The organism is Pseudomonas botevensis (assembly GCF_019145475.1).
In the GTDB taxonomy this organism is placed as follows: domain Bacteria; phylum Pseudomonadota; class Gammaproteobacteria; order Pseudomonadales; family Pseudomonadaceae; genus Aquipseudomonas; species Aquipseudomonas botevensis.
Map to the genome: position 1 here is coordinate 339,690 of NZ_JAHTKI010000002.1, position 57,246 is coordinate 396,935.

The following is a 57,246-nucleotide window of genomic DNA, read 5'->3' on the forward strand; positions in this document are numbered from 1 at the left end:
GCGATGTAGAGTTGCCCGGTCAGCAGGTTGCCGCTGCGCGCCTGGGCGCGAAAACCATTGTCGACAAAGGTACTGAGAATCTGCGCCGCACCGTTCTCATCCTCGGTGGTGTGATTGAGCGCCTTGAGCAGATTGGTGTGTGCCCGACCCAGCCGTTGCGGGTAGATGACGATGCCGACATTGACCGGGAAACTGCGTTTTTCTGCGTCGAAATCCAGATTGACCGACACCACCTTGCCAATCTCCACGCCACGAAACTCGACCGGCGCATCGACCTTGAGCCCGCGCATGGCCTGATCGAACCGCAACACCATGTACTGCGCCTGGCCGGCGGGCGGGGCGAGGGCGGTTTGCTGATCGGCGAACAGATCGAAAGTCTTGTCTTCAGCGGCGGCAGTGTCGTTGGGGTTGTAATCCGGGGCACGGAAGGCGATCCCGCCCACCAGCAAGGTCGAAAGCGATTCGGTCTTCACCGAAAAACCGTTGGCGCCAATGTCGAGATCGATGCCGCTGGCATTCCAGAACCGCGTGTTATCGGTGACAAAGGCATCGTTCGGCGCATTGATGAACACTTCGATATTCACGCCCTTGCCATCGGCATCCAGCGCATACGCCACCACCTGGCCGACCGGAATCTTGCGGTAATAGACCGGAGAGCCGATGTCCAGCGAGCCCAGATCCTGAGTGTGCAGCGTGAAGCGCTTGCCCGGCTCGCCGTAGGTGATCGGTGGCGGGTTTTCCAGGCCGGTGAAATGTTTGGCGCGGGCGTTGGATTCGCCGATGTCGGCGCCGATGTAATCGCCGGAAAGCAGGGTGTCGATGCCTGAAACGCCGCCCGCACCGATACGTGGGCGCACCACCCAGAACTTCGAGTCTTCACGGGTAAAACCTTCGGCCTGCTTGCTCAGCTTGACGGTGGCGTTGACGTTCTTCTGATCGTTGCTCAACGCCACGTCGGTGACATGACCGATCACCACATTGCGGTATTTGACTTCGGTTTTATTGGCGGTGAGGCCGCTGCCGGTCTTGAAGTTGAGGACGATGGTCGGGCCTTCCTGCATCTTGCTGTGAATGACCAGGGAAATCCCCACGAGCACCGCGACAATCGGCACGATCCACACCAGCGAGACGCCGAAGTGGCGGCGCTTGACCGGGGCGTTGCCGGTTTCATCATGACTGGATGGGTTCATCCATGACCTCTTCGTCGACGGCTTCTTGATGGGCTGAATGATCCCAGATCAGCCGGGGATCAAAACTCATGGCCGAGAGCATGGTGAACACCACCACCAGGCCGAAAAACAGAATGCCCGGTCGCGGCTCGATATCGCCCAGGGCCTGGAACTTCACCAGCGCCGCCACCAGGGCGACCACCAGCACATCGAGCATCGACCAGTAACCGATCAACTCGACGAAACGAAACAGCTTCGAACGCTCCTTGCGCGCCCAGAGGCTGTCGCGCTGCACGGTGATCAGCAGCAGCGACAAGGCAACAAACTTCACGCCCGGCACGGCGATACTGGCGATGAAAATGATCAGGGCGATGTCCCAGGCGCCGTGTTCCCAGAACTCCAGCACGCCGCTCATGATCGTGCTGTCGGAACCGTTACCGAGCATCGTGGTGTTCATCACCGGCAGCAGATTGGCCGGCACATAAAACGCCAGGGCGGCGAACATGTAGGCCCAGGTGCGGGCCAGGGAATTGGTCTTGCGCCGGTGCAACGGCGCATCGCAGCGTGGGCACTGATGCGGCTCGTCGGTCATGTCGCACGCCAGCCCGCAACTGTGGCACAGGCACAGATTGAGCTCGGCGGCTGTCGGCGGGCGCTTCACAGGACATCCCACAGGTCGCGCACATCGCGACCGGCCACGCGGATCAGCAACAAGCTCAATACAGCGAGAGCAAACAGCCCGATGCCGGGCAACACATCCAGCATCCCCGCCAGTTTGAACACCGCTACCATCGCCCCCAACAAGCACACCTCCAGCATGCTCCACGGCCGCAGCGCCTCCAGCCAGCGCATGCACAGCTTGAACGCCGGGGAACGACGCGAGGTGAGGGCGAACCCCAGCACCCAGATCAGCAACACCAACTGAAACGCCGGGGCGATGATGATCGAAATCGCCGCCACCATCGCCATGAACGTGATCGGCCCCTGACTCAGGGCCAGCACCGAATCCCACAGCGTCGCGCTGTTCTTCAGGCCCTTGAGGCTGATGCTCATCACCGGATAGAAATTGGCGAACAGCCACAACATCGCCGCCGTGAACGACAGCGCCAGACGTTGCTCCACGGTCAGATTGTTGTAGCGCTGCAGCACGCCGCCGCAGCGCACGCAGAGGGTTTTCTGGTGCCGGGCGAGCGTGGCTTTCTCATACACACAGTCGCAGTGTTCGCAAATGATCAGATCTTTGCTGTTGACCATGGGCAGGCTCGCCGAAAGCGGGAAAGGCTCGGAATCTCAAAAGCATAGAAGCGCAGGGGTATTCGGCAAATTTTTATTGGTGATGGCCCTGCACCCAAGGGCGAGGTCACTGGCCTGCCCGTCGCAGATCAGAGCAGGCTCATGGTGATCAGGTAATTTCCTGAACGCAGTGGTGCGCCTTCTTCATCCACCAATTGGTATTGCTGGTCATGAAAACGCCCGTTGTCGATGTCAGACAGCCGTTGAACCGTGACAGGCGAAGCAATCTTGAGTGGATCAACGCTGTTGGCTTCGACCGTCATGGCGCGGGCGGCTGCGGGGCAGCGGGTCAGGTCGAAGCGCGAGTGCATGACCCTGTCCGTGTTGCAAGGCGCTTCAACAATGGCGCCCTGGAACCGTATGACGCCTTGCGTAGCAGGGGGAGCCGCCCAACACGCATTGTTCAGGGCGAATAAAAGACCGGTGACGACGGGCAGGTGCTGGATTCTCATGGCTCTCTCCTCGGGGTTGTAAGGATTACGTCGTCACGAGTGGACAGAACTTGAGTTTTGCTGAGCGGTTATGGGGTCGCCTGCTGCACCGACGAACGGCTGCTGCTTTCGCTCAGAGCACCCTGCAAAAACATCCGCTCCAGTGTCCGTGCCGAATCGGCATTGGCCGCACGTCCACGCTGCTCTGCATCCACTAACCCGTACACCAGCGTAATAAACAGCTCGGTAAAGATCGCTGCCGTGATGTCGATGCGGAACACACCTTGCTCCTGGCCACGCAGGAAAAACGCATCCAGCGCCTCCATGTAAAACAGCCAGCGGGCACCGCCGCATTCGAAGTCGAGGAAGTCGGGGCGATATTGCGCCACGAGAAATGCCAGCAGCTCGCGATGGGCGAGGTGTTCCCTGATCAACCGGCGGAGCGCGTCCAACGGCTCGGCCTCCTGCAATCCGGCGTTCACGATGATTTGGTTGAGCGTGCCGCCGGCGTAGTCCTCCAGCCTGTGTTCCAGATTCTCCCGCGTGCCGCAGAAGCGATGCAGCGTTGCCTTGCTGATGCCCGCCAGTTGCGCCAATTCCTTCATGGTCGCCCGTGGCCGGTTGACCACCGCGAGGGTCAGCGCCTTGAGCAACGGTTCGTCATGGGAAGGTGCGGTCATCAGCAGGCCTCAGAGGTTTTAACAAAGATTCACATAATTCTCACATGAGACATATTTGACTCATTATGGATTCGAAAGTAGCATTCGAGCCGTTTTCAATCAAGCCTCGGGTGATTCATGGGCAATTTGCGTGCAATAGGAATGGCGAGTTCATTGGCGGTCGCCATTGCCTTGGCCGGGTGCGGACCGGCAACTGAACAGGCGAACGTGGCCGAAGTGGCACGGCCGGTCGAAGTGGTGGCGGTGACCACCGAGCCTCTGGCCCTGAGTTCGGAACTGCCGGGCCGGGTTGAGCCGGTGCGCGTGGCGGAAGTCCGCGCACGGGTGCCGGGCATCGTCATGAAAAAGAACTTTGAAGAAGGCGCGGATGTGAAGGCCGGCGACCTGTTGTTCCAGATCGATCCGGCGCCTTTGAAAGCGGCGGTATCCCGGGCCGAAGGTGATCTGGCGCGGGCGCAGTCAGTCGCCCATGAAGCGCAGGCGCGGGTCAAACGCTATGAGCCGCTGGTGAAGATCGAGGCGGTCAGCCAGCAGGATTTCGACAGCGCCACGGCCGACTTGCGCAGCGCACAGGCGGCGATCCGTTCGGCTCAGGCCGATCTGGAAACCGCGCGCTTGAACCTGGGTTATGCCTCGGTCAAGGCGCCGATCTCGGGACGTGTCGGGCGGGCGTTGGTCACCGAAGGTGCATTGGTCGGGCAGGGCGACGTGACGCTGATGGCACGGATTCAACAGCTCGATCCGGTGTATGTCGATTTCACCCAGTCCGTGGCCGATGCGCTGCGTCTGCGTGAGTCGCTGAAGGACGGAAAGCTGTCCGGCGACGACAACAAAGCACTGTCGATCCGGGTTGAGGGCACGCAGTACGAGCGTCAGGGGGCGTTGCTGTTCACTGATATCGCGGTGGATCGCGGCACCGGCCAGGTGTCGTTGCGCGGCAAGTTCGCCAACAGCGACGGCGTGTTGCTGCCGGGCATGTATGTGCGGGTGCGCACGCCTCAGGGCACCGACAACCAGGCGATCCTCGTGCCACAACGCGCCGTGCAGCGCGGCAGCGATGGCAACGCCGTGGTCATGGTGGTCGGCGCCGACGATCGGGTCGAACCGCGCAGCGTGACCACCGGCGCCATGCAGGGTTCGCGCTGGCAAATCAGTGAAGGTTTGAAGGTCGGCGATCAGGTCATCGTCGGCGGTCTTGCCGGCCTGCAACCGGGCGGCAAGGTCGCGCCTGCGCAAACTCAAGTGCAGGCCCAGGTGCAGTCGCCTGCGGCGCAACAGTAAGGGCGATTCGCCGAGGATTTTCCGATGTCTCAATTTTTCATCAAGCGCCCGAACTTCGCCTGGGTCGTGGCGCTGTTCATTTCCCTGGCCGGCCTGCTGGTCATCCCGATGCTGCCGGTGGCGCAATACCCCAACGTCGCGCCGCCGCAGATCAAGGTCACCGCGACCTATCCCGGTGCCTCGGCGAAAGTCCTGGTGGATTCGGTCACCAGCGTGATCGAGGAATCGCTCAACGGCGCGAAGAATCTGTTGTATTTCGAGTCGACCAACAACTCCAACGGCATCGCCGAGATTGTCGTCACGTTCCAGCCGGGCACCGATCCGCAACTGGCCCAGGTCGATGTGCAAAATCGCCTCAAGAAGGCTGAGGCGCGGATGCCGCAAGCGGTGCTTACCCAGGGTCTTGAGGTTGAGCAGACCAGCGCCGGGTTCCTGCTGATCTATGCGCTCAGCTACAAGGAGGGCACGCAGCACAGCGATACCACGATGCTCGGTGACTACGCCGCGCGGAATATCAACAACGAGCTGCGCCGGGTTCCGGGCGTCGGCAAGCTGCAATTCTTCTCGTCCGAAGCGGCGATGCGGGTCTGGGTCGATCCGCAGAAACTGGTGGGCTACGGACTCTCCATCGACGATGTGAGCAACGCCATTCGCGGGCAGAACGTGCAGGTGCCGGCGGGCAGTTTCGGCAGTACCCCGAGCAGTTCGCAGCAGGAGCTGACCGCCACTCTGGCGGTGAAAGGCACGCTGGATAACCCGCAGGAATTCGGTCAGATCGTCCTGCGCGCCAATAGTGACGGTTCGGCGGTAAAACTGGCGGATGTCGCGCGGGTGGAAATCGGTCAGGAAAGCTACAACTTCAGTTCGCGTCTGGACGGCAAACCGGCAGTGGCGGCGGCTGTGCAGTTGTCCCCCGGCGCTAACGCCATTCAGACTGCAACGGCGGTAAAGGAGCGCCTGGCCGAGTTGTCGGCGTACTTCCCGGCGGACGTGGAATATTCCGTCCCCTACGACACTTCGCGGTTCGTCGACGTCGCCATCGAGAAGGTGATCCATACCCTGATCGAAGCCATGGTCCTGGTGTTCCTGGTGATGTTTCTGTTCCTGCAGAACGTGCGCTACACACTGATTCCGTCGATTGTGGTGCCGGTTTGCCTGGCCGGCACGCTGCTGATGATGTATCTGCTGGGCTTCTCGGTGAACATGATGACCATGTTCGGCATGGTCCTGGCCATCGGCATTCTGGTGGACGATGCCATTGTGGTGGTGGAGAACGTCGAGCGCCTGATGGCCGAGGAAGGCTTGTCGCCGGTGGAGGCGACGATCAAGGCGATGGGGCAGGTGTCGGGGGCGATTATCGGCATCACCCTGGTGCTGTCGGCGGTGTTCATGCCGCTGGCGTTCATGGCCGGTTCCGTGGGGGTGATCTACCAGCAGTTCTCGGTGTCGCTGGCGGTGTCGATTCTGTTCTCCGGTTTCCTCGCACTGACCTTCACCCCGGCGCTGTGTGCCACGCTGCTCAAGCCGATTCCTCAAGGACACCACGAGAAACGCGGTTTCTTCGGCGCCTTCAACCGTGGTTTTGCGCGCCTGACCGAGCGCTATTCGTTGCTCAACAATGCGCTGGTGGCACGCGCGGGACGGATGATGCTGGTGTACGTCGGCATCATCGCCATGCTGGGCTACTTTTACTTGCGCCTGCCTGAGTCCTTCGTCCCGGTCGAGGATCAGGGCTACATGATTGTCGATGTCCAGTTACCGCCGGGCGCGGCGCGTACCCGCACCGATGCCACGGGCGAAGAACTGGAGCGCTTTCTCATGTCCCGCGAAGCCGTGGCCTCGACGTTCCTGGTGTCGGGCTTCAGTTTCTCCGGCATGGGCGATAACGCCGCGCTGGCGTTTCCGACTTTCAAGGATTGGTCGGTGCGCAGCAAGGAGCAGTCGGCCGAGGCGGAAACCAACGCGGTGAACGGCCAGTTTGCCGCGATCAACGACGGCACGATCATGGCGGTCCAACCACCGCCGATCGATGGTCTGGGCAACTCCGGCGGCTTTGCCCTGCGCTTGCAGGATCGCGCCGGACTTGGCCGCCAGGCGTTGCTTGACGCGCGCGATCAAATACTCGGGCAGGCCAACGGCAATCCGAAAATCCTCTACGCGATGATGGAAGGCCTGGCGGAATCGCCACAGCTGCGGGTGGTGATCGATCGCGACAAGGCACGCACCCTCGGCGTCAGTTTTGAAACGATCAACAGCACGCTGTCGTCGGCGTTTGGCTCGGCGGTGATCAACGACTTCACCAACGCCGGTCGCCAGCAGCGGGTGGTGGTGCAAGCCGAGCAGGGCGACCGGATGACCCCTGAAAGCGTACTCAAGCTCTACGTGCATAACAGCGCCGGCGACCTGGTGCCGCTCAGTGCCTTTGTCACCACCCATTGGGAGGAAGGTCCGGTGCAACTGGTGCGCTACAACGGCTACCCGTCGATCCGTATCGTCGGTGACGCCGGCCCCGGTTTCAGCACCGGTCAGGCGATGGCGGAGATGGAGCATCTGGCCTCGCAATTGCCTTCCGGGATCACCTACGAGTGGACCGGCCTGTCCTATCAGGAAAAGGTCTCCAGCGGCCAGGCGACGCAACTGTTTGCCCTGGCGATTCTGGTGGTGTTCCTGCTGCTGGTTGCGCTCTACGAGAGCTGGGCGATTCCGCTGACGGTAATGCTGATTGTGCCGATCGGCGCGTTGGGTGCGGTGCTGGCGGTGATGGTCGTGGGGCTACCCAACGACGTGTACTTCAAGGTCGGCCTGATCACCATCATCGGTCTGGCGGCGAAGAACGCGATCCTGATCGTCGAGTTCGCCAAGGAACTGTGGGAGAAGGGCTACAGCCTGCGTGACGCGGCCATCGAAGCGGCACGCTTGCGCTTCCGGCCGATCGTCATGACGTCCATGGCGTTCATTCTCGGCGTGGTGCCGCTGGCTCTGGCGAGCGGGGCGGGGGCGGCCAGTCAACGGGCGATCGGCACCGGCGTGATCGGCGGCATGCTCAGCGCGACCTTGCTGGGTGTGCTCTTCGTGCCGATCTGCTTTGTGTGGGTGCTGTCATGGCTGCGCCGCAAACCTGCCACCCTCGAACAACCGGCCCTGGCCCAGGAGTGATTGCATGCGCATCTTTGCTTTTTCGACGCTGCTGATCGCCATGGCACTGGGCGGTTGCTCCCTCGCGCCGACTTACCAGCGTCCTGTGGCGCCGGTAGCCGACGGCTGGGCGCAAGAGGCCGCCAGACCGGGCAGTCCGATCAATGAACTGGCGTGGCAGACGTTTATCGTCGATCCCGATTTGCGCCGTCTGATTACCATGGCCCTGGACAACAACCGTTCGTTGCGTCAGACGCTGCTGGACATCGAACAGGCCCGGGCGCAATACCGCATCCAGCGGGCCGACCGGGTGCCGGGGGTGAACGCGAGTGCGTCGGGCAATCGCCAGCGCCTGCCGGCGGATCTGTCCAGCGATGGCCGATCAGGGGTGTCCAGCACCTATCAGGTTGGCCTGGCGCTGCCTGAGTACGAACTCGACCTGTTCGGCCGGGTGAAGAGCCTCAGCGACGCGGCGTTGCAGGAGTACCTCGCCACCGAGGAAGCCGCCCGTTCGGCGCAGATCGCCTTGATCGCCGAAGTCAGTCAGGCCTACCTGACCCATGATGGCGCCCAGCGCCGACTGGAGTTGACGCAACAGACCCTGATCAGCCGCGAATACTCGTTCGCCCTGATCAGCCAGCGCCGCGCGACCGGTACGGCCAGTGCGCTGGACTATCAAGAGGCGCTGGGACTGGTCGAGCAGTCTCGTGCCGAACAGGAAAGCAACCTGCGCCAGAAGCAGCAGGCGCTCAATGCGTTGGTGTTGTTGCTGGGAACGAAGGACGCCGCGAAGTCGATCCCGCAAACCGTGCAGAAGCAACCGATGCTGGTTCAGGACATTGCGCCCGATACCACCTCGACGCTGATTGAGCGGCGTCCGGACATTCTTGCCGCCGAGCATCGCTTGCAGGCACGCAATGCCGACATCGGCGCAGCGCGCGCAGCGTTCTTTCCGCGCATCAGCCTGACGGGCAGCTTCGGCACTTCCAGTGCGCAGATGTCGGGGTTGTTCGACGGCGGTTCGCGTTCCTGGGCCTTTGTGCCGACGCTGTCGTTGCCGTTGTTTGACGCCGGGCGCAACAGCGCAGGCCTGAGCCTTGCTGAAGCCCGCAAGGACTCGGCCGTAGCCGCTTATGAAGGGACGATTCAAACCGCGTTTCGCGAAGTGGCCGATGCATTGGCGGCCACCGACACGTTACGCCGGGAAGAAGCGGCGCGACGTGCCTTGGCCGACACCAGTAGCGAAACGCTGAAGCTGGCCAAGGCCCGTTACGAGGGCGGTATCGACAGCCACCTGCGTTACCTCGACGCCCAGCGCACGCGCTTCGTCAACGAGTCGGCATTCATTGAGGTCAGCACGCAGCGGCAGTTGGCCCTGGTCGATCTGTTCCGTTCGTTGGGCGGCGGCTGGTCAGCCGAACGGCAGGTGCGATAGCAACGGGTTGGCGCATCCAGCCTGATTTCAGCCCCGTGGATCATTTGATCGCGGGGCTTTTTTTCGCCTGGATTTTACTGAGGACGGGCGGGACTGGCGGCGCCGTGCAGGAACATTTGCTCCAGCACATTGGCCGAATTGGCGCTGGCGGCACGTCCACGGCGTTCGGCATCGACCATGCCGAAAATCAGGGTCAGGAACAGTTCGCTGAACACCGCCGCCGTGATATCTATGCGAAACACGCCGAGCTGCTGACCACGCAGAAAGAATGCATCCAGCGCATCCACATAGGATTGCCAGCGATCGCCTTCGCCATTTGTCGGCAGGGTATCGGGGCGATACTGGAAGAGCAGGAACACCAGCATTTCACGGTGCGCCAGGTGCTCGTTGATCAGGCTGCGTAGCGCCGCCACGGGTTCACCGTGCAACAGATCGGTGGTGGCAATGATCTGGTTGAGCACCGTTTCGCCATGGCCCTCCATCATCTGCACCAGGTTGTCGCGGGTGCCGCAGAAGCGGTGCAGGGTGGCCTTGCTGACGCCGGCGGACTCGGCCAGTTCCTTGAGCGTCGCCCGTGGGCGATCAACGATGGCCAGGGCCAGCGCCTTGATGAGTCGTTCGTCTTGGGCAGTCAGGGACATCAATAGGTCTCGGCTCGAATTTCTATGGGACGCATTGTGCCGCAAAAGCTTGCGAGAACAATGAAAACGGCGAATCCGTATTGATTTTTACAGCCGTGAACACAGCACTTCGCAATCTGCACGGCTTCAATGAGCGTCGGCGGACGGTTGTCTGGGCGGCTGAACCTTGTGCATCAGCGGCACCAGCAAGGTGGCGACCACAAAGCACGACATGATCATCAGGAACGCGTCGGCATAGGTGAGTGTCTGCGCTTCCCGCCAAGTCAGAGCCCACAGTTGATGCAGCGCGGTCTGGCTGCCTTCGAGGCTGTTCTGGCCGAGCAATTGGGCATTCAGGGTCAGTTGGTCGAGCCAGGCATTCATGGTTTCGTTGCGGGTATTGAGGTGTTCGGCCAGCCTCAGGAAATGCAGGTTGGTGCGATCGTTGAGCACCGTGGCGCACGCAGCAATGCCAATGGCGCCACCCAGATTGCGCATCAGGTTGAACAGTCCCGAGGCAAGCTTGAGCCGGTCAGGGGCCAGAGATCCGAGGGTGAGGGTGACAACGGGCGGCACCGCCAGTTGTTGAGCGAAGCCGCGAATTGCCTGCGGCAACAGCAGCTCCTTGGCACCCCAGTCGTGGGTGATCGGCGAGAAGTCCCACATCGACACGGCAAAGAGGGCCAGGCCCAGCATCAGAATCCAGCGCAGATCGATGCGGTTGGCCAGCAGCGCGTACACCGGGATCGCCAGCAACTGAAAGACGCCGGTGGAAAATACCGCCAGGCCGATGTCCAGTGATCCATATCCGCGAACACGTCCCAGGAACAGCGGCGTCAGGTAAATGGTGGCGAAAATGCCGATCCCGGTGATAAACGAGAACAGGCAACCGAGGGCGAAATTGCGATCACGCAAGGCGCGCAGGTCGACAATCGGTTCGGAAATCTCCAGGCAGCGCCAGATGAACAAGGCACCGCTGATGCCCGCGATCCAGGCAGTGGTGGCGATGGTGCTGTCGCTGAACCAGTTCCAGCGCGGGCCTTCTTCGAGGGTGTATTCCAGGCAACCGAGAAACACCGCCATCAGGATCATGCCGATGTAGTCGGCGCCCTTGAGCAAGGCCAGGTTGGGGCGGTCGACTTTCACCAGCATCGGCACGGCCAACGTCACGAACAGGCCCGGCACCAGGTTGATATAGAACAGCCAGTGCCAGGATGAAATATCGGTGATCCAGCCACCGACCGCCGGGCCGAGGGTCGGGGCCAGCGAGGCAATGGCGCCGATGGTCGAGGCCGCGATCACCCGCTGTTTGCCGGTGAAGTACATGAATGCCGTGGTGAACACCAGCGGGATCATTGAGCCGCCCAGGAAACCCTGCAGGGCGCGGAAAGCAATCATGCTCTGGATGTTCCAGGCCAGCGCGCACAACAGGCTGGTCAAGGTGAAACCGGCTGCCGACGCCGCGAACAGCCAGCGCGTGCTCATCACTCGGGAGAGCCAGCCGGAGAGCGGAATCACGATGATCTCCGCGATCAGGTAAGCGGTCTGCACCCAGGCGGTGTCGTCCGCACCGGCCGACAGACCACCGCCGATGTCCTTGAGCGACGCGGAGACGATCTGGATGTCGATCAGGGCGATGAACATGCCCACGCACATGGTCGCGAAGGCGGCGACTTTTTGCGCCGTGGTCAGTGTCGGCAGTGGGCTGTTCATGGCTGGCCTGCCAGCGCCACTTCGTTGCGCGACGACGCATCATGAGTGTCTACCCGGACCACCACGGACAATCCCGGACGCAGCGCACCCAGTTGGGCATCGGCGGCGTCCAGACGTACCCGGACCGGCACGCGCTGCACGATCTTGGTGAAGTTGCCAGTGGCGTTTTCCGGCGGCAATATGCTGAACTGCGCGCCAGTGGCCGGTGCCAGGCTTTCAACGTGACCGTGAAATTCACGACCGGGCAAAATGTCGGCACGGATGCTGACGCTTTGGCCTTCCTGCATATGCGCCAGTTGGTCTTCCTTGAAGTTGGCGTCGATCCACAGTCCTTTCGCCGGGACCACCGAAATCAGTTGGCTACCCGCTGCGGCATAGCTGCCGACCCGCACGCGACGGTTTCCGACATACGCATCGACAGGGGCGCGCAACTCGGTGTAGCCGACGTTCAGCAGCGCCTGTTCGCGTTCGGCTTGCGCCTGCTGCAAGGCCGCGCGGGCCTGGCCGCGCTGGCTTTCGATCACTGCCAGTTGCCGGCGGGCCGCCAACAGCCCGGCTTCTGCACGAGCGCGATCGGCCCGGGCGGTTTTCCAGGTGGCGTCGACCCGCTGGGCACTTTCGACCGAGACGGCCTGGCTGCGGACCAGATTTTGATAGCGCGCGTGGTCATCCCCGGCGCGTTTGGCTTCCGCGTCCGACGCATCGATCTGCGCCTTGGCCTGATCGATCACCGCTTGTTGCAATTGCTCGGTCGCATCGAGGTTGATCAGGCTGGCCTGTTGCGCCGCGACGGCGCCATCGGCCTTGGCCAGTGCCGCGCGATAGTCGCGCACATCGATCCGGGCGAGCAGATCGCCGGCTTTGACAAACTGGTTGTCCTGCACCACCACTTCACTGATGTAGCCCGGCACCTTGGCACTGATGACCGTGACATCGGCGCCGACATAGGCATCGTCGGTGTCTTCGATGAAGCGATTGACCGACCACCAGTGGCCGCCGTAACCGACGGCACCGATGATGGCGAGGGCCAACAGCCCGAGTTTCAAGGCTTTTTTGGAGCGGGCGGGGCGAGCGGCCTGTACGACTTCGGGGCTGACTTGAGTGTTCATGGCGATGACCTTTGCGGGACGTTAATGGGGGAAGTGGCTGATCAAGGCATCAGCCTCGCGATAGGCCTGACCGGCGCGCACACGCCATTTGGCCAATTCGTCGGCGTCCTGCGACACATGCACCCGGTGGCCCTCGTGGGTGATGGGCTTGCCGGTGTTGGCGTCCATCAACACCAGATCCACAGGTTTGCCAGTGGCTTCGTCGGCCAGGAAAACCTTGTCCGAGCCGCTGGTGTGGCGGGCGCCCCAGGCCATCAGCGTGAGGATGACCGGGCGTAGATCCCGGCCTGCTTCGGTGAGGAGGTACTCGTAACGGGGCGGGTTGTCCTGATAAGGACGGCGTTCGAGCAGACCGGCGGCGGTCAGCGCGCCGAGGCGGCGGGTCAGGGTGTTCGACGCGATACCCAGGCTGTTGAGGAATTCGTCGAAACGGCGCAGACCGTAGAAGGCATCACGCAGGATCAACAGGCTCCAGCCGTCACCAATGTGCTCAAGGGTATGGGCGACCGGACAAGGCATAGATTGAAAGCTGGCTCTTTTCATCGGGCTTCTCCACAGTAAGTGGTGAAATATTATGCAAATAATATTACATAGATAATTTCATCATGGAAGTGACTTTTCTAAAGCGTCGATGCCGGTCATCGGTTCGTGCTCGAACCCAATTTCGGAGGGGGAGGGAAACTCGATGGAGTAACGAGCAAGCAAAAAAAAGCCCCGCAGCCAAATGGCGCGGGGCAACAAATCACCGACGATGCGGGGAGGGGCCGTATCAGCGATCCACCGATTCGCCGTGCGGTTGACGCAAGTAGTGCTTCTCAATGGTATGGCGCGTCGAGGAAATGATTTCCTTGCGGGTCTGCTCCTTCGCCACGACGCGGGACAACATCAAGGCACCCACACATTGAGCGAGAATGGCCCAGGCAGCCTCCGGATCGTCGACACGTCTGGCCCAGGCCTGCTGAATGTGTTTCAACCCTTTCTCGACCGTCTGGCGCACTTCGGGTTCGGCGCGTGCGATCTCTGCGCCCAATGCGGGAAGCACGCACCCCTCATCGGGATGAAGCGAGTGAAAGGTACTCAGGTAGGTGCGCAAGCATTGCTCCAACTGCTCCCCTGACTGGTTTTGATCGCCAGCCAGCATTTCGGTGCTGTTTCGGATCTCGTCTTCAATCACCGCCTGGAACAGTGCCTGCTTGGAGGGGAAGTGGCTGTAGAAAGCACCGCCCGTCATGCCGATGGCGGACATCAACGCGTCAACGCCGGTCGTGCCGAAACCGCCTTTCTTGGTGATGGCTCGTGCGGTTTCAAGCAGTCTGGATCGTGTCTCTTCCTTGTGCGTTTTGGAGTAGCGCATGGGTGGATCTCAGCGATGGATTGACATGCGGCGGAGCTTAGCATGTCGCTCGTTTAGTAAACGATCACTCAGACTCTTCAGTCAGTGCGAAATGAGCCCGTGATCGATCGCGTATTTGACCAGCGCCGCCGGTTTGTCGATGTTGAGTTTGCGGCGAATGCTCAGGCGATGGGTTTCCACGGTGCGCACGCTGATGTCCAGTTCCCGCGCCATTTCCTTGTTGTTCAACCCTTGCGCCATCTTCGACAGCACCTGGCGTTCCCGAGGCGTCAGCTCGCTGTCGCTGTTCTTGTCGGCAATCAGCCTTTGCGCGATTTCGGCGCTGTAGAACGTACCGCCGCTGGTGATGGCTTCGATGGCCGCAAGGATTTCTCGCGACGGCGCATTCTTCAGCACATAGCCGCTTGCACCTGAGCGCAGGGACTCACTCACGTATTCATGATTGTCGTACATGCTCAGGACCAGCACTTTGAGCGACGGGTACTGGCTGCGCAGCACACGGGTCAGCACCAGGCCATTCATGTCGCGCAGGCTGATGTCCACCAGCAGCAGGTCCGGTTGGCAGCGTCCGACCATTTCGATCGCCTCGGCGCCACTTTCGGCTTCGCCCACCACTTCCAGAGGCGGCATGACCGCCAGCAGGGCCTTGATGCCGTCGCGGACCAGAGAGTGGTCGTCAACCAAGGCGACGCGGATAGGAGAGGGCAGGTTCATTGCGGTATTCACTCTTATTGTTTTGGGAGGCGTCAGGATTTGTCGACGGAAGGGTTCATGGGCAGCAGCACGTCCAGCTCACTGCGCCCCGGCGTCGAAATCAGATCGAAGCGACCGCCAAAGTGCTCAACCCGCTCGCGCATGTTGCGCAGCCCGATTCCGGCATGGCGCCGTTGGACCTGAGCGACGTTGAAACCCACACCATCATCGACCACGGTCAGGCGAATGTTGTCGTCCGTGCCGTGCAGGGTAATGGAAACGTTTTTTGCCTGTGCATGGCGTTCGATGTTGGTCAGACACTCCTGCACGATGCGGAACAATGACACCGCTGCGCCATCGACCAGATGACAATCGAATTCGTTGTCGTTGTAGGTCACCGCAAGGCCGCTGCGCTGCTCGAATTCCGCCGCCAGCTGGCCGATGGCCGCCGACAGACCCAGGGTGTCGAGCAACGAAGAACGCAAGTCGTGAGACAGGCTGCGCACTTCTCCAATCGCTTCGCCAAGCCGCTCGGTGGCATTTCTCAAAATCGTCAGGCCATTGTCCTGTCCCTTCTCCAGCACATGGCTGGCCAGTTCGAACTGAAACTTGATCGAGACCAGTACCTGGCTGATGCCGTCGTGCAACTCGCGGGAGACCCGTGAACGTTCCTCCTCTTGCAGACTGACGATGCGCTGCGTCAGACGCTGCAGTTTCTTGTCCGCCAGACGGTGCTCGCTGACGTTGAGGGTAATCCCGGTGGCGAACACGAACAGTACGGCAACGAGGGCGACAACGCCTATCGCCATCATGGTTTTGCGAATGCCCATGGCCACTTCGGTACGCGCTTGCTGAGTGGCGCGCTCGACGTCTTCAATGTAGATGCCGGTGCCCAGCATCCAGCCCCAGCGGTCGAGCATGACCACATAGGCGAGCTTGTCGGTGACCTGGCCGGAGGAGGGCTTGTTCCAGGCGTAGCGTTGAAAGCCTTCGCCGGATTGAGCGCTCTTGAGCAACGCCTGAATCACCGGTAAACCGTGTGGGTCCTTCATGTCCCACAGGTATTGGCCCACCAGTTCCGACTGGCGCGCGTGCATCAGGCTGCGACCTTCATGGTCGTAGACGAAAAAGTAACCGTTGATGCCGAAGCTGAGCTTGCGCAGTTCTTCCAGCACTTGTTGCTGCGCATGGGCATCGCCGCGCCCATCGTCATACAGCGGCGCAATCAGGCTCTGCGCCATTTCCACGTAGTTTTTCAGCTCCGCACGCTTGCTCGCCAGAATGCTGTCTTCAATCAGTTGCGCCTGCTGATCGCCCAACTGGCGGTTGAGGGAAATCACCAACCCACAGATCACCGCAATCGCCAGTACGAGCGGCAGAATTCCAAGGGCGACGATTTTGTGTTTGAGCTGCATGGGGGCTCCTGTCCGGGGCGACGGCTCGGCATCATATGTCAAAAGATACGCCCGGCCTTAAACATTGGCGGACGGAATGACTGACGGCTCGAAACGATCCGTTGAAGCGTAAAACCGGCACCCGCGTGGCATCTACGTAGAACTACGTAGGTGGCGCGTACGTAGTAACGCGGATTTCTTTGATGACAGGATGCGCAGATATTGGGCCAGCTCCGCATCGCGGACACAATTATAAAAATTACCGCCGCAGCCCCTGGTTGTCGGCAGGAGACAAGCTATGCCCCGTCTGGCTAAACACCTCGCCTGGTTTGCCGTGGCTGTCCTTGGAGCGATTGCGCTGAGTGTCGTGGCCCTGCGCCGCGGCGAAGCGATCAACGCCCTCTGGATCGTAGTCGCAGCAGTCGCTATCTACCTCGTTGCCTACCGCTACTACAGCCTGTTCATCGCCAATAAAGTGATGCAGCTGGACCCCAATCGAGCCACGCCCGCCGTACTCAACAACGACGGTCTGGACTACGTTCCAACCAACAAACACGTTCTTTTCGGTCACCATTTCGCGGCCATCGCTGGCGCGGGTCCGCTGGTCGGTCCGGTTCTGGCGGCGCAGATGGGTTATCTGCCCGGCACACTCTGGCTGATCGCCGGCGTGGTGCTGGCGGGCGCGGTTCAGGACTTCATGGTTCTGTTCATGTCGACCCGGCGCAACGGCCGCTCCCTTGGCGACATGGTGCGCGAAGAAATGGGCCGCATCCCTGGCACCATCGCGCTGTTCGGTTGCTTCCTGATCATGATCATCATCCTCGCGGTGTTGGCGCTGATCGTGGTCAAGGCGCTGGCCGAGAGCCCGTGGGGCATTTTCACGGTGATGGCGACCATCCCGATCGCGATGTTCATGGGTATCTACATGCGCTACATCCGCCCGGGGCGCATCGGCGAAATCTCCATCATTGGTGTGCTGTTGCTGCTGGGTTCGATCTGGCTGGGCGGGCAAGTCGCCGCCGATCCGGTGTGGGCCAAGGTGTTTACCTTTACCGGTATCCAGATCACCTGGATGCTGATCGGTTATGGTTTCGTTGCGGCGGTACTGCCGGTGTGGCTGATTCTGGCCCCGCGTGACTACCTCTCGACCTTCATGAAAATCGGCACCATCGTCGCCTTGGCAATCGGCATTCTGGTGACCATGCCCGAGCTGAAAATGCCGGCGCTGACCCAGTTCGTCGACGGCTCTGGCCCGGTGTGGAAGGGTGGTCTGTTCCCGTTCCTGTTCATCACCATTGCCTGCGGCGCGGTGTCCGGTTTCCACGCGCTGATTGCTTCCGGCACTACGCCGAAGTTGCTGGCGAGTGAAGGGCACGCCCGTTACATCGGTTACGGCGGCATGCTGATGGAATCGTTCGTGGCAATCATGGCCATGGTCGCCGCTTCGGTGATCGATCCAGGTGTGTATTTCGCCATGAACAGCCCGGCCGCCGTGGTCGGCGCCGACGCCGTTGCCGTTGCGCAGACCGTCAGCAGCTGGGGCTTTGCAATTACCCCGGAAGCCCTGCAAGCCGTGGCTCACGACATCGGCGAAACCACCATCCTGGCCCGTGCCGGCGGTGCGCCGACCCTGGCGGTCGGTATCGCGCAGATCCTGCACCACGTACTGCCGGGTGAGAACACCATGGCGTTCTGGTACCACTTCGCAATCCTGTTCGAAGCGCTGTTCATCCTCACCGCTGTCGACGCCGGTACTCGTGCCGGGCGTTTCATGCTGCAGGATCTGCTCGGCTCTTTCGTACCAGCGTTGCGCCGTACCGAATCCTGGACCGCCAACCTGATCGCGACCGCTGGCTGCGTGGCGATGTGGGGTTATCTGTTGTATCAAGGTGTGATCGATCCACTGGGCGGCATCAATACCCTGTGGCCGCTGTTCGGTATCTCCAACCAGATGCTGGCCGGTATCGCGCTGATGCTCGGCACCGTCGTGCTGATCAAAATGAAACGCGAGCGTTACGTGTGGGTCACCTTGCTGCCGGCGGCCTGGCTGCTGATCTGCACCACCACCGCAGGCTTCATCAAGCTGTTTGACGCCAACCCGGCAATCGGCTTCCTGGCCCTGGCCAAGAAGTACAGCGATGCCCTGGCCAATAATCAGGTGCTGGCACCGGCCAAAAGTATCGATCAGATGCAACACGTGATCTTCAACGCCTACACCAACGCAACACTGACTGCGCTGTTCCTGTTCGTGGTGTTCAGCATTCTGTTCTTTGCACTCAAGGTCGGTGTCGCGGCCTGGGGCAAAAAAGAGCGGACGGACAAAGAAGCGCCATACCAGGCCGTACCGGATGCCTGATCATGTTCAACGACCTCAATCGGCTCGGCAAATACCTCGGTCAGGCCGCGCGCCTGATGGTGGGGATGCCTGACTACGATAACTATGTCGAACACATGCAAAGCAAACACCCGGACAAGCCGTTGATGGACTACGAGGCGTTCTTCCGGGAGCGCCAGGAGGCCCGATACGGTAGCAAGGCCGGGCCTAAGTGCTGTTGATCTGTTAAGCGGGTAGTGACATGAGTCACTCCCGCTTTTTTGTGGTTGTAGAACCGAATCCCCGCAAGTCGAGCGCTCAGAGCGCAGCCTTCACCTGCAATCCCACCACCAGTGCATTGTCGATGTCCTGCCCGGAAAACGCGCCCGGTTCGATGATGTATTGCACATTCGGACGCAGCGTCAGCCAGGGGGTGGCTTGATAGCCGTAACCGAGTTCGATCAATTGTTCTGCACTGTCCAGGTTCGGGAACGCAGCGCCATTGGCCAGCGCGGCGTCCTGTTGTACATCGCGACTGCGCGGGTTGGGCACGGCGCGGCCATAACCTAAAGCGACAGTGTCACGCGGGCGGCCTTCGAACGGTTTGTACAAAACCACGCCGGTGCCGTACCACTTACTGAACGGCGAAGCTGCTTCGCTCGCGGCCGAATACTGGCCGAACGCATGCAGGCTGCGGCCCTCGGACGTCGGCGAACGCCAGACCGCCTGATCGATCAGCAGATAATGACCGCCGCGCCCGGATACTTCCTTATCGCTGCCGATGCGTTTTACCTCGGAGCTGTCGTAGTAATAACCGAGCTTGTATTCGCCGGGCAGGCTGCCGGCGTGCTTGTACACCAGTTCGATCGGCACCACGGTGCCGGTGGTGTGTTTCGGTCCCAGGTGCCAGGCACGGCTGGAATTACCATTGCTTTCAGGATCGACGTTGAAGGCGGCCACACGCAGTTGCCAGGCGGAGGACAGGTCGTATTTGACTCGCACACCGAGGCGGGCATTGGGGTAGTTGGTCCAGCCGCTGCCGCCGGACATGTTCAACGGGTGACCGCAGAACCCGGCGTTCATGAAGTTGCAGAGAATGCCGCTGTCCAGGCCGCCGAGGTCGTTGCCCATGGCCATGTAGCCGAGTTTGACGTTGAGCGCCGGGGTGTACAGCGTGCGCTCGTAGCTCAGTTCGGTCAGGCGGGTATAGAGGCCGCCGTAGTTTTCCTGGATCGGCAGACGGTTGCCGACCAGGTCTTCCGAGGCGCTGTTGCCGCGTCGGTCGTTGATGGTGAGCTGGATCTTGCCGGCGTTGTCCACGCCATACAGTTTGCTCAGGTCGAATTGCGCGCCGAGCTTGATGTTCTGCGAGTAACGCGCCGAGCGGTGCAGACCGCCGTCGGCGTTGTAGGCGGTCTCGCCGCTGTAGTCACCGGTGAATTTGATGCCGTCTTCGTCGAGCTGGTGGCGCAGTCCGCCCCAGTCGCCGGTCAGGGTATTGCGGGTGAACAGATTCGAATCGGTATCGGCGAAGGCGGGCAGGGTAGCGCTGCAAGTGAGACCGAACAGCACGCCGGTGAAAACGCCGGAATGAGTAAAGCGAACAGCCAATGACATGTAAAAACTTCCTGCTGAAATCTTGGGCATAGACAGAAAACGGCGCGGCACCCGAAGGTGCCGCGCACAAGTGCAATGAAGAAGGGCGGCGGTTTACGGCAAGGCGTAAGCCATCACGTAGTCGCCGCGATCGGTCGACTGACGGGCACCACCGGCAGTGATGACGACGTATTGCTTGCCGGTTTTCGGCGACACATAAGTCATCGGGCCACCCTGACTGCCCACCGGCAGACGCGCTTTCCAGACTTCTTCGCCATTGCCACTGTTGAAGGCGCGCAGGTAGAAGTCCTGAGTGCCGGCGATGAAGATCAAGCCACCCTGAGTCGACAGGGTGCCGCCGAGGGTCGGCAGACCGATTTTGATCGGCAGGTGCATGCGGATACCCAGCGGGCCGGTGTCTTCAACGGTGCCGACTGGAACTTGCCAGGCGACTTTTTGAGTCTTCATGTCGATGGCGGTCAGCGTGCCGAACGGTGGTGCCTGGCACGGAATGCCGGCAACCGACAGGAAGCGGTTCTTGTTCACCGCGTAAGGCGTGCCTTTCAGCGGCACGGCGCCCATGCCGGTGTTCAGTGCTTCGCCGCCGGAGGTGGCCTGGCCCTTGTTCTGCGACGCAATCATCTGAATCCACAGGCCCAGACGCATGTCGTTGACGAAGATGAAACCGTGTACCGGGTCGGTGGAGATGCTGCCCCAGTTCATGCCGCCCAGCGAACCCGGGAAACTCAGCGATTTGTCGGTGCCCGGTGCGGTGTACAGGCCGTCGTAGCGCATCGATTTGAAATCGATTCGGCACAGCAGTTGGTCATACGGCGTCGCACCCCACATGTCCGATTCGGTCAGGTGCTGGGCACCGATCTGCGGCATGCCGACCGATTTCGGCTGGGTGGGCGAGTAAGGTTCGTTAGGGATGTTGGAGGCCTTGACCGGCACTTCCTTAACGTCGGTCAACGGTTTGCCGGTGGCGCGATCGAGCACATAGATTTGCCCGGCCTTGGTGCCGATCACCAGCGCCGGTACGGTTTTACCGTCCTTGGTGAAGTCGATCAGGCTTGGCTGCATTGGCAGGTCGAAGTCCCAGAGGTCGTTGTGGACGGTCTGGTACACCCACTTTTCTGCGCCACTGGTGGCGTCCAGCGCCAGGATCGAGGCGCCGTAGGTGTGATCAAGCTTGCTGCGCTCGACACCATAAATGTCGGTGGACGAGCTGCCCATTGGCAGGAACACCGTGTTGGTCGCCGGATCATAGGACATCGGCGCCCAGCTGTTCGGCGTGCTGCGCACATAAGTGCTGCCGTCGGCCGGTGCGTTGCGATCCTGCGGGTTGCCCGGGTCGAACGCCCAGCGCATGGCGCCAGTGACGACGTCGAAACCACGAATCACGCCGCCGGGCATGTCGGTTTGCACGTTGTCGGCGACGCGACCGCCCACCACCACGGTGGTGCCCGCCATCAGTGGAGCGGACGACAACTGGTAGTAGCTGTCCGGGACATCGCCCAGACCGGCCTTCAGATCCACCTGGCCGTTGTGGCCGAAACCCTGGCAGAACTCGCCGGTGTCGGCGTCGACCGCGATCAGACGCGCATCAATGGTGTTGGTCAGCAAACGGCGTTGGCAATTGGCGGCCGGCGCGGGTTTGGCTTCGATGATGGTCGAGTTGCTCGGCTGAGCGATTGCCTTGGTGGCATCGAAGTAAGCCATGCCACGGCAACGCTGCCAGACTTTCGACTGGGCATTGATCGGGTTTTTCCAGAGTTCCTTGCCAGTGTCGGCATCCAGCGCAATCAGGTTGTTATGCGGGGTGCAGATGAATACCTTGTTGCCGATCTGTAGCGGGGTGAGCTGGTCTTCGGCACCATTGCCATCGCTCTCGGCGACGTCACCGGTGTGGTAGGTCCACGCCACCTGCAGCTTGTCGACGTTGCTGCGGTTGATCTGATCCAGCGCGGCAAAGCGGCTGCCGCCTTCGGTATTGCCGTAATGCGCCCAATCCTTCTGTGCCTTTTCCGGTTCGACCGGAGTGAGGGCAGGGCCGGTGCCAGTGGCGGCAACGGTCGGGTGGGCGACAAACATGTTGCCGGCAGCCACGGCGATCGCTACGGCCAGCACGGCGGCAACGGCATAAGCGCCACGACCCGGCACACCGCCGTTGGCACGCTTGAGCAATGGGTAGACCAGCGTCACCGCCAGGCCCACGACGCTGAACATGAACAGGCGCGAGAACACCGGCCAGAACACCAGCCCGGCGTCGCTCACCGCCCAGATCGCCGTACCCAGCAGAAATACGGCGAACAACCAGGCGCCGGCCGGCTTGCAGCGAGCGATCAGCAAACCGGAAATGGCCATGACCAGACCACCCACCAGGAAGTACCACGACCCTCCCAGACTGACCAATTTCACGCCGCCAGCGGCCAGTGCCAGGCCGAGGAGGGCGATGACCACGCCCAGCCCCACCAGAATGAATGTTGATATGCCCGAGAGGCGTTGACTCTGCTTCACGTTGAATGTCCCGTTGAAATGAGGCGGGCATTATATAGATAGGTAACTACCTAGTTAAATCACTAATTCAGCATGAAGCGTAGTTGGCTGCCCGAAGGCTTGCCAGAACGAGCACGGGCTTGCGTCTCGGGGATTCGCGGGGATTTCTGCAGCGTTTGAAAAAGTGGCTTTTTTGTCAGGAAGGGGAAGAGTTTTGACAGGTATGGATTTTGGCGGATGCAGGTTAGCCCTCCAAACTTCAAGGCGCGGAGGACACTTCCTGAGTGTTAACGACGCGCGAAATGCTGTTGCGGTGCCAGAAAGGCATCATGGAAATACGTACGGAACGCCTGCATCGCCGGACTGAACTCTCGCTCGCGATGCCACGCCAGGCCGACACTCATCGCGGTCACCTTGTCAGTGATCGTCAGCGTTTCGATGCGCTTGCCTTCCAGCGACCAGGGGCGGTGCACGAGGTCCGAAAGGATTGCCACGCCACTGCCATTGGCGACCATGCTGCGCACGGCTTCCACCGAGCTGGTCCGAACTCTGACGTTCGGCTGCTGGCGGGCGTTTTCCCAATACCGCATGGCGCTTTGTTCTGCCTCGTCAACGGTCAGCAGGATGAACGGTTCTTTCGCCACGTCGGCAAGACTGACCGCCGAACGCTCGCACAGCGGATGGTGGCTGGGCAGCCATAACCGGCGTTCAGAGTTGAAGAGTGTTTCTGAAACGATATCCGGGTGGGTGAGGTTGGCAGTGAGCACCACCGCCATGTCGAACCGACCTTCCAGCAAGCCTTGCTCGATTGCTTGCCGTTCCTGTTCGTGGACTTCGATGGCCACGTCGGGATGCCAATGCTCCAGTCGCTGCAAATGGTGCGGCAGGAAATAGCCTATCACCGTGTAGCTCGCGGCCAGGCGTAATACGCCACTGGCACGAATGTCCGGCAACGGGCTGTTCAGCGCGTCATCGACACTGCGCAAAATCACGTAGGCGCGGTTCAGGAAATGCCTCCCGGCATCCGTCAGGCTCATGCCTTGGGCCGAGCGCTGGAACAACAACGTGCCGAGTAATCCTTCCAGCTCCTTGATCGCGGTGGTCACCGCCGACTGGGAAATATTCAGGTGGATCGCCGCTTGGGAAATCTGCCCGATCTCGGCCGTGGCAACGAAGTAGCGAATTTGGCGCAGCGTCAGGGACATGAAGACTCCGGGCGAATAGGTATCTGATTTTCAGAAGATAGCCTATCTGATAATAGATCTTCCCAAGGGGGTGGCAGAAATCTAACGTGGCCTGCATGCAGTCACAAGCGCCAGGAGCCAGCGTCATGCAAGCAGTAGATTTCAATTCGGACATGGGTGAAGGCTTCGGCCCATGGACCATTGGTGATGGTGTCGACAACGAGCTGATGGGGTTTATCAGTTCCGCCAATGTCGCCACCGGTTTTCATGCCGGCGACCCCGGCACCATGCGCCGGACCGTCGAGCAGGCCAAGCGCCTGGGTGTGGCCATCGGCGCGCATCCGGGATTTCGGGACCTGGTCGGCTTTGGCCGCCGGCACATCAACGCTCCGGCCCAGGAACTGGTCGACGACATGCTCTATCAACTGGGCGCCTTGCGCGAGTTGGCCCGGGTGCAGGGTGTGTCCCTGCAACACATAAAACCCCACGGGGCCTTGTACATGCACCTGGCCCGGGACGAGGAGGCTGCCCGCCTGCTGGTGGAAAACCTGCAACGTCTGGAGCCTGAGTTGCTGTTGTATTGCATGCCTGATTCGGTGATCTGGCGAGTGGCGACAGAACTCGGCCAGCCGGTGATCCGCGAGTTCTATGCCGACCGCGAATACGACCTTAGCGGCTCCATCGTATTTACCCGCAACGTACGTGCCTACGATCCAGCCCAAGTCGCCGCACGGGTGCTTCGCGCTTGTCAGCAAGGCGTGGTGCGTACGGTCGAGGGTGAGGATCTGGCAATCGAATTCGATTCCATCTGTTTGCACAGCGACACGCCCGGCGCACTGAGTTTGGTTCAAGCCACACGTAAATCCCTCGACAACGCCGGGATCAAGGTGCGCGCACCGCGCTGACCTCTCGCGACATCACCTGGCACCCAGAGGCCAGGGTATGCACCACGATTCACTTTTTGCCTGCCTTTCTACAACTATTCCAAGAAGGAACAGACATGGCCGAACACACTGTAATCACCCCTTTGCCAGGGACCTTCTATCGCAAAGCCACCCCGGAATCGGCGAACTTCGTCGAGGTGGGCGCGCAGGTCAGCGCCGACACGGTGATTGGCCTGATCGAGGTCATGAAGCAGTTTTCCGAACTGACCGCCGGGACGGCCGGTCGCCTCAGTGCCTTTCTGGTAGAAGACGGAGATCCGGTGGAGCCGGGTCAAGTCATAGCAACACTCGACGACGAGTGAGGGCGTGATCATGACTCAAGGCATTCATAAATTACTGATCGCCAACCGTGGCGAGATTGCGGTGCGGATCATCCGTGCCGCCAGACAACTGGGCATTCCCACCGTCGCTGCCTGCAGTGAGGCGGACGTCGATTCCCTCGCCGCACGCATGGCCGATGAGGTGCATATCCTCGGCCCGGCCCGCGCCGATAAAAGCTATCTGAACGTCGAGGCATTGCTCGCTGCCCTGAAAGCCACGGGCGCCAATGCGGTTCACCCCGGTTACGGTTTTCTTTCGGAAAACGCTGATTTCGCCGAAGCGGTTGCTGCCGCCGGAGCCATTTTTGTTGGCCCCAGTGCCGAGACAATCCGGCGCATGGGCGATAAAGCCGAGGCGCGTCGCACCGCGCAAGCGGCGGGGGTGCCTGTAGTACCGGGATCGGCGGGAGAACTGTTCGACGTTGAGGCGGCGCTCAAGGCTGCCGAAACCGTGGGCTTCCCACTGTTGATCAAAGCCTCGGCCGGCGGTGGCGGACGCGGTATTCGTCTGGCGGAGAATGCCCAACAGCTGAGCGAAGAATTTCCCCGCTCTCAGCGCGAGGCGCAGGCGGCGTTCGGCAATGGCGCGGTGTACCTGGAACGGTTTATCGGCCAGGCCCGGCATATTGAAGTGCAGGTGTTGGGCGATGGCCGCAATGCGGTGCACCTGTTTGAGCGCGAATGCTCCTTGCAGCGCCGGCGGCAGAAAATCTTTGAAGAAGCACCGTCACCAGTCCTCAGCCAGCAGCAGCGGGAAAAACTCTGTGCCAGTGCCGTGCGCCTGACAGAATCGCTGGGCTACAAAGGCGCTGGTACCCTGGAGTACCTGTATGACGATGTCACCGGCGAGTTTTTCTTCATTGAGATGAACACGCGGATTCAAGTCGAACATCCGGTCAGCGAACTGATCACCGGCATCGATCTGGTCCAGGCAATGTTGCGCATTGCCGGTGGCGAACCGCTCGGTTTCAAGCAAAGTGACATTCAACTGAACGGTGCAGCCTTGCAAATGCGCCTGAACGCCGAAGATCCGCAGCGCGATTTCTTTCCCTGCCCGGGGCTGGTTGAGCAACTGATCTGGCCGCAGGGTGAAGGCATTCGCGTCGATACGCATCTGTATCAGAGCTACCGCGTGCCGCCTTACTATGATTCGCTGCTGGCCAAGGTGATCGTGCATGGCATTGATCGGACACAAGCGTTGGCTCGGGCACAGCTTGCCGTGAAGCAAACCACGCTCACCGGCATGGCCAGCACGCTGGCGCTGCACGGCGAGTTACTGGAGCAACCGTGGCTGCACAAAGCAGACTTTCACACCGGCACCCTGGAAATCTGGCTGGCCGCGCGCCGCAGCAGAGGTGAAGCATGAGCAAGCCGATCCGATACAGCTTTGGCGCCGATGAGCATTTGTTTGCCGAAGTCAGCGACAGCATGTCTCTGGACGCGTTCTTCAAGGGGCTTGCGGTCACCCGCGCAGTGGAGCGACTGGCGCTCGATGGCGTGCTCGATGTGTGCCTGGCCAATGCCTCGTTCCAGATCCGCTTCGATCCGGATCGTATCGCCCCGCAAACCTTGCTCGAAGCGGTGCAAGGCGCCGAGGCCGAAGCCGTCGCCGAGCGCACGTTGCAAACACGGATCATCGAGATTCCGGTGCTCTACAACGACCCCTGGACTCATGAAACTCTGATGCGCTTTCGCGATCGTCACCAAGACCCGAGTGCCACCGATCTTGAATACGCCGCACGGATCAATGGCCTGGCGGACGTCGATACCTTTATTGCGGCTCACAGTGGCGCCCCGTGGTTTGTGTCGATGGTCGGCTTCGTTGCCGGGCTGCCGTTCATGTTCCAGATGGTCGAGCGCGAACGCCAGTTGCAGGTGCCGAAGTACCTGCGGCCTCGCACGGACACACCGAAGTTGACCCTCGGCCATGGCGGTTGCTTTGGCTGCATTTACTCGGTGCGCGGTGCCGGTGGTTACCAGATGTTTGGCGTGACGCCGGCACCGATCTACGACCCGCAACAGAACCTCGCCTACCTGAAAGAGCACATGGTGTTTTTCCGTCCGGGCGACATCGTGCAGTTCAAGCCAATGGACCGGGCGGCCTATGACCGCGCCGTAGCTGACGTGGAGGCAGGGAGTTTTGACCTGCGGATTCGTCCGGTGGAGTTTTCCCTGGACGCCTTTCTGGCCGATCCGATCGGTTATCCCAAGTCGCTGCAGGAGGTGCTGGCATGATCAAGGTACTCAAACCCGGTCTGGCCACCTCGGTACAGGATCTTGGCCGCGAAGGCTATTACCACCTGGGTATTCCGCCGTCAGGCGCACTTGATCAATACGCGTTGAGCGCGGCCAATCAACTGGTCGGCAACCCGGCGGGTCTGGGCGCGCTGGAGTGTACGCTGCTCGGGCCGGAACTCGAGTTTCAGCAGGACGCCCTGGTGGCGGTTTGTGGTGCACACATGACACCACGGGTCGACGGCGTGGAGATGCACCACGACACGGCCTTCTCGGTAAAGGCCGGGCAAGTGTTGCGGTTCGATTTCCCCAAGGCGGGTGCCCGGGCCTATCTGGCTGTATCGGGGGGGATTGATGTGCCGCTGGTGCTCGGCAGTCGTTCGACCTACGCGCTCGGAGCACTTGGCGGTTTTCACGGCCGCCGACTGGTCGCGGGAGACGAATTGCCAATAGGCGTTGCCGGTGGCAACGGCCGTGTCGGGGCCAGCTTGCCTATGGCATTACGGCAGTCGCTGGGTGGCGAAATTACTTTGCGAGTGGTTCCAGGCCTGTATTACGAGCGCCTGAGCGAATCGGCGTCAAAGAGTTTCTTCGCCGAGCCGTGGACGGTTGGCTCGGAAGCGGATCGCATCGGTTATCGCTTCAAGGGCGGCAGCGCGCTGAGCTTTCAACCGCGTGAACAGCCGTTCGGTGCCGGTTCCGATCCCTCGAATATTGTCGACAGTTGCTACCCGATCGGTTCAATTCAGGTGCCGGCCGGGCTTGAACCGATCGTCCTGCACCGTGACGCGGTGTCCGGAGGCGGTTACGCGATGATCGGCACGGTGATCAGCGCCGACCTCGATCTGATCGGCCAGATGCAGCCCAACCAGAAAGCCCGTTTTGTTGCGGTGACTCTGGAGGAGGCGCTGCAAGCGCGCCGTTCCTATAAGAAAAAACTCAGCTGCCTGAGCATGCTGTTCCCTTCCTGATTCTGCCCGCCGCATCGCGCGGGCCATGCCAAACGGTAAGCCAACGCCGCACTTCGGTGCGGTGACGGCTGCCCGCGCTTCAACCTTTGACTGGTTCTGGAGTTCACGCATATGGCTGCTTTATCGCAATCGAGTCAGACCGGGCAGGACCCGGCCCATCATCCTGTTTCAACCGAAGCCCGTATGGGCCGCCTTTCGCTGACCATGGCCTGGTGGGCGGTGTGCAGCGCAATGTTCTACATCGTGGTCGGCGCTTCACTGGCCTTGTCCTTCGGCGCGCGCAATGCACTGATCGGCATGGTGCTGTCAGTGATCAGCTATGGATTGGTCAACAGCGTGCTCAGCCGATTCGCCATCCGCAGCGGCTTGTCGGTGGCGTTGTTCTCAAAATTGTTGTTCGGCAGCACGGGAGCGTGTCTGGCAACGTTGATCTTCTTTTCTACCGCGATCTACTACGCGGTGTTTGAAGGTTCGGTGATCGCCGTAGCGCTCAATCACCTGTACCCGGAACTGGTCTATCCGCTGGCGGCGCTGGTGGTGGTTTTGTACAGCGTGCCGATGATCCTGGGGAGCGTGCAACACTGGCTGGACAAGCTCAACGGCGTATTGCTTCCGGTGTATCTGGGCGGTTTGCTGGTGGCGGTGGGGCTGTCGATCAACCGTTATGGCTACCAACCGCAGTGGCTGGATTTCGGCCCCCAAATGCCCAGCCCGTACGGTTGGTGGCACTGTTTTGTCGCCTACATGGGCGTATGGATTTTGATGCTCTTCACCTTCGACTACGCCCGTTTCGGCAAAACTGAAGACGCCGGGTATCACGGTCGCTGGAACTTCGGCATGCCGTTCTACGCGGTGACGTTTTTGCTCAATGGCGCGGCGGGGATCTATCTGGTCAGCAGCATTCCCCACGAAGGTGCGCTGAACGAAGTGTCGGTGGTAATGGCGATCCTGCAGTTGATGGGTTTGTGGGGGCTGGTATTCGTCTGGGCGACGCAGACCCGCATCAACACGGCCAATTACTACCTGGCGACGTTGAACATGCAGGCGTTCTTCGGCCGATTTGGCGTACGGGGTTCGTACCTGGCGTGGGCATTGGTGGTGGGGGTGGTCGTGTACGGCCTGATGCTGGCGGACGTGTTCGCCTACTTGCTCAAGGCTCTGGCCTATCAAGGGATTTTTGTGGTGGCCTGGGTCGGTGTGGCGTTGGCGCAGACTGTCTACGGACGCAACGATGCGGCGGCACTTGAACGTGTGGAGGCGTTCAACCCTGTCGGTTTGACGGCGTGGATCAGCGCTACAGCGCTGGGACTGGCGTTGATGTTTGCAGGCGATGGGCTGAGCAGTTTTTCAGCGCCTGCAACGGTGATACTTGCCTTTGCCTTGCAGTCGGGTTTATCCCGGAAAGTCCGGTTACCGTTGACTGAGTGAGGACTTCAGGCAGGGAATTCGAACAGGGCAAGCAGTCTCTGTGTGTAGAGGTCGATGGCACGCGTGCCTTTCGTCGCCATGCTTGAACGCAACGCACGACAACGGCTCTACGGATCTCGTTGGCAACTGTTGTGTTCAAGCCATGACGGGAGAGGGGATTTGCATCAACGCCTGCAACGACCAAAGCACCGGACTGCGTTTTTTGCCGATACCACAGCACTGATCCTGTTTTTCACCACCACCGGGATTATCAATGAACGCTTCATTGCCGGCATGGATTGGAATCAGGTTCTGTACGCACGTCTACTGGGCGCGGCGTTGATGATCCCCGTCGCCAGGCCTTATGGTGTCTGGCGCGATTGGGTGATGACACGGGCCAATCAGAGCAGGGTGTCCAGAGTGTTTTGGGACAGCATTGCGCTGGTCAGCTTTCAGGTGCCCATCTATGCAGCGATCATTGCTTTCAGTGGTGCATCGGGCGGTGACCTGGTACGCGGTACTCTTGGGGCGGCTTTGATGATGCTGTTTTTGGGGCGACCTTATGGTGCGTTTCTGAACGGAGTGAGAAAGTTGTTCGGGTTGCCTCCGGGCGGTGACAAGCCAATGTCGTTGAATAGCTGAATGAACGTTATCGGCGAAAGAATATTGGGATAATCAAAGCCGGTAACTGTTAGGGGATCTAATTGATCCCCGCTTCATAATCGTTCAATTGGGACAATCGCCCCGTCTGAGGATTGCGAACTCGCAGATACACTGGAGCGCACGCCTCACTCACAGCCTATTTCATGGCCCGATCTGCGACAGCGCAGTCATCTGCTACTCCGGCATTCCATGATATGCAGGGAAGTCTGCACGTTCGAGGTGATTGTCGCGTATGGTAGCCCCTGGATCAGACTTTGTACGCTTGTGCAGCATTGCGTCCGAAAACTCAAGCAACCTGATTTTGCGGACGACGCTGCATGCTCAACAAAGCACTCAACCCACTTCACACCTTGACTATTCTCACTGTTAGCTTCGGCGGAGAGTCACTGTTCGAGACAACGCTGGACGACATCGGGATAGGTCATGAACCTGCAAAAACGTAACAATGTGCATATTGCCGGAGACGGCAGCGCAACCTTGATCCTGTCCCACGGCTTCGGCTGTGATCAATCGATGTGGAAGCTGTTGCTGCCACATTTCATCAAGCGTTTTCGCGTTATCACCTATGACCTGGTCGGCGCGGGGCAATCAGACCTCAGCGCTTATGATCGCGAAAAGTACGCTTCATTGTGGGGTTACGCTTCGGATCTCAACGAAATCATCGACGAGTACGCGACCGGACCAGTGGTCGTGGTGGCGCACTCGGTGAGCGCAATGATCGCAGCCCTGGCACAGGTTCAGCGACCAGGACGGATCGCTGGCCTGGCCATGATTGGCGGTTCGCCTTGCTACATCGACTCCGGCACGTACACCGGGGGCTTTTCTCTGGATGAAGTCTACGAATTGCTCGCCACCATCGATGAGAACTACCTCGGTTGGTCCAGCACCATGGCGCCTGTGCTGATGGGCGCACCGGAACAGCCGGCGCTCGCAGAAGAATTGCACGGCAGCTTTTGCCGTACCGATGCGCAGATCGCCAGACATTTCGCTCGCGTTATCTATCTATCCGATCACCGGCAGGACCTCGCCGGGCTGCCGATACCGACCTTGATTCTGCAATGCACCGGCGACCCGGTGGTGCCGGTTGACGTCGGAGAGTATCTGCACAGTGTTCTACCTGACAGCCAGCTGACCCTCATTGACAACATGGGCCACTATCCGCAGTTGAGTGCTCCGAGTGCTTGCTCTGCGGCCATCGATGCATTTCTCACACAATATGGTCTTGTTCATGGATGACACAGCCCAGCTGTTCACAGAATCGTTTTTCGAGAACGCCCCCTGCGGACTGATCGTTATGGCCGTGGATGGCACCCTGCTGCGTTGCAATCAGACGTTCAGTGATTGGTTGGGCTACGACAAAACATCCTTGCAGGAGCGCAGTTTCGATCAGTTGCTGACGGTCAGCGGGCGAACGTTTCAGCTCACCCACTGGGGGCCATTGATGAACAAGCAGGGCTCTGTGGCGGAGGTGAAGCTTGATCTGCGGCATAGCGACGGATCTGTGCGTTCCATGCTGCTCAACGGTGTCCGGCGTGTAACGAGTGATGGAGTACGTTTTCATCTGGCGCTGTTTGCCACGACGGAGCGTGACCGTAGCGAGCGGGCGGTTTTTCTGGCGATGCAGCAAGCCGAAAAGCTGCTGGCGGAGAAAATCAGCGCTGAGGCCGCATTGCACCGCGCTCAAGCCGAGCTCGCCAAGGCCTATGAAGAGGCTCAGCATCGCGCACTCTTCGCTGAGCAGATGGTCGCTGTCGTCAGCCATGACCTGAAAAATCCGATGACCGCCATCAAAATGGCTAGCCAGTTGCTCGAGCAGGAAGCACAAAGCGACAGGGCGCACCGTTTGCTGGCCAGCATCGGCGACTCGACTGACCGGGCACAGCGCATGATCATTGACCTGCTGGATTTCGCCTCGGTCAGGATGGGGCAAGGCATCAGCATCCGTCGCCGGGAGGTCGACCTCCTCAAGGTGGTGGACGAGAGCGTGAGTGAACTCAGGGTTGTATTCGCCAAGGCAAATATCCGTCACTACTCGCGGGGGCGTGGCACCTTCGGCGTGGACCCGGACAGATTGCAGCAGATTATCGGTAACCTCGTCGCGAACAGCGTGGCCTATGGCGACCTGCGGTTCCCGATCACACTGACCACTGACTTGTCGCAGGAAAACGTCACTCTGAGCGTTCACAATCATGGGCCGGCCATCGATCAGGCATTGGTGCCGGCCTTGTTCGAACCCATGACAAGGGGGACCGAACATCAGGATTCAATACGCTCGGTGGGGCTCGGGTTATTCATCGTCAGGCAGATTACCCAAGCGCACGGCGGCACGATTGCCATGACCTCGAACGCGGCCAATGGCACCACGTTCACCATTCGGTTGCCCGTGGAGTTGCCGGAGCAGGTCGGCAGTTAATCCAGGTTGCTGCACCCGGCCACGGAGCTACTCGTACGACAGGACGTCAGCATGAGAAGTCATCGAGACAAACGAATCGTCATTGTGGGGGCGGGCATCGTTGGTGCCTCCCTGGCCTATCACCTGTCTGCCAAAAAGGCGCATGTCACGCTTGTGGATGCCGGGGAAATAGCTTCAGGCGTGACCGCAACCTCGTTCGCCTGGATCACGGCCGCACATTGCGGATCTGATCCCATCTCACAACTGCGTGGCGCGGCGATCGAGGAGTACCGACGACTTGAGGCGCAGGTGCCAGGTCTCGACATCCGTTGGACCGGAGCGTTGTCTTACGGTGCGGATGCCCATCAGACACCGCCGCCCGATGGGGTGCTGTCGGCGAACCTGGTATCGCGCGCTCGAATACTCGAACTGGAACCCCATCTCAAACGTCCACCACGGCAGGCTATGTTTGCAGCGCAAGAAGGCGCGCTGGACGCAGTGGCCGCGACTTACGCATTGGTTGGCGGCGCTCGCCAGAACGGGGCGAAGATTCTCACGCACACGCCCGTTGACGGCTTCATCAGTAAGGGTAACCAAGTGATCGGCGTTGAAACTGCGTCAGGCGTGATTGATGCCGATGTTGTCGTAATGGCGGCTGGTACGGGAATCAAAATGCTGACTGAACAACTTCAAACGCCTGTTCCTGTAACGGCATCGCCGGCGATTTTCATCCGCTACAAGGCCCGGCCCAATCTGGTGCGCACTCTCATTTCCAGCCCTGAGATGGAAGTCCGGCAATGTGCGGACGGTACGTTGCTGGCCGCCGAAGATTATCTGGACAACACCCCGGAAAACCGGCCGCAAGCCATCGCTTTACGTACCGCCAGGGCCATTCAGAATGAGCTCGACGGCGTCGTTGCGATTGAAGCGGAAGTGGCCTGCGTCGGCCTCAGACCAATGCCTGAAGACGGTATTCCCATCATCGGCTATCTGCCGCAAATCAACGGTGTCTACATTTGCGCCATGCACCCGGGAGTGACCCTGGCAGCGGTGGTGGGCCGGCGCGTCAGCGAAGAGATAGTCGACCTGAAGGTCGCGCCTGCTCTGGCTGCGTGCCGGCCGGATCGGTTCTTCCAGGCTGATTGACCGACTCGACCACACCGTAACCTCTTACCGCTCAAATAGACGAAGCCCGCACGAGGCGGGCTTCGGTAGTGCGTTCAGGCGTCTGGCTCACCTTGGGGAGGTAACACGACCAGACATCAGAACGCAGTACTTAGGGTCAACGACAGATTGCGCGGATCGCCATAAATGGCGCCGGCATAGAAGCCGTATCGGGTGTAGTAGGTTTTGTCGAAAAGGTTGTTGGCATTCAGGGTGAGCGAGGTGTCATCGGTAATGTCGTATTTGGCCATCGCGTTCCAGATCGCATAGCCAGACCAGTTGACGTCGGTCGGGCCACGGCTGACGCCGTTGGTTGGAGCGCCTGCCGGCGTGGAAGTGACGCGGATGTTGGTCTGTGCGGTCACGCCGGTGCCCAGCGTCAGGCGGTCAAGCGCACCGGACAGACGATAGGTGGTCGAAGCGCGGAACAGGTGCGACGGATCATTGCGGCCATCGGCGTCAAGTCGACGCATGTGCAGGTAGGTGTAGCCGCCGTAGACATTCCAGTCCGGGGTGAGGGCGCCGGACACTTCGATATCGATGCCATCGGTTTCCACGCCTGTTCCGGCCTTGTACGCCGTGGCGCCGGAAGGGGTCAGATTATCGCCGTCGGTGACCGCTTTGTTTTCCTGCTTGGTCAGGAAATACGCCACCTGCGCATTGACCTCGCCGTCGAACCATTCGCCCTTGATGCCTGTTTCATAGCTCTGGCCACGGATGGGTTCGATCTTGCTGCCGCTGGCGCTTTCTTCGCTCTGCGGGCTGAAAATGTCGGTGTAGCTGGCGTAGAGCGAGTAGGTGTCGTTGAGGTCATACACCGCCCCCAGATACGGCGTGACGATGCCGTTTTCCTGCTGATTGCTGCGTGCGCCTGAGGTTGCGAGCGTGGTGTTGCTGTAGTCGCTGACCCGGGCCCCGAGGATGACCGAGAGGGGATCGGTAATGCTCAAGCGGGTGGCGGCGTACATGCCTTGCAGGCGGGTGGTGGTCTTGGTGTGCAGGCCGGTTTGTTGCGCGACGATCGAATAGTCGTCGTTGACGCCATTTCGCCAGTCGCTGAGCGCAAAGCCGTTGTTGGCCCTGAACTGACAGCCCAGAGAACTGGCGCTGATACGGCTTGAGCTGACCATGTTGCAGCGATACTGAGGCACCCACGCCACCGTGCGGCTGTCGTTGTAGCCGAACATGGCCTGGTGAGTGCGGCCGAACAGGCTGAAAGGTCCGGTCAAATCCACCTGTGCCGACTGTTGGGTGGTGTCCGTTGAGCTGTGCAAACCGTTGAGCACCGCGCCGCTACCGTCCTGATTCCAGTACCCACGATAAGTACCTGCGCCGGCCGAGTTCACTTTGGCCAGGCCACGGTGGTTCAACGCATCTGTAGTACTCTGCGCGACTTTAAGGTTCAGGTTCCAGTCGTTGTCGAAGCGATGCTCCAGCGAACCAAACGTGGTGCGGGTGGTGAACTCGCCGAAGCTCCAGCTCGGCACGACATTGGTGCTGCGTGGCAGGTCGGTTTTGGCGCCGTTGCCGTACCAGATCGGAATGTTGGCGCCCCAGCCGCCACCCACGGTTTTAGAGTACTCATACTGATAGCCCGCGCCGATGGTCGTGGCATCCGTCAGGTCGAATTCGAAATTGGCCAGGGCTGCCCGCGAGCGATCCGATTGCTGATCGCGGAAGGAGTTGGCGTCCTGCTGCGTCATGACGAAACGCGAACGCAGCCGGCCGTCTTCCGACAGTGGCAAATTCAGATCCGCGCCAAGACGGCGTTTGTCCCAACTGCCATAGGTGACGTAAGCCTTGCCGCCGAACTCGGTGCCGGGACGCTTGCGAATAAGGTTGATCGTCGCCGAAGGATCGCCCGTTCCACCCAGGAGGCCGTTGGCTCCCCGCACGATATCGATACGCTCGTACATGTCCATATTCAGCGCGTTGCCACTGCCACTGAAGTCAGATCCGCCCTGAACCTGCAGCCCATCGACTTTCCAGTTGGTGACCGGATAACCGCGAGCACGAAACTCTGTACGTCCGCCCACTTCCGACTTGCTCACGCTGATGCCCGGCGTGGCTTCCAGGGCCTGTTCGATGTTGGTGATCTGGCGGTCGGCCATTTGTTGCTGGGTGATGGTCGTGACCGACTGCGGGGTTTCTCGTGGCGAGAGTTTCATCCCCGTGGAACTGGTGGTGCTCTTGACCGTGTAGCCGAGCTGCTCGTTGCTCTCATTGGCCTGGGGCAGGCTGGCCTGGACATTCACCGCATCCAGCTCGACGGCGTCGGCGACGGCATTTGGACTGATAAAGCCTGCAACCGCGCTTAATCCCATGGCGATAAAAAGTGCGGATTTCGGGTGGCTGCATGCCTGTGTTTTCAGCAAAAGCGGTGAATAGTCCTTCATGTTGCCCCATGTTGTCATTGGTAACAGTTCGTATTTGCAGATGATTTTTGCTAGCATTTTATGCATCGCGGCTCTGCGCTCTACCACTGGCTTGTATGGGGATGTAATGGATTGTAATGAGGGCATCTGCCCCCCGGTCTTGAAGGCCCATCCGCTGGTCAAGACCCTGCTGGTCGTGGATGACGACGATGAAATACGCGAGCTGCTGTGCGACTACCTCAGTGAAAACGGCGACTGTGTACTCGCCGCCGCCGATGGTCCGCAGATGTGGCAGCAACTGGAACAGCAACCCGTGGATCTGGTGATACTGGACGTCATGCTGCCTGGCGAGGACGGTTTGAGCCTGTGTCGACAACTGCAAGCCCGACCAGGTCTGAGCGTGATCATGTTGTCCGCCAAAGGCTCTGCACTGGATCGCATCATCGGCCTGGAAGTCGGCGCTGACGATTACGTCGCCAAGCCGTTCGAGCCGCGTGAATTGTCGGCCCGGATCAAAGCGGTACTGCGCCGCCCGGTTCGTAGCGCGCCCGAGGAGAGGCCACGTCCGGAGCCACAGCATCAGTTCGCCGGGTATCGGCTCGATCATGCCAAACGTGTTCTCAGCGTCCCGCAAGGATCATCTTTCACGTTGCCGCGTTCTGATTTCAGAGTGTTGCGGGATCTGCTGGATGCGCGCGAGCAGGTGTTGTCCCGAGATCAGCTGACGCGCAGTGCAATGGGCCGTGATTACTCGCCGGATGATCGCAGCGTCGACATGTGCATCAGTCGCCTTCGCCAGTATTTCAAGAGCGCCGAGGATGGCCTGGTGCAGATCCTTACGGTGCGCAATGAAGGGTATCTGTTGAGCATTTCCAGCATGGCCGCCGATTGAGATGATTCGTGACCGCCTGCTCAACGGCTTGAGACGTCTGTGGCCCAAGACACTCTTTGCCCAACTGACATTGATCATGGTGACTGGCACGCTGGCCGTTCAACTGCTGTCGAGCAGCATCTGGTTCGATGTGCGCTTCGCCCAGGTACTCGAGGCCCCTTTACGTCTGATGGCCAGCCGTTCCGCCGATCTGATTCGCCAGGGCGGTTGTCATCCCGACGAAGTGATAAAGGCACCTGCGAACTATCAGGTCCAATGTCTGGACTCTGAACCTGCGATACATGCCGATTTGCAACGAGGTGCCCGGCGTACCGAAATGCTGCTCAACCAGGCGCTGACGTATGAGCTTGGTCACGAGCAATCGGTCAAGGCATTGATGATTCAACTGACCGATCTGCAAGGCAAGCCAGTGGTCTGGCGCAGTCTATTCGGGTTGCAGACGGCGCTGACCCATGTCTGCTTTGCCGTGCGGCTGCCCGATGGTCACTGGCTGGAAGTCGACGGTCAGGAGTTGCAGGGCTGGAGTGGCGAGTCGGCCTGGGCGCTGATCACCGATTACATTCTCAGGGTCTACGTGCTGCGGATAATGGCGGTGTTGGCCATTTGTTGGATAGCTGTCCGCTTGTGCCTGAGCCCGCTCAAAAGGATGAGTGATGCCGCCAGGGCACTGGGTAAAAACCTCGATCAACCACCCCTCATTATTGAGGGATCATCGGAAGTCCGTCAGGCCGCGCGCACGTTCAATTCCATGCAACAGCGAATCGTGGCGATGGTCAATGACCAGAGCTTTTTCCTCGCGGCCGTTTCCCATGACCTGCGCACGCCCCTGACTCGTATGCGCTTGCGCATCGAGCGGCTGAAAGAAGTCGATCACCGCGAGCGCCTGAAGCAGAACGTGCAACAGATGGATCGGATGATCGCCCAAGTGCTCGATTATCTGCACAGCGCCAAACAGCATTCTTTCCAGTTTGTGGACGTCGACAAGCTGTTGCATCGACTGTGCACGGATTTGGCAACCAAAGAAGAGAACCTGCCGGTGACCGGGCGGGGAGGGATGATCCACGCAAACGAAGTGTTGCTGCAGCGCTGCCTGCAGAATCTGTTGGAGAACGCTTTACGTTATGCCTGCCAGATCGAGATACATGTCGAGAGGACACAAGAGGCGGTGCTGATCAGCATCACCGACCGTGGTCCCGGCATTACGCCAAGCCTGCTCGACTCCATCACCGATCCGTTCGTGCGTGGAGAGAGCTCGCGCAATGGCCAGTCTGGCGGATATGGCCTGGGACTGAGCATTGCCAAGCGTATTGCGGCGAGCCAGGAGGGCGCGCTTGAACTGTCGAATCGGCAGGGGGGCGGGCTCAGAGTGAGCGTAGGTCTACCTTACAGACGTGAAAGCTGCCGGACGGATTGCTGTTGATCCACGTTTAACCTGATGCCTTCGTGCCCGAAGCCGCTTTCAGGCGATAAGCGGCTGGGGAGCAGCCAAACCAGCGGTTGCAGGCGCGGTAAAAACTGCTGACCTCCTGAAACCCCAGACCTTTGGCGATCACCGCAGAACTCTGGTCGGTCGTACCGATCAAGTGGCGGGCGAGCTGCAAGCGGGATTCGTCCAAAAGCTCCCTGACCCCCGTTTGCTCCTCATCCAGCCGGTTACGTAGCATTCGTGGACTCAAATTCATGGCACTGGCGATACTTTCGAGTGAAACCACGACACCTGTGGCCAGACCCGAGACAATATGATTCTTCACCACGGAAGACATTTTTACGGGGAAGTTCTGGATTTCCAGGTTGACCAGGTTGTCGTGATGAATTTTCAGTTCGGGAAATCCGGTTGGCAACTTCTGATTCCAGTCGTGAACAGAGATCGTTATTTTGTTGATCAGATTGGAAAATGTCAGATTTTCCCCGAAAAGGACTTTAAGTTTGCTTGTGTCGACAGGGGCTTCATAACTAAATGTTGTTGCGACAGGTACGACCTTGTTAAATGGCAGTAACCAATGAACAATTCCAATCAGCGTGGCAAAATAACAGTCTATATAAGATCTGGAAAGATTCAGTAGCTCCAGCCTAAGAAATACGACGCTAAACGAGTCAGGCTCTTCAAGAACCAATAGTGGAGCTCCGTCCGACAATATTGCGGAGAGTCGCGAAAGAAGCAATAACGCGTCACCTAGAGTAGCGCTGGACATTAAAGGGTAGAGTTGGGATTGAAGTTGTCCTGGGTGAAACTCTTCATAACAGGCCAGCCCGATGTCTGTGTTTCCCGAGTCGGACTGTAGGCAGAGCATAAACTTCGATACGTCTTTTATTTTTGTCCGCTGCCCGCTATCCGCCAAAGCGTTCAAATAGTTGTATAGATTTTCTGTTTCATCAGATGTCGCTTGCGCATGCTCTTTTAATCTGAGCATGACTTTTGTACAGGACGGTGCAATGGTTGACATAAGTAGGGATTCAGACCTTTAGCTTTTCTGGTTTTGTGCTCTTAGCTGACCAGGGGACAGAGAAAACCAACGCTGACAGGCTTTACTCAGGCTGCTTGACTGGCTGAAGCCGAGAATGGAGGAAATCTCCTTCAGGCTCAACGCGGAGCTGGCGATCAAATTGCTGGCAAGTTCTTTTCTCAATGCCTCCTGGAGTGCAGAAAACGTTACACCTTCCTCTTCAAGGTATTTTTGCAGTGTGCGTTTACTCATGTTCAGGGTTGTGGCCATTTCCTGAAGCGAGATCAATCGTCCCTCGGTCATGCCGGAAGAAAATACTGAACGAACTTTTTCCATCAATGAGCCATTTATTTTTTCTTCGAGTTGCGCATCGGCATATCGACGGTGAACGTCTTCAAATCCCGGGTTTCTGCTGTAAATCGATTTCTTTTTGATCTCGCTATCGAATACCAGGCGGATATGTGGCGCATCGAAATTGATGTTTTTACCGAATAGCCGCTGCAGATTTATCGTTTCAGCCGGCTTTGGATAGGGCAGATCTACAAAAACCGGCTGTAGTTTCAACGGAAACGCAAGCCAATGAATGAGCCCGAGAATAACGGCTGCTGCGGCGTCGATAATGTGCCGAGTGACTTCGGTGCTGGGTAATCCTTTATTGAAAGCCGAAATGATGAAGTGCTCGTTTTCGTCATCCAGTGTAATGAATGATGAGTCAGCCACTAATGGGTGATATTTGGCCAGGCGTTCAAGCGCGATGTCGAGGGTTGGACTGGACATCAACGAATAGCCGGCTATTCCAAAGAAGTCCGGTCTGGCATGTTTGTAGGCTGACAGACCGATATCCGCATCGCCTGAATACTGAGAGGCGTCATTAAAGAAACGACAGGCTATCGAAAGTTTTAACTTGTCATCGTCATTTTCTTCGATTAACTGCTCAGCGTAATGATTGACCAGCGATTTTATTTTAAAGTTGCTCGATGATATGGCCTGAATGATATTTCTGAAAGAACTTGCGGAAATCGTACACATCACTTTGCCTGAAGTTTTTATGGGTTAATCATCGATGGCACACAATTTACGAGAGGGCAATTTGCGCGGCAGGACATAATAAAAGAAACTCAAGACACTAGGCAAGGCAGCGCAGCAATGTGATCATCGCCTTCGTAATAGCGCATGGCCATTTGTCTTGATTTGTTAATCAAAGATTGATTATCAAGGAAACAGCGCAAGCGTCTCCGTCGACATGCAGAGCGCGACAAATCAATAAGGGAGACCGCAGCAAGGATTTGCGTCTTTTTTGGACTGGTGTTCCATAAAATACCCAAGTAGTTGGTGGCGGAGGAGCTTATGGAGCTATTTTCTTATACAGAGACGAGTTCTGATCTCAAGTTTTGCAGCGTTTCGTCCGAAGATGCACGCGAGTTTGTCAATTGGTTCTATCAGGAGCTCGCGCAAGGCCATTTTTTTCTCGCTTTCCAGCCGATTATTGCTGTCGGCTCAGACAGGTTTTTTTATTACGAGGGCCTGCTTAGGCACTGCAACGGCCCGATGAAATTCAGCCCGTTTGCAATTCTGGAAGGGCAAAAATCTATAAGGGATCTTGATCATTGTGTGGTGTCGAGCGTGATTGCCATGTTGCGCGAGCATCCCGCAATCAGGCTGGGTTGCAACATCTCGGCGCAAAGTGCAGTCGTTGATGAACAATGGAAAAGTATCATTTCTCAATTGAAGGCTGAGCCGCAGCTCGCTGAACGCCTCGTCATTGAAATCACCGAAAGTGCATCTCCCGATCAAAGCGCCGCAGCTGATTTTGTCATTCACATGCGAAGTGTTGGCTGCCTGTTGGCCGTTGACGATTTTGGCTCAGGTTTCAGCACACTTGAATTCATCCGTGTCGCGTCTCCCGACATTATAAAAATCGATAAGGGCTACCTGCTGCGCGCGAGCAATTGCGCAACGGCTGCCAAGGCATTTGAGCATCTGGTCGGTCTCTGCAAAACCTTCGTTCCCTATGTGATTGCGGAGGGCGTCGAGTTCGAGGCGGATACCGAACGCTTGGCGAACTGCGCTGTGGAGTGGATGCAGGGGTTCTTTACAGGTCGGCCTGAGCGCTGCCTGCCGGGTATCACTGGGCAGTGTGTCGTTGGTAACTACCTGTAATGGAGTGATCACCACTGATATCCAGTTCAAATCTTCTCAAATCGAGTTCAGGAAGTAGATTCATGCCCCAAAATCATCGCTTGCATGATATGACCTCCGAGCCTTTACCGAGCCTGTCTCTTCCTGCGTTGACTACCGGTGCATTCGCGGTCGGGACGGTGTTTCTGCAGAGCATTTATCCCGTTCACTGGGGCATCTCTTGCGCGGCAATCCTGTTGGCGACGCTCATGTCGGCGTATTGGCTCAATCCGCTCCGGCGCCGGCAACCATCCAACCGCTTTGTGCTGCAAGGGGCAATGTCCTCGGCGCAGCCTGATGCTGCGGACGATGATTTGCAGGCGTTATGTCTGAAGGCAATGCCCATCTGGTCGAGCCAGATCGAGATCTCCCGCAACCAGACCGAAGTGGCAGTCGTTGAGCTGACCGACCGATTCGTCGGCATTGCTTCGCGCCTGCAACAAACCGTACAGGCATCACAGCAAGCCGCCGGTGATCTGGTCGGGCAGGGCGGTGGCGGCGTGAACGAGACCCTGGCCAGCGGCAAGCAGGACTTGCGCAGAGTGATCGAGTCACTGCGCATCACCCAGCGAAACCGTGACGAAATGCTGGCGCAAGTGCAGAAGCTCAACGACTACACCGGTGAGTTGAGCAACATGACCAAAGAGGTCAAGGCCATCGCTTCGCAAACCAACCTGCTGGCCCTCAACGCAGCGATTGAAGCGGCCAGAGCGGGCGAGGCAGGGCGCGGTTTTGCCGTCGTGGCCGACGCGGTGCGCAAGCTCTCGCAGGAGTCCAGCGCAACGGGTGAGCTGATGTCGAGCAAGGTGGACATCATCAACGCCGCGATCGCTCAGGCAGTGGGCGTTGCGGACAGCAACAGCGAGCGTAGCGCCGACATGATTGCGCAGTCCGAGGAGACGATCCGCAACGTGCTCGCCCGTTTCGGCGATGTCACGGCGCGCCTGAGCCACTCCGCCGAGTTGCTGCAGCGTGAAGGCAGCGGCATACGCGAGGAGCTCGACGACGTGTTGGTGGCGTTGCAGTTCCAGGATCGTACCAGCCAGATCCTGTGCCACGTGCGTAACAACCTGGATCAGTTGCTGGAGCACCTGCACACCCGCGCAAACGCTCCAAGCCAGGCGGGCACTCTCGACACCTTGAGCTGGCTGGCCGAGATGGAGCGCACCTACGCCACTGACGAGCAGCGCCAGTCCCATAAGGGCGGCTTACAGCAGTCGGGCACTGAACATGAAATTACTTTTTTTTAAGGAACCGCTCTCGTGGCAAAGACCATTCTCGTTGTGGATGACTCCAGCAGTGTCCGTCAGGTTGTCGGCATTGCGCTCAAAGCGGCTGGCTACGACATCATCGAAGCCAGCGATGGCCGGGACGCCCTGAGCAAGCTGACAGGGCAGAAAGTCCATCTGATGATCAGTGACGTCAACATGCCCAACATGGACGGCATCACCTTCGTCAAAGAAGTGAAGAAGCTGCCCGCCTACAAGTTCACTCCGATCATCATGCTCACGACCGAGTCCCAGGACTCGAAGAAACTTGAAGGCCAGGCGGCGGGCGCCAAAGCCTGGATCGTCAAACCGTTTCAGCCGGCGCAAATGATGGCGGCGGTCTCCAAGTTGATCATGCCGTAAGGCCCTCAGGGAATCCGCACCATGGCAATCGTCAATCAGTGCCCTGAGGGCGGCGTTAATTGGGTTATCGACGGGGAGCTGACCATTTACACCGTCGCAGAGCTCAAGGCTGAGTTGTTGCCCTCGCTCGCGCCGAACGGCGACGTCGAAGTGGATCTTGCCCTCGTCAACGAGATCGACAGCGCCGGCGTTCAGTTACTCCTGGCGCTACGGCAAGCCGTCACGGCGTGCGGGAATGCGCTGCACATGAAGGGTGCTAGCCCGGCAGTACGCGACGCGCTGCAGTTGTGCAATCTCGCGCATGTGTTTGATGGTCACGCGAGCCTCATTTGAGGCTCGCAAATTCAAAGGGCAGTTGGACGATCCATGGATATCAACCTCGATTCCGCGTTGCAGACCTACATCGTCGAAGCCCGCGATCTACTCCACCAGATGGAGGAAGCGTTGCTCGTTCTGGAAAACGACCCGAACGACAGCGACACGGTCGACAGCTTGTTTCGCGGTGCGCACACCATCAAGGGGTCGGCCGGCCTGTTCGGTTTGACCCCCATCGTCAGCTTCACCCATGGCGTGGAAGACCTACTCGATCGCGTGCGGGATGCGACGCTGAACATCGACAGCGCGTTGATTGCCTTGCTACTGGCATGCACGGACCATATTTGCGAACTCGTCGATGTCGTCGCCGAGCGCAGCGCCAGCCTTGATGCGCAGGCAGTACAGCGCGAAAACGCCCTGCGTGAACGGCTGATGACGTATCAGGTTTCGACACCAACGAGTCCAGATACGTGGGTGCGCCAGTCTGTGATCGACGATTCTGCAGTGCGGGCAGCCAATCTCGACTGGCATATTTCCCTGCGCTTCGGTGAGCAGGTTTATCGCAATGGCATGGACCCGTTTTCGTTCCTTCGCTATCTGAACACCCTCGGCGAAATCCTCCATATCGTCACCACTACGACGGCCATGCCTGCCTTGCCTGAGATGGACCCTGAGTCCTGCTATCTCGGCTTCGACATCCGTTTTCGCTCCGCTCAAACGTTTGAAACGATCAACGAGGCTTTCGATTTCGTGCGCGACGATTGCGCCGTGCACATCCTGTCGCCGCGCGCTTCATTGAGTGAGTTTGCAGCCTTGCTGGGGCAACTTCCGGAAAGTCGCGATCACGCCGAGCGTTTGTTGGTGGAGTCCGGTTCGCTGCTGCCGGGAGAACTCGACAGCGTACAGAGCCAGTTACCTACGCAGCCGAGCCCATCAACGGATCTCGAACTGCCTGCTGATCCCGTCCAGTTGCGCGGTGATTCCGCCCCCCAGGCCACCGCACGCGAGCAAAAGAGCCGGGAAAGTCGTTATGTCAGAGTGCATGCCGACAAACTGGAAGAGCTGATCAACCTGGTGGGCGAACTGGTCATCGCCGGGGCAGGCGCGAAGTTGCTGGCGAGCTATAACCCCGAGTCTGAGCTGCGCGATGCCACGGCAGCGGTGGCGGAGCTGGTCGAGAAGACCCTCGATTGCGCGCTCAGAATGCGCATGGTACCCATCGGTGACACGTTCAGCCGCTTTCAGCGAGTGGTTCGCGATGTCAGCAAGGAGCTTGGCAAAGACATCGAGCTTGAGATCAGTGGTGGCGAAACCGAACTGGACAAGACCGTCGTCGAGCGTATCGGCGACCCGCTGATGCACCTGATCCGCAATGCACTGGATCACGGTATCGAGGCCCCGGCGGTGCGCCAGGCCAACGGCAAGCAGGCCAGGGGCCGACTGCGCCTCAATGCGTTTCACGATGCCGGCAACATTGTCGTGGAGATCATCGACGACGGCAGAGGCTTGGACCGTGAACGCATTCTGGAAAAGGGCCGCGAGCGCAATCTCGTGCCTGCCGGGGCGACGCCGAGTGATTCGGACATCTACAACCTGATCTTCGAACCCGGTTTTTCAACCGCCGAGGCGGTTACCAACCTGTCCGGCCGAGGCGTCGGCATGGACGTCGTGAAGCGCAATATCACGGCGCTGCGTGGCTCAATCGACCTGGACAGCCGAAGCGGCGAGGGCACGACCGTGCGAATCCGCCTGCCGCTGACACTGGCGATCATCGATGGCTTCCTGGTGGGTGTAGGCGAGGCCTTCTACGTCATCCCCCTGGAGCGCGTGCAGGAATGCATGGAGCTGACGTCTGCCGCCAACGACGCAGCCCGCCGCTGCGGTTACATCGATCTGCGCGGCGAGGTGCTGCCGCTGCTGTTCATGCACGACTACTTCTCGATTGAAGAGGCAGGCGCGGGCAGTCGCCGGCAGAACGTGGTGGTCGTGCATCACCTGAGCAAAAAAATCGGGCTCGTGGTGGATGAGCTGATGGGCGAGTACCAGACCGTTATCAAACCGCTGGGCAAACTCTTCGGTGCGCTTCACGGGTTTGGCGGATCAAGCATTCTGGGCAACGGCGCGATTGCCCTGATTCTGGATATTCCGGCCTTGCTCACGCGCTTGTCTGAAGACAGCCGAGCCTGCGTCTCCAAAAGCACAACCACATCCGAATCTCTTTCCGTTTCGCAGGGGCAACGCTCATGAACTGGTTCTATAACCTGAAAATATCCACCAAGCTGCTGACGTCTTTCATGCTCGTGCTGGTGCTCACGGCGGGAATGGGGATCTTCGCGGTCTTTCAACTGCAACAGGTGAATTCCAGTTCTACCGACATGAAGGAGAACTGGATCCCGTCGATCCGGCTCGCCGCCGGCATGCGTTTTTATGCGAGCCAGTACCGTACCCGCGAACTGCGCAACGTGCTGGCTGATGATCTGCGGGAAAAAGCCGTACAGGAAAAGCAGGCTGCCGAATCCCGGCATGAGATGGACGAACGGATTCAGCGATACAAGCAACTGGTCAGCGACGAGAACGAACGCCAGATCTATGAATCGGTGATAGACGATTGGAACACCTACCTGAAGTTGAGCCAGTCGGTGTTCGAACTCTCGCGCACCGATCGGCCACGGGAGGCCGAAGCTCTGCTCACCGGCGAATCGAAAGAGGTCTCCGACAGCCTCTCCACCAAACTGCAACAGCTCGTTCAGCTCAATGACGACGGGGCTGCAGCCGCCAGCGACCAGGGTGACCAGATTTACAGCAACGCGCGCTTGTCGATCCTCGTGGCGCTGGCTGTCGCCTTGGGTGTCGGGTTGTTCCTGGCCTTTTTCATCGCACGGATCATTTCCCGCCCATTGATCAATGCCGCCGAGGTTGCCAGCCGTCTCGCCGAAGGCGACCTGACCCCGAACGTGATCGTCACCTCGCGCGACGAGACCGGTGTTTTGCTGGGCGCCATGGACAACATGATCGGCAAACTCTCGCACATCATCGGCGAAGTACGTAACGCTTCTGACAATCTGGCCAGCGCCTCGGAGCAAGTCAGTGCCACGGCACAATCCATGAGTCAGGCCACTAGCGAACAAGCCGCCAGCGTCGAAGAAACCAGCGCTTCGATCGAGCAAATGAGTGCGAGCATCAACCAGAACACCGACAACGCACGTGTGACCGACGGCATGGCCAGCAAAGCCGCCCGTGAAGCGACTGAAGGTGGCCAGTCGGTGCAGCAGACCGTCATTGCGATGAAGAAGATCGCTCAGCGCATCAGTATCATTGACGACATTGCTTATCAGACCAACTTGCTGGCGCTCAACGCCGCCATTGAAGCAGCGCGGGCGGGTGAGCATGGCAAGGGTTTCGCCGTGGTAGCCGCCGAAGTACGCAAACTGGCCGAGCGCAGTCAGGTAGCCGCCCAAGAGATTGGCGAGCTGTCGACGAGCAGCGTGGAAATGGCTGAGAAGGCCGGCAGTCTGCTCAATGAAATGGTGCCTTCGATCAACAAGACCAGTGATCTGGTACAGGAAATCAGCGCCGCCTCCGAAGAACAGGCCGCCGGTGTCGGGCAGATCAATACCGCCATGGCGCAACTCAATCAGGTCACTCAGCAAAACGCCTCGAGCAGCGAAGAGCTGGCTGCGACCGCCGAGGAAATGAGCAGTCAGGCTGAGCAATTACAGGAAGCAATGAGCTTCTTCACTCTCTCCACCACGACATCCTCTGCCCCCCGAGCACGCGCAGCAACACCACCCCGTTCGGCGCCGTCGAGCCCGACAGCCGTTCCGAGCTTTCGACCGGTTGCTGCCAGCGCAGCGATTTCGGAACACGAATTCACGCGATTCTGACGGGAGCATGTCATGAAGGGTTTGGCAGATAAAAGCCGTGTGCAAACACCTCCTGAGGGCGACGGTCAGTACCTGACGTTTACCTCGGGCGGCGAGATGTATGCCATCGCCATTCTAGGGATCAAAGAGATCATCGAGTATGGCGGTTTGACCGTGGTGCCGATGATGCCCGACTTTGTGCGTGGGGTGATCAACCTGCGGGGCGCGGTCGTGCCGGTCATTGATCTGGCGGCACGATTCGGTCAGCCCAATGCAAGCTTGAGCCGGCGCAGTTGCGTGGTGATTGTCGAGGGGCACTCCGAAGCCGAAGGGCGTCAGGACATCGGTCTGTTGGTGGATGCGGTGTCCGCTGTGCTGGATATCGCCGCCAGCGACGTCGAGCCTGCGCCGAACTTCGGCGCCCGGATCAACGCCGAATTCATCAGCGGAATGGCGCGCATGGATGGCAAGTTCGTCATTGTGCTCAACGTTGACCGCGTGTTGTCGGTGGACGACATGGCGGTGATAGGCACTGCTTGCGCCCCGGCTCATCCGGAGCCAGCGTGAGAGCCGTCGATGAACGCTTTTGGCGCGGGGTTGCTGCGTGAATACGATTGTCTTGCACGACAGTGAGTTTCGGCAGTTCCAGTCCTGGCTTCACCGCGCCGCCGGCATCAGCCTTTCAGAAGCGAAAAAGCCACTGGTGGCGGGGCGTCTGTTCAAGCGTCTGCGCCACTATGAGTTCAATAGCTATGGCGAGTATTTAACCCTGATCATGGGGCGCGACGGCGCTGCGGAATTGCAGGTCGCGCTGGATATGCTGACCACCAACGAGACCTACTTCTTCCGCGAACCCAAACATTTTGAGTTCCTGCGCGAAGTGGTCTTGCCTGAGGTCAGGGGCGGCCAGCCGCTTCGGGTCTGGAGCGCGGCCTGTTCTTCCGGCGAGGAGCCTTACAGTCTGGCCATGACCTTGGCCGAAGGCCTGGGGAGCAAACCCTGGGAGATCGTCGCCTCGGATATCAGCACCCAGGTATTGGCGCGCGCCTGCACCGGTCATTACCCGATGACGCGCACCAGCACGTTACCGCGTGAGCTGTTGGTCAAATATTGCCTTAAAGGCATCGGGCGCCAGGAAGGGACGTTCCTGGTAGAGGCCGGATTGCGCAGTCGCATTCAGTTTTTGCAAGTGAACCTGAATGAGCCGCTGGCGCCGATGGGTGAGTTCGAGGTGATTTTTCTGCGCAACGTGATGATCTACTTTGAAATGGAAACCAAGCGCCGGGTGGTGGCGCGCATGCTGCCGCTGCTCAAACCCGGCGGTTATCTGATTGTCAGTCACTCCGAAAGCCTCAACGGCGTGTGCGAAAGCCTGCAATTGGTTGCACCGTCCATTTATCGAAAACCATAAATATGGCCAGACCCATCCCACCGCAACCGGCAGAGGTCTACCTCGAGATCGGGGCGATCTATTTCGGACAGGCCGGCACGCGCATCACCACGTTGCTCGGTTCATGCGTGGCGTTGACGTTCTGGCACCCCACATTGCGCGTCGGCGGGATGTGTCATTGCTTGCTGCCAAGCCGGCGCAACGGCCAACCACCGTTGGACGGTAAATACGTCGATGAGGCTGTGCAGTTGTTGCTCAATGCCATGGCGAAGTGCCGTCGCCCCGTCAGCGAGTACCAAGTGAAACTGTTCGGGGCCGGCAATATGTTTCCTAGCATCGTCGGATCGGGGCCGCAGGTCGATGTGGCAGGGCGCAATGCCGAGGCCGCACGAGAAAAAGCGGCGAGCCTGGGGCTACAGATAGTCGCTGAAGATACCGGCGGCTGGGGTCATCGAAAAGTGGTGTTCGATTTGGCCAGCGGGCATGTCTGGGTCCGTCACGAACGCATCAACAACAGAAGAATGAAATGAATCCGATCAAGGTTTTGGTGGTGGACGACTCTGCGGTCGTTCGCCAGGTGATGCAGGCCATTCTTGACGCCGAGCCAGATATCCAGGTTATTGGTGTGGCCTCGGACCCACTGTTTGCCATCGAGCGCATGCGCAAAGAATGGCCGGATGTCGTGGTACTGGATGTGGAGATGCCACGGATGGATGGCATCACGTTCCTGCGCAAGATCATGGCTGAACGACCGACGCCGGTGATCATCTGTTCATCTCTGACCGAGAAGGGCGCGCAGACAACCCTGCAAGCTCTGGCGGCGGGTGCGGTGGATATCATCACCAAGCCGAGCATGGGCTTGAAGAACTTTCTGATGGAGTCTGCCAGCGAGTTGGTGCGCGCCGTGCGTGGCGCCAAACAGGTAAACATGCGCAATCTCAGTCGGGCACACGCAGCACATGACGCCACGACAGATCAGCCGCCCCCCAAAACCATTGCCGTCAATCCGCGCTATAACGCCGACGCCATCCTGCCGTCAGGCGATGGCCATGCCATGGTCGCCACGACAGAAAGAATCGTTGCGCTGGGCACCTCCACCGGGGGAACGCAAGCGCTGGAATACGTGCTGACCCGCTTGCCCAGAGTCTGTCCAGGCATCGTGATCGTCCAGCACATGCCGGAAAAATTCACCGCATCCTTTGCCACCAGGCTCAACGATATTTCACAAATCGAAGTCCGCGAGGCTCGTAACAACGATCGCGTCTTGCCGGGCACCGCGCTGCTGGCACCAGGTGGCAAGCACTTGCTGCTCAAACGCAGCGGCGCGTTATATCTGGTCGAGGTGCGCGACGGTCCCTGCGTCAACCGCCATCGACCTTCGGTGGATGTACTGTTTCGCTCGGTGGCCAAGTTTGCCGGACGCAACGCAACGGGAATCATCATGACGGGCATGGGCGATGACGGTGCCCGGGGTCTCAAGGAAATGGCCGAGGCCGGGGCCAACACCTACGCCCAGGATCAAGCGAGTTGTGTCGTGTTTGGAATGCCCAAAGAGGCGATCAAGCTGGGAGGGGTAAAGAAGGTCCTGGAGTTGCGGCAGATTCCGGGGGCAATTGTTGGTGGGTGAAGCGGCGGTATTATCCGGACGCGTCGCTGTCGCTGCGATGTGTCATTCTCCGCCACGGACGTGCCAGCGATCTCGATGCTCGAATCGGGCTATTGTCCCATCAATCCCTCTTCAGATCCGTCGTGGCTTTTGTCGTCTCGAGGCGAGCGTCCAAAATAACTTTTGTAGGCGCGACTGAAAGCCGCCTCGGACTCGTAGCCGATCGCGAAACCCACCTCGCCGATCCGGCTGTCCTTTTTGGCCAGCATCGATTTCGCCAGGCTCAGGCGCCATTCATTCTGGTAGCGCAGCGGCGAGCGTCCAACCAATGAGCTGAATCGCTCGCAGAAGCTGGATCGAGACATCCCCGCGATGGCCGCAAGAGCATCGATCCGCCATTGCTGTCCGGGCTTTTCGTGTATGGCCCTCAGCGTTCGCGCAATGCGTTCGTCAGACAAGCCCCCGAGCCACCCCGACGCCATGCCCTGTTGAACCCAGGTGCGGAGGATACGAATGACGATGAGGTCAATGAGACGTGAAATCATCAACGCACCGCCGGGCTGTGAGTCATCGGACTCGATCAGTATGAAATGCAGGATGTTTTGCGCCCACGCTGCCGCTTCGGTTTGCTTGATATGAATGAGCGATGGCAAGGCGAACACCATCGCCTGGAAACTGCTGGCATCAAACCAGAAGCGACAGATGATCAGCGCCGCAGGTCCCTGGGTGGCCATAATCCTCAGGGAGGAGGGGTCGTGGGGCAGCAGGAGAATGTCGCCCTTTTCAACAGTAATGATTTGCTTGTCGGCGCCTTCGATATGGAGTCGCCCGAGCTGCAGCACGCAGATATGTGAGCTTTTTGCATCCAGCTCCAAGCGTTTATCCATGTCCAGTGTTGCTGAGTAGACACGATCCCCTGTCAGGCGAATCTTGGCCAATACCTGCGAGAGCAGATCCCCCGTGGACAGCCCTTCCAATTTCAATTCCGGAAGAATGGTCAAGTTTTCCAGCAAATCAGTCATGTCGGCATGGTCACGTGTTGAATAGTCTGAATGCCTGAATCATAAGGTTTTCAAACGACAAAATTGGCATTTCTGAAGCAAATTTTGCTTTTAACACATCATCCATAAAACAAGGATACATCGCATGTTCGGGATATCTGCCCTCGGCTGGCTGCACACACTTGGAAGCCTGCCCGCCATTCCGCTGGCCGCCTATATGCTCTTCAAACACGGGCGCATCGTACCGAGGTCGCGAGCCGGGGCTGCCTATTTTGTCTTTATGCTGATCGGCGGTTGCACAGTGTTTCTGGTTGCTCGTCAGCCGATCAGTCCAGTGATCGGCGCCATAACACTGTTGTTACTGTTTGCCGGTTACGGAATAGGGTTCGTTCGCTGGCTGGGGCGAGCAGGGGTGTACCTTGAAACGATTCTCTTGAGCCTGACCGTGTTCTTCTTGATGGTTCCGACCGTCTCGGAAACCTTGCGTCGTGTTCCGGATGGCCACCCTGTTGTGACCGACCCGAATTCGCCTTTGCTCAAAGGCGTGCTGGGTTTCATAGCGCTTGCGCTGGTCATGGGTGTCACGGCGCAGGTGGTATTCCTGCGACGTTCTGGAAGATCGAAGTGAGTGATCACAATAGCCCTGATACGAGGAGCTCTTATGACCAGAGTTTCCCCCGTCCCGCCAGCTCCATCAATCTTGCCGGCTGAAGAAAATAAACCGCAGGTGACGACCAGTGGGCCGGATTTCCACTCGCAATTGCAGGCTCAGTCCAACCCTCGTGAGCGGCAGCCCGATACAACACGCGCTCAGGGGCTACTGAATATGACCATGAACGTGTCACGCCGACCGGAAATGGAAGCAATGCTTCAGTCATCGGAGTGGCGCAAGAATGCGGCCAGTGCAACGAACAAACCCGCTCGACCAGTGCCAGGTGCTCGAGCCAGTGGACTTGATATTGCTGACTACAGTTTTCCGGATCGAGACGTGCAGGTCGATGGGGAGGTCGTCAAGCAGGCCTGCTTGAATGAGCACGGTAGCGAGTTCGCTCCAGAGTCCGTCGATGATCCGACCGCATGTACTCCCAACGGCGAAGAGAGCCAACTCAACTCTGACGTTATCGGTGGAGGAGGACTGAATGCGTTCGCCATTGCAGTGGCTTTGTCCCCAATCACGCTCACCTGGGTACCGATTGAAATTGTTCGAGCACCACTGCGATCACCCCGGATCCGGACCTGGCGGCGCAATCCGTTTGCAGCGCAGAGCCATCTTCCAGACACGTCGGATTCAGAGGCAGGAAGTCCCAAACCGGTTCTTGATACTTAATCGTAGACGAACTGGTCAATCAGTCCCAGACGTGGAACGTGGGTGTTTGGCCGTAATATGGCACCGGGGGCTATGACTGCATTTGCCCCGATTTTGCATCCATCACCGACCAAGGCACCGAATTTTTTCACTCCCGTCTCGATCACACTGCCTGCGTAGCGGATGCTGATGTCTGCGCCATCCAACTCGTTACGGTAATTGGCGATGATTGCCCCAGCTTCAATGTTTACGCCTTCGCCAATCAGTGAGTCGCCGACAAAATTGAAGTGAGCAAGCTTGCTGCCATCAAGCATGAAGCTGCTTTTCAATTCGCAGCTTGGTCCGACAATGCAATTGCGGCCGAGATAAACCCCTCCACGCAGGTAAGCCCCCGCAGCCACAAAAGATCCCTCGCCGATGATAATCGGCCCCTTCAGCACAGCACCGTGCTCCACATCGGCGCTTTCGTGGATGGCTACATTGCCGTGGCGGCGATAACTCGCGCCGAGACCTTCCAGCAGGGACAAAACCTGGTTTTCGCAGTCTTGAGAAATCATTCAGGGGGCAGAGGGCAGCAAGCCCAACATGGGCCACCGACTAATAAACGCACTGATCTCAACTAGCTTCATGGCATCCTTCTGGTGCGGACAATGTGGGGAAGTACTGCGCGGCCAACGGCATGTCGATGGCGCCCGGACATGTGCAGCACATACCCGGGCTGATCGCTTATCCCGTCATCAAATAAGGCCAAGGGCGCTGAAAATCACTAGCGATTGCGCGGCAAACGCTTCGGCAGACTCGGTCAGTTCGGCGAGGTTTTCTTCAGCCGTGAGCAAAGGCTGATTGTCCTTGATCAGGACTTCGCCTTGTTCGCCGAGGACACTCCAGGCCAGCATTGCCCAGTCGGCAGGGCGCTTGTTGCCTTGTTTGATCGAAATCAGGAACAACTGCTGGAAGCGGCTGACCGTTACGCCGCCACCGGTGACCGGGCTGGCCAATACCTGGATCTTGGCGCTCAGCAGCGCGCGTTTGCACAGCTGCAGGTTGAGTGTGCGGCAGCGCGCCTCGACTTGTTGTTCGGCGGCTTCGCTTTGGCACGGTGCCGCGGCGCCCATCCCGACCAGTACGGTAATGGCCTGCACCAATTCGTCATATGGCAGCGAGGGCGCGGCCACTGACAGCTGACGCAAGGTTTTTGGCGTATAGGCGTTGGCGGCCAATGCTTCGAGCACCGGGCCGTAGATCTCCACTTGCAGCGATGCTTCGCCGGCCGGCCCACGGACGCTGGCGGACACGCTTTCTGCCGCTTGCAACAGCACAAAGCGCGTATTGAGCAGGGCCTGGCGCTGTTCCGAGGCGGTCAACCGGTTGGCGCCGCGCACGTACAGATCCCGGCGGAAGTGCTGATTGACGAAATAGTCACGCGCCTGTTCGCGCATGACCGGATGCTCGATGCCCTCGAGGAAGTCCATGCCTTCGGCGCTCAGGTTGAGCGGATCCACGGTATCCAGCGGCACCGCCGTCGCCGCGTAGTCGAGCTTGGCTGGCGCCAGGGCATCGACCACGTCGGTGAAGTACATGCAATTCCAGTCGCGGTTGAAGTACTCATGGGCAACGTAGTGGCGATCCTGGCCTTTGATGCTTTGCAGTTTGGCTGCGATGCTCGGGGCCGCAGCGGCGTAGTTGGGATTGGCCGCCAACAGCGTCTCGGAGAACTGCAGGGCGGCGTCTATGCGCTGCTGCGGGTTTGTAGAACTGCTGGTGGCGAAGCGATCGTGCAAGCTGAACAGATGGCGCAACGGTGCCGAAGGCGACCAGCCCGGCAAGCAGTTGTAGCTGACATACAGCATGCCGCCAGGCTTGAGGTGGCGGCGGGCGAATTCAACGATCAGCTTCTGGTTGTCGCGACTGACCCAGGTCCAGATGCCATGCAGGCTGATGCTGTCGAACTGTGGCAAATCCTTGCGCGCGAGTAGTTGTTCGAAGCTGTCGTCATACAGTTGTGCATCGCTGTTCCAGGTACGCGCAAGCGCTTGGGCATGGGCGGCCTGAGCCGGGTGAAAGTCCGTACCGATGAAAGACCCGGGATTGGCGGCAGCATGGATATTGATTGAAACGCCTTGGCCAAAGCCCAGTTCGCAGTGATAACCGTCGCTGGTCTCCAGCGTGGCAAAACCGCGCAACAACAGGCAGTAGCGCTGGAAGACGGGATTGATTTCCCGGCTATAGCTGTAGGTATAACCCTCGTCCGTGAAATACCCTTCGTTCCAGGCGTTGCTCATGCTTGTTTCCTTTATCTCGGGAGGGAAAGCGGTCTTTATACGGGGTAGCCGTGGCGCGCCACAAGCGTAATGAGCGGCACGTGGTTCGGCTTGGGTCAGACATGCTTGAGAGGCATGGTTGAAGCCATTCAATAAGTGTTACCCGGCTACCAATCTGCACTTGTTTGAGGCTCATCGTGAGCCAATAGGTAGCAGACTCTCAGGCCAAGGTCCTGAGACGGTCGCTGTCTCATTTCGCAAAAATCATTGGAATCAAACGCTTGGCAAGTGCTGGCGCAATTTGGCACGCGTCGTGCTTTTCTGCATTCATGGATAATTGGATACAAAAATACAAAAAAGGTGCCGTCATGCAATTCGCTCCCGCGTATGAACAACGACAACCGATGACGGCCGAGGAGGAGGCCTACAACTTTCTCCTGGAAGGCATCTGTGGCGGGCGTTACCGCAAGGGCGATCGACTGATTGCCGAGGACATTGCCGGCGAAATCGGCATGAGCCGCATGCCCGTGCGCGAAGCCTTCCGCCGTCTCGACGCCCAGGGATTGGTCACGCTCAGGCCCAACCGTGGCGCAATTGTCAGCGGTCTGGATGTAGAGGAAATGCACGAAGTCTTCGAGATGCGCAGCGCCCTGGAGGGGCTGGCGATGCGAATCGCGGTGCCGAAGATCACTGAGCGTCAGTTGATGGCCCTGGAGCGACTGCTCGATGAAATGGACGACTACCGCGACGAGAGTGCGGCCTGGGTCAGCCGCCACCGCAAGTTCCATGAATACCTGTGCAGTCTCAGCGGTCGCCCGCGACTGCTGAAGCAGATTTGCGCCCTCTATTCGCTGATCGAAGCCCCGATGCGCCTATGGCTGCAGCATGTGGAGAAGCCGCTGAGTGCTCGCCAGGAACACACGATGATCCTTGATGCGATTCGGGCCGGTGATGCTGACAAGGCCGAAGCGGTGGTGCGCGAACACATCGAGGGAACCGTCCCTGAGCTGATCAAGTTTCTGCAATCCGAAAGATAACCAAAGAGCGGTCAACAAGGCCGCCGATGTTGTGACTTTGAGTACTGCCCCGTTACTAACCGAACTGGAGTGTCTGGTCATGCATAAGTCTCGTGTGTTACTCGCTGCAATCTCCTTGGGGCTCTGTACACAGTGGGCGGTTGCTGCGCCGACGGTGCCGGAGCGTCTGGTCAAGGTCGACAAGCTCACCTATTGCTCAGGCATGGATTCCCCACCTCTGGTGTCCTTCGATGAGGCGCAAAAGCCCAAGGGATTGACCATCGATCTGGGCCTGGAAATTGCCAAACGCCTGGGGGACAAGAAAGTCGATTGGCGGGTCATTCCGTTCTCCGGATTGCTCCCGGCGTTACTCGCCAAACAGTGCGACATGATCGTTGACCAGTTGTTTGACAAGCCCGAGCGCCGCGAGGTGATCGACATCGTCAACTACATGTATTCCAGCCAGGCGGTGGTGGTGCCGAAGGGCAATCCGAAGTCGCTCAAGACACTGCCAGACCTGAGCGGGCACAAGATCGCGGTACTCAACGGCTCGACCATCAAGACCCTGCTCGACACCGAGAATGAAAGCCTGACCAAGGCGGGCAAACCGCCGATGAAACTGGTCGTCTACAACACTGACACCGATGCTTTCCAGGCCCTGCGGATCAACCAGGTCGACGCGTACGGCACCACCGTGGAAACCGCCGGCTACTACGCCGCCATGGCGCCGGATCTGTTCGAGGAGGGCGTGCCTGCCTTTAGCCGAATCCTCACCGGCCTGGGCATTCGCAAGGACGATCCGCAACTGAGCGCCGCCGTGCAGCAGATCATCACCGACATGCGCAGCGATGGCAGCTACAACCAGCTCCTGAATAAATGGCACGTCGCTAGCGACACACTCGATTGAGGTCAGGCGCTGATGAATTTCAATTGGGATGTGTTCTGGCAGTACCTGTTGCAGCCGAGCGGGGT

The 57,246-nt window shown here is 59.1% G+C and carries 53 protein-coding genes (2 of these 53 running past the window's edge); 32 read left to right on the plus strand and 21 right to left on the minus strand.

Annotation, left to right across the window (positions count from 1 at the left end; all coding sequences use genetic code 11):
* The 5 genes from KVQ74_RS05205 to KVQ74_RS05225 all read right to left on the minus strand — a co-directional run.
* On the minus strand, positions 1-1,190 hold the 5' portion of the coding sequence (locus tag KVQ74_RS05205) for a PqiB family protein (RefSeq protein ID WP_217829917.1). It extends 457 nt beyond the left edge of the window; only the first 1,190 of its 1,647 coding nucleotides appear in the window; its start codon is at positions 1,188-1,190; its stop codon lies beyond the left edge, outside the window.
* On the minus strand, positions 1,171-1,830 hold the full coding sequence (locus tag KVQ74_RS05210) for a paraquat-inducible protein A (protein ID WP_217829918.1): 660 nt from the start codon (positions 1,828-1,830) through the stop codon (positions 1,171-1,173). Before KVQ74_RS05210 ends, KVQ74_RS05205 begins: the two co-directional genes overlap by 20 nt.
* Positions 1,827-2,423 carry a paraquat-inducible protein A gene (locus KVQ74_RS05215; protein ID WP_217829919.1) on the minus strand — a complete coding sequence of 199 codons (597 nt, stop codon included), beginning with the start codon at positions 2,421-2,423 and terminating at the stop codon, positions 1,827-1,829. The genes KVQ74_RS05210 and KVQ74_RS05215 overlap by 4 nt, the downstream gene beginning before the upstream one ends.
* 128 nt (positions 2,424-2,551) lie before the next feature.
* A complete protein-coding gene (locus KVQ74_RS05220) occupies positions 2,552-2,914 on the minus strand; it encodes a type 1 fimbrial protein (protein ID WP_217829920.1) in 363 nt (120 codons plus the stop codon).
* A 68-nt stretch (positions 2,915-2,982) separates the two neighbouring features.
* The gene (locus KVQ74_RS05225) at positions 2,983-3,573 is read right to left on the minus strand and encodes a TetR/AcrR family transcriptional regulator (RefSeq protein WP_217829921.1); all 591 of its coding nucleotides are present in this window, start codon (positions 3,571-3,573) and stop codon (positions 2,983-2,985) included.
* A 117-nt stretch (positions 3,574-3,690) separates the two neighbouring features.
* Here KVQ74_RS05225 and KVQ74_RS05230 point away from each other — a divergent pair, with 117 nt between their 5' ends.
* From KVQ74_RS05230 to KVQ74_RS05240, 3 genes are read left to right on the plus strand one after another with little or no spacing between them, the layout of a single operon-like run.
* The gene (locus KVQ74_RS05230; RefSeq protein WP_217829922.1) at positions 3,691-4,854 is read left to right on the plus strand and encodes a MexC family multidrug efflux RND transporter periplasmic adaptor subunit; all 1,164 of its coding nucleotides are present in this window, start codon (positions 3,691-3,693) and stop codon (positions 4,852-4,854) included.
* Positions 4,855-4,878: 24 nt separating this feature from the next.
* Entirely contained in the window at positions 4,879-8,010 is a 3,132-nt protein-coding gene (locus tag KVQ74_RS05235) for an efflux RND transporter permease subunit (RefSeq protein ID WP_217829923.1), read from the plus strand.
* A 4-nt stretch (positions 8,011-8,014) separates the two neighbouring features.
* Positions 8,015-9,424 (plus strand): efflux transporter outer membrane subunit, encoded by a 1,410-nt coding sequence (locus KVQ74_RS05240; RefSeq protein ID WP_217829924.1) that lies wholly within the window; start codon positions 8,015-8,017, stop codon positions 9,422-9,424.
* A gap of 74 nt (positions 9,425-9,498) precedes the next feature.
* On the opposite strand, the gene KVQ74_RS05245 is transcribed toward KVQ74_RS05240, so the two are convergent.
* The 7 genes from KVQ74_RS05245 to KVQ74_RS05275 all read right to left on the minus strand — a co-directional run bounded on the left by KVQ74_RS05245 (position 9,499) and on the right by KVQ74_RS05275 (position 16,328).
* Positions 9,499-10,065, minus strand: coding sequence for a TetR/AcrR family transcriptional regulator (locus KVQ74_RS05245; RefSeq protein WP_217829925.1), 567 nt, complete (start codon positions 10,063-10,065; stop codon positions 9,499-9,501).
* A 126-nt stretch (positions 10,066-10,191) separates the two neighbouring features.
* Positions 10,192-11,757: a DHA2 family efflux MFS transporter permease subunit gene (locus KVQ74_RS05250; RefSeq protein ID WP_217829926.1), complete on the minus strand. Its 1,566-nt coding sequence runs from the start codon at positions 11,755-11,757 to the stop codon at positions 10,192-10,194.
* A complete protein-coding gene (locus KVQ74_RS05255; protein ID WP_217829927.1) occupies positions 11,754-12,866 on the minus strand; it encodes an HlyD family secretion protein in 1,113 nt (370 codons plus the stop codon). Before KVQ74_RS05255 ends, KVQ74_RS05250 begins: the two co-directional genes overlap by 4 nt.
* A 21-nt stretch (positions 12,867-12,887) precedes the next feature.
* Positions 12,888-13,385, minus strand: coding sequence for a winged helix-turn-helix transcriptional regulator (locus KVQ74_RS05260; protein WP_225929864.1), 498 nt, complete (start codon positions 13,383-13,385; stop codon positions 12,888-12,890).
* A gap of 250 nt (positions 13,386-13,635) precedes the next feature.
* On the minus strand, positions 13,636-14,220 hold the full coding sequence (locus KVQ74_RS05265; protein WP_217829929.1) for a TetR/AcrR family transcriptional regulator: 585 nt from the start codon (positions 14,218-14,220) through the stop codon (positions 13,636-13,638).
* 81 nt (positions 14,221-14,301) lie between these two features.
* A complete protein-coding gene (locus KVQ74_RS05270; protein WP_217829930.1) occupies positions 14,302-14,934 on the minus strand; it encodes a response regulator in 633 nt (210 codons plus the stop codon).
* A gap of 32 nt (positions 14,935-14,966) precedes the next feature.
* Entirely contained in the window at positions 14,967-16,328 is a 1,362-nt protein-coding gene (locus KVQ74_RS05275) for a cache domain-containing protein (protein WP_217829931.1), read from the minus strand.
* Between the two features lie 277 nt (positions 16,329-16,605).
* On the opposite strand from KVQ74_RS05275, the gene KVQ74_RS05280 reads away from it, so the two are divergent.
* Together KVQ74_RS05280 and KVQ74_RS05285 are read left to right on the plus strand one after the other, a co-directional pair.
* The gene (locus KVQ74_RS05280; protein WP_217829932.1) at positions 16,606-18,663 is read left to right on the plus strand and encodes a carbon starvation CstA family protein; all 2,058 of its coding nucleotides are present in this window, start codon (positions 16,606-16,608) and stop codon (positions 18,661-18,663) included.
* A 2-nt stretch (positions 18,664-18,665) separates the two neighbouring features.
* The gene (locus KVQ74_RS05285; RefSeq protein WP_217829933.1) at positions 18,666-18,863 is read left to right on the plus strand and encodes a YbdD/YjiX family protein; all 198 of its coding nucleotides are present in this window, start codon (positions 18,666-18,668) and stop codon (positions 18,861-18,863) included.
* Positions 18,864-18,939: 76 nt separating this feature from the next.
* Here KVQ74_RS05285 and KVQ74_RS05290 read toward each other — a convergent pair whose 3' ends face one another.
* From KVQ74_RS05290 to KVQ74_RS05300, 3 genes are all read right to left on the minus strand, one after another.
* A complete protein-coding gene (locus KVQ74_RS05290; RefSeq protein WP_217829934.1) occupies positions 18,940-20,238 on the minus strand; it encodes a carbohydrate porin in 1,299 nt (432 codons plus the stop codon).
* Positions 20,239-20,331: 93 nt separating this feature from the next.
* Positions 20,332-22,737, minus strand: coding sequence for a glucose/quinate/shikimate family membrane-bound PQQ-dependent dehydrogenase (locus KVQ74_RS05295; RefSeq protein WP_217829935.1), 2,406 nt, complete (start codon positions 22,735-22,737; stop codon positions 20,332-20,334).
* 266 nt (positions 22,738-23,003) lie between these two features.
* Entirely contained in the window at positions 23,004-23,921 is a 918-nt protein-coding gene (locus KVQ74_RS05300) for a LysR family transcriptional regulator (RefSeq protein ID WP_217829936.1), read from the minus strand.
* A 125-nt stretch (positions 23,922-24,046) separates the two neighbouring features.
* On the opposite strand from KVQ74_RS05300, the gene KVQ74_RS05305 reads away from it, so the two are divergent.
* The 10 genes from KVQ74_RS05305 (at position 24,047) to KVQ74_RS05350 (ending at position 33,978) form a co-directional block, all read left to right on the plus strand.
* A complete protein-coding gene (locus KVQ74_RS05305; protein WP_217829937.1) occupies positions 24,047-24,805 on the plus strand; it encodes a 5-oxoprolinase subunit PxpA in 759 nt (252 codons plus the stop codon).
* A 95-nt stretch (positions 24,806-24,900) separates the two neighbouring features.
* The gene (locus KVQ74_RS05310) at positions 24,901-25,146 is read left to right on the plus strand and encodes an acetyl-CoA carboxylase (protein ID WP_217829938.1); all 246 of its coding nucleotides are present in this window, start codon (positions 24,901-24,903) and stop codon (positions 25,144-25,146) included.
* 10 nt (positions 25,147-25,156) lie between these two features.
* Entirely contained in the window at positions 25,157-26,530 is a 1,374-nt protein-coding gene (locus KVQ74_RS05315) for an acetyl-CoA carboxylase biotin carboxylase subunit (protein ID WP_217829996.1), read from the plus strand.
* On the plus strand, positions 26,527-27,399 hold the full coding sequence (locus KVQ74_RS05320) for a 5-oxoprolinase subunit B family protein (RefSeq protein WP_217829939.1): 873 nt from the start codon (positions 26,527-26,529) through the stop codon (positions 27,397-27,399). The genes KVQ74_RS05315 and KVQ74_RS05320 overlap by 4 nt, the downstream gene beginning before the upstream one ends.
* Entirely contained in the window at positions 27,396-28,370 is a 975-nt protein-coding gene (locus KVQ74_RS05325; protein WP_217829940.1) for a 5-oxoprolinase subunit C family protein, read from the plus strand. The genes KVQ74_RS05320 and KVQ74_RS05325 overlap by 4 nt, the downstream gene beginning before the upstream one ends.
* A gap of 111 nt (positions 28,371-28,481) precedes the next feature.
* Positions 28,482-29,798, plus strand: coding sequence for a purine-cytosine permease family protein (locus KVQ74_RS05330; protein WP_217829941.1), 1,317 nt, complete (start codon positions 28,482-28,484; stop codon positions 29,796-29,798).
* Positions 29,799-29,957: 159 nt separating this feature from the next.
* Positions 29,958-30,419 (plus strand): L-alanine exporter AlaE, encoded by a 462-nt coding sequence (alaE, locus tag KVQ74_RS05335; RefSeq protein ID WP_217829942.1) that lies wholly within the window; start codon positions 29,958-29,960, stop codon positions 30,417-30,419.
* 444 nt (positions 30,420-30,863) lie between these two features.
* Positions 30,864-31,676, plus strand: a complete 813-nt coding sequence (locus tag KVQ74_RS05340) for an alpha/beta fold hydrolase (protein ID WP_217829943.1) — start codon at positions 30,864-30,866, stop codon at positions 31,674-31,676.
* Positions 31,669-32,853 carry a PAS domain-containing sensor histidine kinase gene (locus KVQ74_RS05345; RefSeq protein ID WP_217829944.1) on the plus strand — a complete coding sequence of 395 codons (1,185 nt, stop codon included), beginning with the start codon at positions 31,669-31,671 and terminating at the stop codon, positions 32,851-32,853. Before KVQ74_RS05340 ends, KVQ74_RS05345 begins: the two co-directional genes overlap by 8 nt.
* 51 nt (positions 32,854-32,904) lie before the next feature.
* Complete coding sequence (locus KVQ74_RS05350; RefSeq protein ID WP_217829945.1) at positions 32,905-33,978, plus strand: NAD(P)/FAD-dependent oxidoreductase; 1,074 nt, start codon at positions 32,905-32,907, stop codon at positions 33,976-33,978.
* Positions 33,979-34,094: 116 nt separating this feature from the next.
* Here KVQ74_RS05350 and KVQ74_RS05355 read toward each other — a convergent pair whose 3' ends face one another.
* The gene (locus KVQ74_RS05355; protein WP_217829946.1) at positions 34,095-36,320 is read right to left on the minus strand and encodes a TonB-dependent siderophore receptor; all 2,226 of its coding nucleotides are present in this window, start codon (positions 36,318-36,320) and stop codon (positions 34,095-34,097) included.
* 226 nt (positions 36,321-36,546) lie between these two features.
* On the opposite strand from KVQ74_RS05355, the gene KVQ74_RS05360 reads away from it, so the two are divergent.
* On the plus strand, positions 36,547-37,263 hold the full coding sequence (locus KVQ74_RS05360) for a response regulator (RefSeq protein WP_217829997.1): 717 nt from the start codon (positions 36,547-36,549) through the stop codon (positions 37,261-37,263).
* A 1-nt stretch (position 37,264) separates the two neighbouring features.
* The gene (locus tag KVQ74_RS05365) at positions 37,265-38,683 is read left to right on the plus strand and encodes an ATP-binding protein (RefSeq protein ID WP_217829947.1); all 1,419 of its coding nucleotides are present in this window, start codon (positions 37,265-37,267) and stop codon (positions 38,681-38,683) included.
* Between the two features lie 7 nt (positions 38,684-38,690).
* On the opposite strand, the gene KVQ74_RS05370 is transcribed toward KVQ74_RS05365, so the two are convergent.
* Both KVQ74_RS05370 and KVQ74_RS05375 read right to left on the minus strand, forming a co-directional pair.
* Positions 38,691-39,707 (minus strand): AraC family transcriptional regulator, encoded by a 1,017-nt coding sequence (locus KVQ74_RS05370; RefSeq protein ID WP_217829948.1) that lies wholly within the window; start codon positions 39,705-39,707, stop codon positions 38,691-38,693.
* Positions 39,708-39,725: 18 nt separating this feature from the next.
* Positions 39,726-40,736, minus strand: coding sequence for an AraC family transcriptional regulator (locus KVQ74_RS05375; protein WP_217829949.1), 1,011 nt, complete (start codon positions 40,734-40,736; stop codon positions 39,726-39,728).
* 318 nt (positions 40,737-41,054) lie between these two features.
* On the opposite strand from KVQ74_RS05375, the gene KVQ74_RS05380 reads away from it, so the two are divergent.
* The 10 genes from KVQ74_RS05380 (at position 41,055) to KVQ74_RS05425 (ending at position 50,711) form a co-directional block, all read left to right on the plus strand.
* Positions 41,055-41,867 carry an EAL domain-containing protein gene (locus tag KVQ74_RS05380; protein ID WP_217829950.1) on the plus strand — a complete coding sequence of 271 codons (813 nt, stop codon included), beginning with the start codon at positions 41,055-41,057 and terminating at the stop codon, positions 41,865-41,867.
* Positions 41,868-42,469: 602 nt separating this feature from the next.
* Entirely contained in the window at positions 42,470-43,135 is a 666-nt protein-coding gene (locus KVQ74_RS29505; protein ID WP_404822656.1) for a methyl-accepting chemotaxis protein, read from the plus strand.
* A gap of 12 nt (positions 43,136-43,147) precedes the next feature.
* Positions 43,148-43,516: a response regulator gene (locus KVQ74_RS05390; protein WP_217829952.1), complete on the plus strand. Its 369-nt coding sequence runs from the start codon at positions 43,148-43,150 to the stop codon at positions 43,514-43,516.
* A 21-nt stretch (positions 43,517-43,537) separates the two neighbouring features.
* Complete coding sequence (locus KVQ74_RS05395) at positions 43,538-43,849, plus strand: STAS domain-containing protein (protein ID WP_217829953.1); 312 nt, start codon at positions 43,538-43,540, stop codon at positions 43,847-43,849.
* Positions 43,850-43,882: 33 nt separating this feature from the next.
* Entirely contained in the window at positions 43,883-46,078 is a 2,196-nt protein-coding gene (locus KVQ74_RS05400; protein ID WP_217829954.1) for a chemotaxis protein CheA, read from the plus strand.
* Complete coding sequence (locus KVQ74_RS05405) at positions 46,075-47,715, plus strand: methyl-accepting chemotaxis protein (protein WP_217829955.1); 1,641 nt, start codon at positions 46,075-46,077, stop codon at positions 47,713-47,715. Before KVQ74_RS05400 ends, KVQ74_RS05405 begins: the two co-directional genes overlap by 4 nt.
* A gap of 12 nt (positions 47,716-47,727) precedes the next feature.
* Entirely contained in the window at positions 47,728-48,261 is a 534-nt protein-coding gene (locus KVQ74_RS05410) for a chemotaxis protein CheW (RefSeq protein WP_217829956.1), read from the plus strand.
* 37 nt (positions 48,262-48,298) lie between these two features.
* On the plus strand, positions 48,299-49,105 hold the full coding sequence (locus tag KVQ74_RS05415; protein WP_217829957.1) for a CheR family methyltransferase: 807 nt from the start codon (positions 48,299-48,301) through the stop codon (positions 49,103-49,105).
* 2 nt (positions 49,106-49,107) lie between these two features.
* Positions 49,108-49,614, plus strand: coding sequence for a chemotaxis protein CheD (locus KVQ74_RS05420; RefSeq protein WP_217829958.1), 507 nt, complete (start codon positions 49,108-49,110; stop codon positions 49,612-49,614).
* Positions 49,611-50,711 carry a protein-glutamate methylesterase/protein-glutamine glutaminase gene (locus tag KVQ74_RS05425; protein ID WP_217829959.1) on the plus strand — a complete coding sequence of 367 codons (1,101 nt, stop codon included), beginning with the start codon at positions 49,611-49,613 and terminating at the stop codon, positions 50,709-50,711. Before KVQ74_RS05420 ends, KVQ74_RS05425 begins: the two co-directional genes overlap by 4 nt.
* An 89-nt stretch (positions 50,712-50,800) precedes the next feature.
* Here KVQ74_RS05425 and KVQ74_RS05430 read toward each other — a convergent pair whose 3' ends face one another.
* Positions 50,801-51,712, minus strand: a complete 912-nt coding sequence (locus tag KVQ74_RS05430) for an AraC family transcriptional regulator (protein ID WP_217829960.1) — start codon at positions 51,710-51,712, stop codon at positions 50,801-50,803.
* Positions 51,713-51,836: 124 nt separating this feature from the next.
* On the opposite strand from KVQ74_RS05430, the gene KVQ74_RS05435 reads away from it, so the two are divergent.
* Together KVQ74_RS05435 and KVQ74_RS05440 are read left to right on the plus strand one after the other, a co-directional pair.
* Complete coding sequence (locus KVQ74_RS05435; protein WP_217829961.1) at positions 51,837-52,319, plus strand: hypothetical protein; 483 nt, start codon at positions 51,837-51,839, stop codon at positions 52,317-52,319.
* Positions 52,320-52,352: 33 nt separating this feature from the next.
* Complete coding sequence (locus KVQ74_RS05440) at positions 52,353-53,018, plus strand: hypothetical protein (RefSeq protein ID WP_217829962.1); 666 nt, start codon at positions 52,353-52,355, stop codon at positions 53,016-53,018.
* Here KVQ74_RS05440 and KVQ74_RS05445 read toward each other — a convergent pair.
* Both KVQ74_RS05445 and KVQ74_RS05450 read right to left on the minus strand, forming a co-directional pair.
* Positions 53,015-53,554, minus strand: a complete 540-nt coding sequence (locus KVQ74_RS05445; RefSeq protein ID WP_225929866.1) for a DapH/DapD/GlmU-related protein — start codon at positions 53,552-53,554, stop codon at positions 53,015-53,017. The genes KVQ74_RS05440 and KVQ74_RS05445 overlap by 4 nt on opposite strands.
* 180 nt (positions 53,555-53,734) lie before the next feature.
* Positions 53,735-55,279, minus strand: coding sequence for a class I SAM-dependent methyltransferase (locus tag KVQ74_RS05450; protein ID WP_217829963.1), 1,545 nt, complete (start codon positions 55,277-55,279; stop codon positions 53,735-53,737).
* 347 nt (positions 55,280-55,626) lie between these two features.
* Here KVQ74_RS05450 and KVQ74_RS05455 point away from each other — a divergent pair, with 347 nt between their 5' ends.
* The 3 genes from KVQ74_RS05455 to KVQ74_RS05465 all read left to right on the plus strand — a co-directional run.
* Positions 55,627-56,295 (plus strand): GntR family transcriptional regulator, encoded by a 669-nt coding sequence (locus KVQ74_RS05455; protein WP_217829964.1) that lies wholly within the window; start codon positions 55,627-55,629, stop codon positions 56,293-56,295.
* Positions 56,296-56,374: 79 nt separating this feature from the next.
* Positions 56,375-57,181, plus strand: coding sequence for an ABC transporter substrate-binding protein (locus KVQ74_RS05460; RefSeq protein WP_217829965.1), 807 nt, complete (start codon positions 56,375-56,377; stop codon positions 57,179-57,181).
* Positions 57,182-57,193: 12 nt separating this feature from the next.
* On the plus strand, positions 57,194-57,246 hold the 5' portion of the coding sequence (locus tag KVQ74_RS05465; protein WP_217829966.1) for an amino acid ABC transporter permease. 724 nt of this gene lie beyond the right edge of the window; 53 of the gene's 777 nt are visible here — the first part of the coding sequence; the start codon lies at positions 57,194-57,196; its stop codon lies off the right edge, out of view.

Coding starts and splice junctions, on each gene's coding strand:
- KVQ74_RS05305 (WP_217829937.1), top strand. CDS start 24,047: ATGCAAGCAGTAGATTTCAATTCGGACATGGGTGAAGGCTTCGGCCCA.
- KVQ74_RS05365 (WP_217829947.1), top strand. CDS start 37,265: ATGATTCGTGACCGCCTGCTCAACGGCTTGAGACGTCTGTGGCCCAAG.
- KVQ74_RS05460 (WP_217829965.1), top strand. CDS start 56,375: ATGCATAAGTCTCGTGTGTTACTCGCTGCAATCTCCTTGGGGCTCTGT.
- KVQ74_RS05370 (WP_217829948.1), bottom strand. CDS start 39,707: ATGTCAACCATTGCACCGTCCTGTACAAAAGTCATGCTCAGATTAAAA.
- KVQ74_RS05280 (WP_217829932.1), top strand. CDS start 16,606: ATGCCCCGTCTGGCTAAACACCTCGCCTGGTTTGCCGTGGCTGTCCTT.
- KVQ74_RS05270 (WP_217829930.1), bottom strand. CDS start 14,934: ATGAACCTGCCCTCTCCTATCCGCGTCGCCTTGGTTGACGACCACTCT.
- KVQ74_RS05265 (WP_217829929.1), bottom strand. CDS start 14,220: ATGCGCTACTCCAAAACGCACAAGGAAGAGACACGATCCAGACTGCTT.
- KVQ74_RS05440 (WP_217829962.1), top strand. CDS start 52,353: ATGACCAGAGTTTCCCCCGTCCCGCCAGCTCCATCAATCTTGCCGGCT.
- KVQ74_RS05455 (WP_217829964.1), top strand. CDS start 55,627: ATGCAATTCGCTCCCGCGTATGAACAACGACAACCGATGACGGCCGAG.
- KVQ74_RS05350 (WP_217829945.1), top strand. CDS start 32,905: ATGAGAAGTCATCGAGACAAACGAATCGTCATTGTGGGGGCGGGCATC.
- KVQ74_RS05395 (WP_217829953.1), top strand. CDS start 43,538: ATGGCAATCGTCAATCAGTGCCCTGAGGGCGGCGTTAATTGGGTTATC.
- KVQ74_RS05275 (WP_217829931.1), bottom strand. CDS start 16,328: ATGCAGCTCAAACACAAAATCGTCGCCCTTGGAATTCTGCCGCTCGTA.
- KVQ74_RS05300 (WP_217829936.1), bottom strand. CDS start 23,921: ATGTCCCTGACGCTGCGCCAAATTCGCTACTTCGTTGCCACGGCCGAG.
- KVQ74_RS05255 (WP_217829927.1), bottom strand. CDS start 12,866: ATGAACACTCAAGTCAGCCCCGAAGTCGTACAGGCCGCTCGCCCCGCC.
- KVQ74_RS05240 (WP_217829924.1), top strand. CDS start 8,015: ATGCGCATCTTTGCTTTTTCGACGCTGCTGATCGCCATGGCACTGGGC.
- KVQ74_RS05375 (WP_217829949.1), bottom strand. CDS start 40,736: ATGTGTACGATTTCCGCAAGTTCTTTCAGAAATATCATTCAGGCCATA.
- KVQ74_RS05410 (WP_217829956.1), top strand. CDS start 47,728: ATGAAGGGTTTGGCAGATAAAAGCCGTGTGCAAACACCTCCTGAGGGC.
- KVQ74_RS05330 (WP_217829941.1), top strand. CDS start 28,482: ATGGCTGCTTTATCGCAATCGAGTCAGACCGGGCAGGACCCGGCCCAT.
- KVQ74_RS05250 (WP_217829926.1), bottom strand. CDS start 11,757: ATGAACAGCCCACTGCCGACACTGACCACGGCGCAAAAAGTCGCCGCC.
- KVQ74_RS05445 (WP_225929866.1), bottom strand. CDS start 53,554: ATGATTTCTCAAGACTGCGAAAACCAGGTTTTGTCCCTGCTGGAAGGT.
- KVQ74_RS05225 (WP_217829921.1), bottom strand. CDS start 3,573: ATGACCGCACCTTCCCATGACGAACCGTTGCTCAAGGCGCTGACCCTC.
- KVQ74_RS05345 (WP_217829944.1), top strand. CDS start 31,669: ATGGATGACACAGCCCAGCTGTTCACAGAATCGTTTTTCGAGAACGCC.
- KVQ74_RS05220 (WP_217829920.1), bottom strand. CDS start 2,914: ATGAGAATCCAGCACCTGCCCGTCGTCACCGGTCTTTTATTCGCCCTG.
- KVQ74_RS05355 (WP_217829946.1), bottom strand. CDS start 36,320: ATGGGATTAAGCGCGGTTGCAGGCTTTATCAGTCCAAATGCCGTCGCC.
- KVQ74_RS05320 (WP_217829939.1), top strand. CDS start 26,527: ATGAGCAAGCCGATCCGATACAGCTTTGGCGCCGATGAGCATTTGTTT.
- KVQ74_RS05380 (WP_217829950.1), top strand. CDS start 41,055: ATGGAGCTATTTTCTTATACAGAGACGAGTTCTGATCTCAAGTTTTGC.
- KVQ74_RS05245 (WP_217829925.1), bottom strand. CDS start 10,065: ATGTCCCTGACTGCCCAAGACGAACGACTCATCAAGGCGCTGGCCCTG.
- KVQ74_RS05435 (WP_217829961.1), top strand. CDS start 51,837: ATGTTCGGGATATCTGCCCTCGGCTGGCTGCACACACTTGGAAGCCTG.
- KVQ74_RS29505 (WP_404822656.1), top strand. CDS start 42,470: ATGCTGGCGCAAGTGCAGAAGCTCAACGACTACACCGGTGAGTTGAGC.
- KVQ74_RS05260 (WP_225929864.1), bottom strand. CDS start 13,385: ATGCCTTGTCCGGTCGCCCATACCCTTGAGCACATTGGTGACGGCTGG.
- KVQ74_RS05285 (WP_217829933.1), top strand. CDS start 18,666: ATGTTCAACGACCTCAATCGGCTCGGCAAATACCTCGGTCAGGCCGCG.
- KVQ74_RS05450 (WP_217829963.1), bottom strand. CDS start 55,279: ATGAGCAACGCCTGGAACGAAGGGTATTTCACGGACGAGGGTTATACC.
- KVQ74_RS05340 (WP_217829943.1), top strand. CDS start 30,864: ATGAACCTGCAAAAACGTAACAATGTGCATATTGCCGGAGACGGCAGC.
- KVQ74_RS05290 (WP_217829934.1), bottom strand. CDS start 20,238: ATGTCATTGGCTGTTCGCTTTACTCATTCCGGCGTTTTCACCGGCGTG.
- KVQ74_RS05425 (WP_217829959.1), top strand. CDS start 49,611: ATGAATCCGATCAAGGTTTTGGTGGTGGACGACTCTGCGGTCGTTCGC.
- KVQ74_RS05230 (WP_217829922.1), top strand. CDS start 3,691: ATGGGCAATTTGCGTGCAATAGGAATGGCGAGTTCATTGGCGGTCGCC.
- KVQ74_RS05405 (WP_217829955.1), top strand. CDS start 46,075: ATGAACTGGTTCTATAACCTGAAAATATCCACCAAGCTGCTGACGTCT.
- KVQ74_RS05400 (WP_217829954.1), top strand. CDS start 43,883: ATGGATATCAACCTCGATTCCGCGTTGCAGACCTACATCGTCGAAGCC.
- KVQ74_RS05215 (WP_217829919.1), bottom strand. CDS start 2,423: ATGGTCAACAGCAAAGATCTGATCATTTGCGAACACTGCGACTGTGTG.
- KVQ74_RS05315 (WP_217829996.1), top strand. CDS start 25,157: ATGACTCAAGGCATTCATAAATTACTGATCGCCAACCGTGGCGAGATT.
- KVQ74_RS05235 (WP_217829923.1), top strand. CDS start 4,879: ATGTCTCAATTTTTCATCAAGCGCCCGAACTTCGCCTGGGTCGTGGCG.
- KVQ74_RS05310 (WP_217829938.1), top strand. CDS start 24,901: ATGGCCGAACACACTGTAATCACCCCTTTGCCAGGGACCTTCTATCGC.
- KVQ74_RS05430 (WP_217829960.1), bottom strand. CDS start 51,712: ATGACTGATTTGCTGGAAAACTTGACCATTCTTCCGGAATTGAAATTG.
- KVQ74_RS05325 (WP_217829940.1), top strand. CDS start 27,396: ATGATCAAGGTACTCAAACCCGGTCTGGCCACCTCGGTACAGGATCTT.
- KVQ74_RS05420 (WP_217829958.1), top strand. CDS start 49,108: ATGGCCAGACCCATCCCACCGCAACCGGCAGAGGTCTACCTCGAGATC.